This window comes from Pseudomonas sp. yb_9 (assembly GCF_043103635.1).
Classification (GTDB): Bacteria; Pseudomonadota; Gammaproteobacteria; order Pseudomonadales; family Pseudomonadaceae; genus Aquipseudomonas; species Aquipseudomonas monteilii.
The window spans coordinates 1-55,759 of the sequence record NZ_JBICKA010000029.1 but is presented as its reverse complement, the minus strand read 5'-3'; the positions used below and the strand labels follow the sequence as shown (position 1 = coordinate 55,759).

The 55,759-nt window shown below is 58.5% G+C and carries 52 protein-coding genes, 1 tRNA gene and 1 pseudogene (1 of these 54 cut by a window edge); 29 read left to right on the top strand and 25 right to left on the bottom strand.

From position 1 onward, the window contains the following. Positions 1–551: the end of a mechanosensitive ion channel family protein gene (locus tag ACF8MI_RS07845; protein ID WP_392517456.1), read on the top strand. 751 nt of this gene lie to the left of the window's left edge; only the last 551 of its 1,302 coding nucleotides appear in the window; its start codon lies beyond the left edge, outside the window; the stop codon is at positions 549–551. A 69-nt stretch (positions 552–620) separates the two neighbouring features. Here the strand turns inward: ACF8MI_RS07845 and ACF8MI_RS07840 are convergent, their stop codons facing one another. From ACF8MI_RS07840 to ACF8MI_RS07825, 4 genes are all read right to left on the bottom strand, one after another. Then, complete coding sequence (locus tag ACF8MI_RS07840) at positions 621–1,556, bottom strand: AEC family transporter (RefSeq protein WP_060497484.1); 936 nt, start codon at positions 1,554–1,556, stop codon at positions 621–623. A 1-nt stretch (position 1,557) separates the two neighbouring features. Next, positions 1,558–2,433: a carboxylate/amino acid/amine transporter gene (locus ACF8MI_RS07835; RefSeq protein ID WP_060497485.1), complete on the bottom strand. Its 876-nt coding sequence runs from the start codon at positions 2,431–2,433 to the stop codon at positions 1,558–1,560. A gap of 431 nt (positions 2,434–2,864) precedes the next feature. Next, the gene (locus ACF8MI_RS07830) at positions 2,865–3,464 is read right to left on the bottom strand and encodes an FMN-dependent NADH-azoreductase (protein ID WP_060497486.1); all 600 of its coding nucleotides are present in this window, start codon (positions 3,462–3,464) and stop codon (positions 2,865–2,867) included. Positions 3,465–3,573: 109 nt separating this feature from the next. Continuing rightward, positions 3,574–3,888 carry a hypothetical protein gene (locus tag ACF8MI_RS07825; RefSeq protein WP_028697750.1) on the bottom strand — a complete coding sequence of 105 codons (315 nt, stop codon included), beginning with the start codon at positions 3,886–3,888 and terminating at the stop codon, positions 3,574–3,576. A gap of 48 nt (positions 3,889–3,936) precedes the next feature. Here ACF8MI_RS07825 and ACF8MI_RS07820 point away from each other — a divergent pair, with 48 nt between their 5' ends. The 4 genes from ACF8MI_RS07820 to ACF8MI_RS07805 all read left to right on the top strand — a co-directional run bounded on the left by ACF8MI_RS07820 (position 3,937) and on the right by ACF8MI_RS07805 (position 8,132). After that, positions 3,937–4,860 (top strand): LysR family transcriptional regulator, encoded by a 924-nt coding sequence (locus tag ACF8MI_RS07820; RefSeq protein WP_060497487.1) that lies wholly within the window; start codon positions 3,937–3,939, stop codon positions 4,858–4,860. 13 nt (positions 4,861–4,873) lie between these two features. Next, positions 4,874–5,686 (top strand): alpha/beta fold hydrolase, encoded by an 813-nt coding sequence (locus tag ACF8MI_RS07815; RefSeq protein WP_060497488.1) that lies wholly within the window; start codon positions 4,874–4,876, stop codon positions 5,684–5,686. Then, the gene (locus ACF8MI_RS07810; RefSeq protein ID WP_060497489.1) at positions 5,680–6,237 is read left to right on the top strand and encodes a peptidylprolyl isomerase; all 558 of its coding nucleotides are present in this window, start codon (positions 5,680–5,682) and stop codon (positions 6,235–6,237) included. Before ACF8MI_RS07815 ends, ACF8MI_RS07810 begins: the two co-directional genes overlap by 7 nt. A gap of 62 nt (positions 6,238–6,299) precedes the next feature. After that, positions 6,300–8,132, top strand: a complete 1,833-nt coding sequence (locus ACF8MI_RS07805; protein ID WP_060497490.1) for an ABC transporter ATP-binding protein — start codon at positions 6,300–6,302, stop codon at positions 8,130–8,132. Positions 8,133–8,246: 114 nt separating this feature from the next. On the opposite strand, the gene ACF8MI_RS07800 is transcribed toward ACF8MI_RS07805, so the two are convergent. Further along, positions 8,247–8,336 (bottom strand) — tRNA-Ser (locus ACF8MI_RS07800). A gap of 198 nt (positions 8,337–8,534) precedes the next feature. Here ACF8MI_RS07800 and ACF8MI_RS07795 point away from each other — a divergent pair. The 3 genes from ACF8MI_RS07795 (at position 8,535) to ACF8MI_RS07785 (ending at position 11,060) form a co-directional block, all read left to right on the top strand. Further along, the gene (locus ACF8MI_RS07795) at positions 8,535–9,224 is read left to right on the top strand and encodes a crotonase/enoyl-CoA hydratase family protein (protein ID WP_060497491.1); all 690 of its coding nucleotides are present in this window, start codon (positions 8,535–8,537) and stop codon (positions 9,222–9,224) included. A gap of 81 nt (positions 9,225–9,305) precedes the next feature. Beyond that, a complete protein-coding gene (locus tag ACF8MI_RS07790; RefSeq protein ID WP_060497492.1) occupies positions 9,306–10,019 on the top strand; it encodes a 1-acyl-sn-glycerol-3-phosphate acyltransferase in 714 nt (237 codons plus the stop codon). Between the two features lie 69 nt (positions 10,020–10,088). After that, positions 10,089–11,060, top strand: a complete 972-nt coding sequence (locus ACF8MI_RS07785) for a magnesium and cobalt transport protein CorA (protein WP_016715080.1) — start codon at positions 10,089–10,091, stop codon at positions 11,058–11,060. A 33-nt stretch (positions 11,061–11,093) separates the two neighbouring features. Here the strand turns inward: ACF8MI_RS07785 and ACF8MI_RS07780 are convergent, their stop codons facing one another. Beyond that, positions 11,094–11,825, bottom strand: a complete 732-nt coding sequence (locus ACF8MI_RS07780) for an amidotransferase (protein ID WP_019096934.1) — start codon at positions 11,823–11,825, stop codon at positions 11,094–11,096. 528 nt (positions 11,826–12,353) lie between these two features. Between ACF8MI_RS07780 and ACF8MI_RS07775 the strand changes: the two genes are divergently transcribed. After that, entirely contained in the window at positions 12,354–13,154 is an 801-nt protein-coding gene (locus ACF8MI_RS07775) for a cytochrome c (protein ID WP_164524926.1), read from the top strand. Positions 13,155–13,208: 54 nt separating this feature from the next. On the opposite strand, the gene ACF8MI_RS07770 is transcribed toward ACF8MI_RS07775, so the two are convergent. The 4 genes from ACF8MI_RS07770 to ACF8MI_RS07755 form a co-directional block, all read right to left on the bottom strand. After that, a complete protein-coding gene (locus ACF8MI_RS07770) occupies positions 13,209–13,541 on the bottom strand; it encodes a ribonuclease E inhibitor RraB (RefSeq protein WP_016715077.1) in 333 nt (110 codons plus the stop codon). A 179-nt stretch (positions 13,542–13,720) separates the two neighbouring features. Continuing rightward, complete coding sequence (locus ACF8MI_RS07765) at positions 13,721–13,957, bottom strand: hypothetical protein (RefSeq protein ID WP_016715076.1); 237 nt, start codon at positions 13,955–13,957, stop codon at positions 13,721–13,723. A gap of 120 nt (positions 13,958–14,077) precedes the next feature. Then, a complete protein-coding gene (locus ACF8MI_RS07760; protein WP_392517455.1) occupies positions 14,078–16,135 on the bottom strand; it encodes an LTA synthase family protein in 2,058 nt (685 codons plus the stop codon). Positions 16,136–16,276: 141 nt separating this feature from the next. Then, positions 16,277–16,468: a PLDc N-terminal domain-containing protein gene (locus tag ACF8MI_RS07755; protein ID WP_012271091.1), complete on the bottom strand. Its 192-nt coding sequence runs from the start codon at positions 16,466–16,468 to the stop codon at positions 16,277–16,279. A gap of 126 nt (positions 16,469–16,594) precedes the next feature. Between ACF8MI_RS07755 and ACF8MI_RS07750 the strand changes: the two genes are divergently transcribed. After that, positions 16,595–17,533 carry a ZIP family metal transporter gene (locus ACF8MI_RS07750; protein ID WP_392517454.1) on the top strand — a complete coding sequence of 313 codons (939 nt, stop codon included), beginning with the start codon at positions 16,595–16,597 and terminating at the stop codon, positions 17,531–17,533. Between the two features lie 39 nt (positions 17,534–17,572). Here ACF8MI_RS07750 and ACF8MI_RS07745 read toward each other — a convergent pair whose 3' ends face one another. Continuing rightward, positions 17,573–18,103: a hypothetical protein gene (locus tag ACF8MI_RS07745; protein WP_016715073.1), complete on the bottom strand. Its 531-nt coding sequence runs from the start codon at positions 18,101–18,103 to the stop codon at positions 17,573–17,575. Positions 18,104–18,163: 60 nt separating this feature from the next. Further along, on the bottom strand, positions 18,164–18,688 hold the full coding sequence (locus ACF8MI_RS07740) for an ankyrin repeat domain-containing protein (protein ID WP_104834173.1): 525 nt from the start codon (positions 18,686–18,688) through the stop codon (positions 18,164–18,166). A 265-nt stretch (positions 18,689–18,953) separates the two neighbouring features. Here ACF8MI_RS07740 and ACF8MI_RS07735 point away from each other — a divergent pair, with 265 nt between their 5' ends. Further along, a complete protein-coding gene (locus tag ACF8MI_RS07735; protein WP_016715071.1) occupies positions 18,954–19,226 on the top strand; it encodes a DUF3509 domain-containing protein in 273 nt (90 codons plus the stop codon). 61 nt (positions 19,227–19,287) lie between these two features. On the opposite strand, the gene ACF8MI_RS07730 is transcribed toward ACF8MI_RS07735, so the two are convergent. The 3 genes from ACF8MI_RS07730 to aroC form a co-directional block, all read right to left on the bottom strand. Next, positions 19,288–19,824, bottom strand: a complete 537-nt coding sequence (locus ACF8MI_RS07730) for an oxidase (RefSeq protein ID WP_104834172.1) — start codon at positions 19,822–19,824, stop codon at positions 19,288–19,290. Beyond that, entirely contained in the window at positions 19,824–20,978 is a 1,155-nt protein-coding gene (locus tag ACF8MI_RS07725) for an MFS transporter (protein WP_392517453.1), read from the bottom strand. The genes ACF8MI_RS07730 and ACF8MI_RS07725 overlap by 1 nt, the downstream gene beginning before the upstream one ends. 131 nt (positions 20,979–21,109) lie before the next feature. Continuing rightward, positions 21,110–22,201, bottom strand: coding sequence for a chorismate synthase (aroC, locus tag ACF8MI_RS07720; protein WP_392517452.1), 1,092 nt, complete (start codon positions 22,199–22,201; stop codon positions 21,110–21,112). A 176-nt stretch (positions 22,202–22,377) separates the two neighbouring features. Here aroC and ACF8MI_RS07715 point away from each other — a divergent pair, with 176 nt between their 5' ends. After that, positions 22,378–23,340: an alpha/beta hydrolase gene (locus ACF8MI_RS07715; RefSeq protein ID WP_392517451.1), complete on the top strand. Its 963-nt coding sequence runs from the start codon at positions 22,378–22,380 to the stop codon at positions 23,338–23,340. Between the two features lie 65 nt (positions 23,341–23,405). Then, positions 23,406–24,188, top strand: a complete 783-nt coding sequence (locus ACF8MI_RS07710) for a hypothetical protein (RefSeq protein ID WP_060497500.1) — start codon at positions 23,406–23,408, stop codon at positions 24,186–24,188. Between the two features lie 296 nt (positions 24,189–24,484). On the opposite strand, the gene prmB is transcribed toward ACF8MI_RS07710, so the two are convergent. Next, positions 24,485–25,393, bottom strand: a complete 909-nt coding sequence (gene prmB, locus ACF8MI_RS07705; RefSeq protein WP_392517450.1) for a 50S ribosomal protein L3 N(5)-glutamine methyltransferase — start codon at positions 25,391–25,393, stop codon at positions 24,485–24,487. Positions 25,394–25,573: 180 nt separating this feature from the next. On the opposite strand from prmB, the gene ACF8MI_RS07700 reads away from it, so the two are divergent. From ACF8MI_RS07700 to ACF8MI_RS07680, 5 genes are all read left to right on the top strand, one after another. Then, a complete protein-coding gene (locus ACF8MI_RS07700) occupies positions 25,574–26,164 on the top strand; it encodes a cysteine hydrolase family protein (RefSeq protein WP_016715064.1) in 591 nt (196 codons plus the stop codon). Between the two features lie 86 nt (positions 26,165–26,250). Continuing rightward, a complete protein-coding gene (locus ACF8MI_RS07695; RefSeq protein WP_016715063.1) occupies positions 26,251–26,571 on the top strand; it encodes a hypothetical protein in 321 nt (106 codons plus the stop codon). Between the two features lie 60 nt (positions 26,572–26,631). Next, a complete protein-coding gene (locus tag ACF8MI_RS07690; protein ID WP_016715062.1) occupies positions 26,632–27,192 on the top strand; it encodes a Smr/MutS family protein in 561 nt (186 codons plus the stop codon). A gap of 70 nt (positions 27,193–27,262) precedes the next feature. Then, a complete protein-coding gene (gene folE / locus ACF8MI_RS07685) occupies positions 27,263–27,808 on the top strand; it encodes a GTP cyclohydrolase I FolE (RefSeq protein ID WP_012271077.1) in 546 nt (181 codons plus the stop codon). A 59-nt stretch (positions 27,809–27,867) separates the two neighbouring features. After that, positions 27,868–28,239 (top strand): glutaredoxin domain-containing protein, encoded by a 372-nt coding sequence (locus ACF8MI_RS07680; RefSeq protein WP_060497503.1) that lies wholly within the window; start codon positions 27,868–27,870, stop codon positions 28,237–28,239. 69 nt (positions 28,240–28,308) lie between these two features. On the opposite strand, the gene ACF8MI_RS07675 is transcribed toward ACF8MI_RS07680, so the two are convergent. Further along, entirely contained in the window at positions 28,309–28,911 is a 603-nt protein-coding gene (locus ACF8MI_RS07675) for a glutathione S-transferase family protein (RefSeq protein ID WP_012271075.1), read from the bottom strand. A 145-nt stretch (positions 28,912–29,056) separates the two neighbouring features. On the opposite strand from ACF8MI_RS07675, the gene ACF8MI_RS07670 reads away from it, so the two are divergent. Beyond that, the gene (locus ACF8MI_RS07670) at positions 29,057–30,247 is read left to right on the top strand and encodes a benzoate/H(+) symporter BenE family transporter (protein WP_060497504.1); all 1,191 of its coding nucleotides are present in this window, start codon (positions 29,057–29,059) and stop codon (positions 30,245–30,247) included. Between the two features lie 276 nt (positions 30,248–30,523). Here the strand turns inward: ACF8MI_RS07670 and ACF8MI_RS07665 are convergent, their stop codons facing one another. The 3 genes and pseudogenes from ACF8MI_RS07665 to ACF8MI_RS07655 form a co-directional block, all read right to left on the bottom strand. Further along, on the bottom strand, positions 30,524–31,228 hold the full coding sequence (locus ACF8MI_RS07665) for a methyl-accepting chemotaxis protein (protein ID WP_373873697.1): 705 nt from the start codon (positions 31,226–31,228) through the stop codon (positions 30,524–30,526). 204 nt (positions 31,229–31,432) lie between these two features. Continuing rightward, positions 31,433–31,912: pseudogene (locus tag ACF8MI_RS07660) on the bottom strand (methyl-accepting chemotaxis protein); the annotation flags it as partial. 805 nt (positions 31,913–32,717) lie between these two features. Continuing rightward, the gene (locus ACF8MI_RS07655) at positions 32,718–33,479 is read right to left on the bottom strand and encodes an SDR family oxidoreductase (protein WP_060497506.1); all 762 of its coding nucleotides are present in this window, start codon (positions 33,477–33,479) and stop codon (positions 32,718–32,720) included. 176 nt (positions 33,480–33,655) lie between these two features. Here ACF8MI_RS07655 and ACF8MI_RS07650 point away from each other — a divergent pair, with 176 nt between their 5' ends. Further along, positions 33,656–34,657, top strand: a complete 1,002-nt coding sequence (locus tag ACF8MI_RS07650) for an NADP-dependent oxidoreductase (protein ID WP_060497507.1) — start codon at positions 33,656–33,658, stop codon at positions 34,655–34,657. Here the strand turns inward: ACF8MI_RS07650 and ACF8MI_RS07645 are convergent, their stop codons facing one another. The 3 genes from ACF8MI_RS07645 to pyrF form a co-directional block, all read right to left on the bottom strand. Further along, positions 34,658–35,359: an RES family NAD+ phosphorylase gene (locus ACF8MI_RS07645; RefSeq protein WP_082426328.1), complete on the bottom strand. Its 702-nt coding sequence runs from the start codon at positions 35,357–35,359 to the stop codon at positions 34,658–34,660. It lies immediately after the preceding gene. Then, the gene (locus tag ACF8MI_RS07640) at positions 35,353–35,754 is read right to left on the bottom strand and encodes an antitoxin Xre-like helix-turn-helix domain-containing protein (protein WP_060497508.1); all 402 of its coding nucleotides are present in this window, start codon (positions 35,752–35,754) and stop codon (positions 35,353–35,355) included. Before ACF8MI_RS07640 ends, ACF8MI_RS07645 begins: the two co-directional genes overlap by 7 nt. Positions 35,755–35,978: 224 nt before the next feature. Further along, positions 35,979–36,680, bottom strand: a complete 702-nt coding sequence (gene pyrF, locus ACF8MI_RS07635; protein WP_019096946.1) for an orotidine-5'-phosphate decarboxylase — start codon at positions 36,678–36,680, stop codon at positions 35,979–35,981. A gap of 180 nt (positions 36,681–36,860) precedes the next feature. On the opposite strand from pyrF, the gene ACF8MI_RS07630 reads away from it, so the two are divergent. After that, on the top strand, positions 36,861–37,028 hold the full coding sequence (locus tag ACF8MI_RS07630; protein ID WP_392517449.1) for a DUF2897 family protein: 168 nt from the start codon (positions 36,861–36,863) through the stop codon (positions 37,026–37,028). Positions 37,029–37,250: 222 nt separating this feature from the next. Here the strand turns inward: ACF8MI_RS07630 and ACF8MI_RS07625 are convergent, their stop codons facing one another. Then, positions 37,251–37,586 (bottom strand): ComEA family DNA-binding protein, encoded by a 336-nt coding sequence (locus tag ACF8MI_RS07625; RefSeq protein ID WP_016715053.1) that lies wholly within the window; start codon positions 37,584–37,586, stop codon positions 37,251–37,253. Positions 37,587–38,274: 688 nt separating this feature from the next. On the opposite strand from ACF8MI_RS07625, the gene wecB reads away from it, so the two are divergent. The 8 genes from wecB (at position 38,275) to ACF8MI_RS07585 (ending at position 52,712) form a co-directional block, all read left to right on the top strand. Then, on the top strand, positions 38,275–39,417 hold the full coding sequence (gene wecB, locus ACF8MI_RS07620) for a non-hydrolyzing UDP-N-acetylglucosamine 2-epimerase (RefSeq protein ID WP_019096947.1): 1,143 nt from the start codon (positions 38,275–38,277) through the stop codon (positions 39,415–39,417). Continuing rightward, entirely contained in the window at positions 39,414–40,676 is a 1,263-nt protein-coding gene (gene wecC, locus ACF8MI_RS07615; RefSeq protein ID WP_392517448.1) for a UDP-N-acetyl-D-mannosamine dehydrogenase, read from the top strand. Before wecB ends, wecC begins: the two co-directional genes overlap by 4 nt. Before the next feature lie 13 nt (positions 40,677–40,689). After that, a complete protein-coding gene (locus tag ACF8MI_RS07610) occupies positions 40,690–46,620 on the top strand; it encodes a glycosyltransferase (protein WP_392517447.1) in 5,931 nt (1,976 codons plus the stop codon). A gap of 40 nt (positions 46,621–46,660) precedes the next feature. Then, entirely contained in the window at positions 46,661–47,095 is a 435-nt protein-coding gene (locus ACF8MI_RS07605; RefSeq protein ID WP_392517446.1) for a hypothetical protein, read from the top strand. Positions 47,096–47,152: 57 nt separating this feature from the next. Continuing rightward, the gene (locus ACF8MI_RS07600; protein WP_392517445.1) at positions 47,153–48,379 is read left to right on the top strand and encodes a glycosyltransferase; all 1,227 of its coding nucleotides are present in this window, start codon (positions 47,153–47,155) and stop codon (positions 48,377–48,379) included. Positions 48,380–48,381: 2 nt separating this feature from the next. Then, positions 48,382–49,548 (top strand): glycosyltransferase family 4 protein, encoded by a 1,167-nt coding sequence (locus tag ACF8MI_RS07595; RefSeq protein ID WP_392517444.1) that lies wholly within the window; start codon positions 48,382–48,384, stop codon positions 49,546–49,548. Positions 49,549–49,602: 54 nt separating this feature from the next. Further along, positions 49,603–50,910 carry a hypothetical protein gene (locus ACF8MI_RS07590; RefSeq protein WP_392517443.1) on the top strand — a complete coding sequence of 436 codons (1,308 nt, stop codon included), beginning with the start codon at positions 49,603–49,605 and terminating at the stop codon, positions 50,908–50,910. 71 nt (positions 50,911–50,981) lie between these two features. Next, entirely contained in the window at positions 50,982–52,712 is a 1,731-nt protein-coding gene (locus tag ACF8MI_RS07585; protein WP_392517442.1) for a hypothetical protein, read from the top strand. Between the two features lie 1,384 nt (positions 52,713–54,096). Here ACF8MI_RS07585 and ACF8MI_RS07580 read toward each other — a convergent pair. After that, positions 54,097–55,164 carry a DUF6270 domain-containing protein gene (locus tag ACF8MI_RS07580; protein WP_392517441.1) on the bottom strand — a complete coding sequence of 356 codons (1,068 nt, stop codon included), beginning with the start codon at positions 55,162–55,164 and terminating at the stop codon, positions 54,097–54,099. Positions 55,165–55,759: the final 595 nt, after the last annotated feature.

Here is a 55,759-nt window from a genome sequence, read left to right as displayed (position 1 = left end):
CGTTCCGCAACTACCGCGGCATGCAGCAATCCGGCGGCCGGCGGATCAAGCGCAGCCTGTTCATCGATGCGGCTGGGGTACGCTTCCTCACCCGCGAAGAGGAACAGCGCCTGAGCCAGGTGCAACTGCTGGGCGACTACCTGGCGGGCAAGCGCCAGGAGCTGCAAAACTGGAACGAGGCCCTGGGGCCCGTGGCGGAGCTGGCGGCCAACCGTCGCAAACTGACCAACATCGGCACCTTCCGCGCCTTTGCCCTGGCCTACCTGAAGAACCACCCCAACGTGCACCCGAACATGACCTGCATGGTGCGGCAGATGCAGACCACCGCCGAAGGTGTGCCGCTGGAGATCTACTGCTTTACCACCACCACGGTGTGGGCGGACTACGAGCGGATTCAGGGGGATATTTTCGACTACCTGCTGGCGGTGTTGCCGGAGTTCGGGTTGAGCCTTTATCAGCAGCCGAGTGGCAATGACATGCGGGTGGGGTTGAGCGGGCGCGTGAGACATGAGCCTGCGCCGCGTCGCCTGGAAGAGATGAGCGAGGCTTGAGATTGCCGGGGCTGCTTTGCAGCCCATCGCAGGCAAGCCATGTGCAGTACTTGTGGAAGAGGCCGGCCGCTACCCCGCGTACCCCAACAGGTACAACAACCCGGTCAAGGTCACCAGCGAAGCCACGGTCGACAGCAGGATCGTCCGCGATATCAGCCCCGCCTCGCGGTTGTAGTACTCCGCCAGCATGAACGGCCCGGTCCCGGTCGGCAGCGCCGCCAGCAACACCGCCGAAGCTGCCCACATGCTCGGCAGGCTGAACACCTTGTACGCCAGCACCCAGGTCAGCGCTGGCTGCCCTACCAGCTTCAACCCCACAAGAGGCCACGGACTGGCCTGCGCCCCGGTGCGTTTTTCCGCCAGGAATGCACCCAGCGAGATCAAGGCGCAGGGGGTGGTGGCCAACGCCAGCATGTCGAGAAAATGCATCACCGGCTCGGCCAGCCCCAAGCCCGTCATGGCCCAGCCTGCCCCGGCCAATGGCGAGATCACCAACGGGTTCTTCGCCAGCGCCTTGCCCACCACCACAATGGCACGACCAACATGCCGCTCTCCCTGCAAACCGATCTCGATCAGCGTCAGTGAAATGGCAAACACCAGGCACACCACGATCAACGACGAGATCAGCGCCGGCTGCAAGCCCGCCTGACCGAACAGCAACAGGCACAACGGGATGCCAATGTAGCCGGTGTTGGCATACCCCGCACTGAGCCCATCGATGCTGGACGCCACCAGGCCATGGCCGCTGTACAGCCGCCACGCCAGCGTGATCACGAACATGGCCAGGGCACCTGCACCAAAAGCCACGATGAACCCAGGGTGCCAGATCTCGCTCCAGGTGGCGGTGGCGGTGACCTTGAACAGCAACGCCGGCAGGCACAGCCAGACCACCATCTTGTTGATTTCGGCAGCGGCCTTGTCGCCCAGCTTGTTGGTCTTGCGGCACAGGTAGCCGACCAGGATCAGCGCGAAGATCGGCGCAACAATGACGAAGATGGTGTGCATATCAGGCCTTGCCGGCCAGCGGTGCCTGGGTCCGCCCCCCCAGACGGCTCAACCACACCGACGCCAGGATGATTCCGCCGCCGATGAACAGCCGCCCCAGCGGCTCGTGCTGGTTCCAGATCAACAGGTTCAGCAGCAGCCCTACCGGTACATGCAGGTTATTCATCACCGCCAACGTACCGCCAGACACCAGGCACGCGCCCTTGTTCCACCAGTACAGGCCCAGCGCCGTCGGGCACAGGCCCAGGAACAGCAGCACCAGCCATTGCACATCGGTGCTCGGCAGGTGCTGGGCGTTGCCAAACAGAAGGAAGGCCGGCAACACCACCAGCAAGGCGCCCAGGTAGAAGTAGCCGAAGCGCGCGTAATGCGGCAGGTCGCTGGGGTGGCGTGCGACCAGGTGACGGTACAGCACCTGGCCAGCGGCATAGGTGAAGTTGGCCAGTTGCAGCAGCAGGAAGCCGATGAAGAACTCACCGCTGATGCTGTCGAAGCGGATCACCGCCGCACCGGCCACGGCAACCAGCGCGGCCAACAGCGCCCAGGGGTTGAAGCGCCGGTTCATGGCGTCTTCGATCAGCGTCACATGCAGCGGCGTGAGGATGGTGAACAGCAGCACCTCCGGCACGGTGAGCACGCGAAAACTCAGGTACAGGCAGACGTAGGTGATGCCGTATTGCAGCGCACCGATCAGCAGCATCGAGCGCATGAAGCGCGGCTCGACCTGGCGCCAGCGGGTCAAAGGCAGGAACACCAGGCCTGCCAGCAGCACCCGTGCGAGCACGGCGAAGTAGCTGTCGACGTGCCCGGCCAAGTACTCGCCGATCAGGCTGAAGGAAAACGCCTGGATCAGCGCGACGATTATCAGGTAGCCCATGGTTGCCTCTTGTGAATCAAGGCCGCGACCTTAGCGGGTTGCGGTAAATGAGTTCAACCATCCAGGCGCCTGTCGTGGTTTTTTTATTGGGGCGTCAATCGAGCGCCGCCCGCGCGGCGCATCGCGAGCTGCGCTCGCTCCTACGTTTGTTTCGGGCCAATTTTTCCTGTGGGATTTGCGCGCGTACGCCTTGGCGCATGGCGCAATATTGCGTCGTAAAAACCAGGCGGTCGCGCGCGCCTGTCACAGGCGTTACTGGCTTGAAACAAACGTAGGAGCGAGCGCAGCTCGCGATGCGCCGCGCGGGCGGCGCTCGATCTGACAAGCACTACAAGGCTCAAATCAATCATAAAAAAGCCCGGCGCTGATGGCCGGGCAGGTACACCCAAAGGAGCAACAAACAGGTGTCAGGGTTGGGAATTCGTTGAACCTCAGGCCACGGCCGCCAGTTTGGCCTTGGCCTGGTTGACGCCCTTCTCATGGAACTCGCCGCTCATGTTCAGGCCTTCGGCATGGATGAAGTCGACATCGTGAATGCCGATGAAGGCCATCACCTGGCGCAGATACGGTTCCTGGTGGTCGCTGCTGGCGCCGGCATGGATGCCACCACGGGCCGTCAGCACGATGGCGCGCTTGCCGGTCAGCAGGCCTTGCGGGCCAGTCGGGGTGTACTTGAAGGTGATGCCGGCACGCAGTACATGGTCCAGCCAGGCCTTGAGGGTGCTGGGGATGGTGAAGTTGTACATCGGCGCGGCCATTACCAGCACGTCCGCTGCCAGCAATTCATCAGTCAGTTCGTTGGAACGGGCCAGGGCCTCCAGTTCGGCGGCACTGCGCTGCTCTTCGGGCTTCATCCAGCCACCCAGCAGGTTGGCGTCCAGGTGCGGTACCGGGCTCACCGCCAGGTCGCGCACCGTGATCTGATCGGCCGGGTGGGCAGCCTGCCATTGCTGGATGAAATCACGGGTCAGCTGACGGGAAACGGAATCCTGCTGGCGGGCGCTGCTTTCGATGATCAGTACGCGGGACATGGGGTGCCTCCATCGGCAAAAAGGGGTGCGATTCGATGGAGGTGAGATTAAGGCTTGACCTATCGATAAAAAAGCGTAAAAAATGGGTTCAATCTATCGATTAATCAGTTTATTCGGCACTGCAGTTCAAGGCAATCCGCAGCTTGATGATCTGCCGGTTGAATTTGGCGGTGACATCGACGCTTTTACCCGCCGGTACGTTCACCCGGCGTACCCTGGGTGCTTCCGGGCCATTGCGGAAGGTCACCTTGCAGGCCGCCGGTACCTGCCCATAGTTGTTGAGGGTAATGGCACCAATGTCGTAGGCCGTGTCATAGGCGGTGTAGTCCAGCTTTACCCCGGTCAGTTCCTTCTCCACATCGATGGGGTAGGCCATGGCCCCGAGGGGCAGGCACATCAGTATTGCCGCACAATATTTCTTCATGGGCCGCTCTCCTTGAAAGAGCGCAGCTTAGGACAACAGGAGCGAAAGATGAAAGCGCCGCGCGTAACCCTTGACCAGTGGCGAACCCTGCAGGCAGTGGTCGATCACGGCGGGTTTGCCCAGGCCGCCGAGGCACTGCATCGCTCGCAGTCCTCGGTCAGCTACACCGTGGCCCGCATGCAAGAGCAACTGGGCGTGCCACTGCTGCGTATCGACGGCCGCAAGGCGGTGCTGACGGACGCCGGCAACGTGCTACTGCGCCGCTCGCGCCACCTGGTGAAGCAGGCCAGCCAGCTGGAGGACCTCGCCCACCACATGGAACAAGGCTGGGAAGCCGAGGTACGTCTGGTGGTCGATGCCGCCTACCCCAGCGCCCGCCTGGTACGTGCCCTGGCCGCGTTCATGCCGCAAAGCCGTGGCTGCCGGGTGCGCCTGCGTGAAGAAGTGCTGTCTGGCGTGGAAGAAGTCATGCATGAAGGCATCGCCGACCTGGCCATCAGCAGCTACAGCATCGGCGGCTACCTGGGCGCCGAACTGAGTGCAGTGGAGTTCGTCGCCGTCGCCCACCCTGAGCACAGCCTGCACCGCCTGGGCCGTGAACTCACCTTCCAGGACCTGGAAAGCCAGTTGCAGGTGGTGATCCGCGACTCCGGCCGCGCGCAGCCACGCGACGTCGGCTGGCTGGGTGCTGAGCAGCGCTGGACCGTCGGCAGCCTGGGCACCGCCGCCACCTTCGTCAGCAGCGGCCTGGGTTTTGCCTGGCTGCCCCGGCACATGATCGAGCGCGAGCTGCGTGAAGGCGTGCTCAAACCGCTGCAGCTGGACCAGGGTGGCAGCCGCCACCCACTGTTCTACCTTTATTCGAGCAAAGAGAAGACCCTGGGCCCGGCCACGCAGATTCTCATCGACCTGCTGCGCAATTTCGACACCGCACCACTGGACGTGCCCTTCGCAGCCCCCCCACAAGCTTGAAAGGACCGCGCCCATGGCCTATTTCGAACACGAAGGATGCGCACTGCATTACGAGGAATATGGCCAGGGCGAACCACTGGTACTGCTGCACGGCCTGGGCTCCAGTTGCCAGGACTGGGAACTGCAGGTGCCGGCACTCAGCCACCACTACCGGGTGATCCTCATGGACATTCGCGGCCACGGCCGCTCCGACAAACCCCGCGACGGCTACCAGATCGCCACCTTCAGTGCCGACCTGCTTGCCCTGCTCGAACACCTGCACACAGGCCCCGTACACTTCGTCGGCCTGTCCATGGGCGGCATGGTCGGCTTCCAGTTTGCCGTCGATCACCCGCAATGGTTGCGCAGCCTGTGCATTGTCAACAGCGCCCCCGAGGTCAAGCGCCGCACCCGCAGTGACTGGATATGGTGGCTAAAGCGCTGGGGCCTGGCGCGGCTGCTCAGTGTCGAAACCGTCGGCAAGGGCCTGGCTGAACGCCTGTTCCCCAAACCCCATCAAGCCGAACTGCGACAGAAGATGGCCCAACGCTGGGCCCGTAACGACAAACGCGCCTACCTCAAGAGCTTCGACGCCATCGTCGACTGGGGCGTGCAGGAACGCATCGGGCAGATCCACTGTCCTACCCTGATCATTGCCGCCGACCACGATTACACCCCGATACAACTGAAACAACGCTACGTCGCGCTGATGCCCAACGCCAGGCTGGTCGTCGTCGACGATTCCCGGCACGCTACGCCCCTCGATCAACCCGAGGTCTTCAACCAGACCCTGCTGCAGTTCCTTGCAGCCGCTTCCACCTCTCAAGGATCTTTGAGCCCATGCTGAAAAAACTCCTGCTCACCGCCTGCTCGGTCGCCTTCGCCACCAGCGTCATAGCCTCCGAAAAGACCCCGCACGTTCTGCTGGACACCAGCTTCGGCCAGGTCGAAATCGAGCTGAACGCCGAGAAGGCGCCGGTCAGTACCAAGAACTTCCTGCAGTACGTTGACAGCGGCTTCTACAACAACACCATTTTCCATCGTGTGATCCCAGGTTTCATGGTCCAGGGCGGTGGCTTCACTGACCAGATGGTGCAAAAAAACACCAACGACCCAATCAAGAACGAAGCCAGCAACGGCCTGCTGAACACCCGCGGCACCCTGTCGATGGCGCGCACCTCGGACCCGAACTCGGCCACCAGTCAGTTCTTCATCAACGTGGCCGACAACGACTTCCTCAACCCCGGGCGTGACCGTGGCTATGCCGTGTTCGGCAAGGTGACCAAGGGCATGGAGGTGGTCGACCAGATCGTCAACTCGCCGACCACCATCAAGAAAGGCATGCGTGATGTACCGGCCGACCCGGTCTACATCAAGTCGGCCAAACGCATCGACTGACCGCAGGCTTCACAGGGACGTGAACCGCCTGAGGGCAGGATGGAACAGGAGTGTCGTTACCCATGCTGTACCGCCGTTTCGAACAACTGATCGATATTTTCCGCGAAGCACCCAGTGAATCGCCGCCGACCACCGTGGGGCCGTTCTACCTGTATTACCTGCGCCAGGTATGGCCCAGTTTTCTTGCCCTGCTGGTGGTCGGCCTGTTCGCCTCGCTGATCGAGGTGGCCATGTTCAGCTACCTCAGCCGCATCATCGACCTGGCTCAGGGCACGCCCAATGCCAACTTCTTCAGTGAGCACCGTGGCGAGCTGATCTGGATGCTGGTGGTGATCCTGCTGCTGCGCCCGGTGTTCTTCGGCCTGCACGACCTGCTGGTGCACCAGACCATCAACCCCGGCATGACCAGCCTAATCCGCTGGCAAAACCACACCTACGTGCTCAAGCAGAGTCTGAACTTCTTCCAGAGCGACTTTGCCGGGCGCATCGCCCAGCGCATCATGCAGACCGGCAACTCGCTGCGCGACTCTGCCGTGCAAGCGGTGGACGCGTTATGGCATGTGCTGATCTACGCCATTACCTCGCTGGTGCTGTTCGCCGAGGCCGACTGGCGCCTGATGCTGCCGCTGCTGCTGTGGATCGTCGGCTACATCGCCGCGCTCTTCTACTTCGTGCCAAGGGTGAAGGAGCGTTCGGTGATCTCTTCCGACGCCCGCTCCAAGCTGATGGGGCGGATCGTCGACGGCTACACCAACATCGCCACGCTGAAGCTGTTCGCCCACACCGACTACGAGCAGCAATACGCGCGCGAAGCGATCAGCGAACAGACCGAGAAAACCCAACTGGCGGCGCGCGTGGTCACCAGCATGGACGTGGTTATCACCAGCCTCAACGGCCTGCTGGTGGTCACCACCACGGGCCTGGCGCTGTGGCTGTGGAGCCAGTCGCTGATTACCGTCGGCGCCATCGCCCTGGCCACCGGCCTGGTGATCCGCATCGTCAACATGTCGGGCTGGATCATGTGGGTGGTGAACGGCATCTTCGAGAACATCGGCATGGTCCAGGACGGCCTGCAGACCATCGCCCAGCCCGTCACCGTCATCGACCAGCCCAATGCGCCAGCGCTGAAGGTGAGCCGTGGCGCGGTGCGGTTCGATGACGTGGACTTCCACTACGGCAAGGCTGCCAACGTGATCGAAGGGCTCGACCTGAACATCCGCCCGGGCGAAAAAATCGGTTTGATCGGCCCGTCCGGCGCGGGCAAGTCAACCCTGGTCAACCTGCTGCTGCGCCTGTACGACGTGCAGGGTGGGCGCATTCTTATCGATGGCCAGGACATTGCCGAGGTGAGCCAGGCCAGCCTGCGCGCACAAATCGGCATGATCACCCAGGACACCTCGCTGCTACATCGCTCGATCCGCGACAACCTGCTGTATGGCCGCCCCGGCGCCAGCGAGGCGGAGTTGCTCGAAGCCGTGCGCCGCGCCCGCGCCGACGAGTTTATCCCGCAGCTGTCGGACGCCCAGGGGCGCACCGGCTTCGATGCCCACGTGGGTGAGCGCGGGGTGAAACTGTCGGGTGGCCAGCGCCAGCGCATCGCCATTGCCCGGGTACTGCTGAAGAACGCGCCAATCCTGATCATGGACGAAGCCACTTCGGCGCTGGACTCGGAGGTGGAGGCCGCCATCCAGGAGAGCCTGGAGACGCTGATGCAGGGCAAGACGGTGATCGCCATTGCCCACCGGCTGTCGACCATTGCGCGGATGGACCGGCTGGTGGTGCTGGACAAAGGACGGATTGTCGAGAGTGGCAGCCACAGTGAGCTGCTGGAGCAACAGGGGTTGTATGCCCGGCTGTGGCATCACCAGACCGGGGGATTTGTCGGGGTGGACTGATCCAGGCTACGGCGAGCTTCTGCGCTGTGTCGCGATGGGCTGCACTGCAGCCCTCGAAGGCCCGAAATGCAAAAAGCCCCCGGCTTTATCAGCGCGGGGGCTCTTCGCAGAATGTGGCGGTGAAGAAGGGATTTGAACCCTTGATACGATTTCTCGTATACACACTTTCCAGGCGTGCTCCTTCGACCACTCGGACACTTCACCGTTTCTCTTCAAGCCTTGCGGCCCGTCGAGGTGCGCTAATTTAGTGAAAGCGCTTTCCTTTGGCAAGCATTTTTTTCAGTTTTTTCATGTATTTGCATTTGAGCCCCGGTGAACGCTGACCAACCAGTCAGCCTTGCTGCTTTACCTGGCCTCTGGCGCTGGGTAACGTCGTCGCCACGCCAACAAAAGGACTCTGCCATGAGCGAGCTGATTACCTACCACGCCGAAGACGGCATCGCCACCCTGACCCTGAACAACGGCAAGGTCAACGCCATCTCGCCGGATGTCATCACCGCCTTCAATGCCGCGCTCGACCGCGCTACTGAAGAGCGTGCCGTGGTGATCATTACCGGGCAGCCAGGCATTCTGTCGGGCGGTTACGACCTCAAGGTGATGACCAGCGGCCCTCAAGCGGCCATCAGCCTGGTCACTGCTGGCTCCACCCTCGCCCGCCGCCTGCTGTCGCACCCGTTCCCGGTAGTGGTTGCCTGCCCGGGCAATGCCGTGGCCAAGGGCGCCTTCCTGCTGCTGTCGGCCGACTACCGCATTGGCGTCGAAGGGCCATACAAAGTGTGCCTGAACGAAGTGCAGATCGGCATGACCATGCACCATGCCGGCATCGAACTGGCCCGTGATCGCCTGCGTCGCTCGGCTTTCCATCGTTCGGTGATCAACGCCGAGGTGTTCGACCCGCACGCGGCGGTGGATGCAGGGTTCCTCGACAAGGTGGTGCCGGCCGAGCAACTGCAGGAAACAGCACTGGCGGCGGCGCGGGAGCTGAAGAAGCTGAACATGCTGGCACACAAGAACACCAAGCTGAAGGTGCGCAAAGGGCTGCTGGAGGCATTGGACAAGGCGATCGAGCTGGACCAGCACCACATGGGTTGACCCGACAGGCTCACACCAGGGTTTGCCGCAACCAGTGCACACCCGTACACTGCCCGGCGACTGTCTGGTGTGAGTCGTACCATGCTTTATTCGTTGCGCATGCTCCTGCTGGCGCTGCATTTTCTTGCCGTTGGCGCCGTGGGCCTGGTCATTGGCCTGTGCCGCCCCTTCAACCCCGATAACAGCCGGGTGTTTGCCCACCTGTATAGCCGGCCAGCCACCTGGCTGATGCGCATCAAGGTCAAGGCCGAGGTGGGGCCACTGTGGGACCACCCTCCCGGGTGCGTGATTGTCGCCAACCACCAGTCCAACTTCGACCTGTTCGTATTGGGCCAGGTGGTACCACAACGCACCGTGGCCATCGGCAAGAAAAGCCTGGGCTGGATCCCGCTGTTCGGCCAGCTGTTCTGGCTGGGCGGCAACGTGCTGATCGACCGCAAGAACGCCTACCAGGCGCGCAAGGCGCTGCAAAAGACCACGCGCGTGCTGCAGGACGACACCTCCATCTGGATTTTCCCTGAAGGCACGCGTAACCCCGGCGAGCAGCTGATGGCCTTCAAGAAAGGCGCGTTTCACATGGCCATCGAAGCCGGTGTGCCGATCGTGCCGGTATGCGTCAGCCGCTATGCCAGGCGCATGAGCCTGAACAGCTGGCGCCAGCGCACGGTGATCGTGCGCTCGTTGCCCCCCATCGTCACGACGGGCATGACCCAACAGGACATCCCGGCGCTGATCGAGCAGTGCCGGGGGCAGATGCAGCAGTGCATCGACCGCATGGAACACGAGCTGGCCTGAAGCGGGTTGCTCTTGGGCCGGGTACGGCCCAAGCTGTAACCCGTGTTCAACCGGAATAAGCGGGCAACCATGGGTCGTGTCGTGGCATCGGCGGTGTACAGCGCCGGCAGAAAGGTCACCAACATCAGCATCGACGAAGGCAGCGAGTGGGCGCGCAAGCCGGGGCACTTCGTGTGGATCGGCCTGGAAGAGCCCAATGCCGAGGAACTGGCCAACCTGCAGTGCCAGTTCAACCTGCACGAACTGGCCATTGAAGATGCCCTGGAGAAGCACAGCCGGCCCAAGCTGGAAACCTTCGGTGACGCGCTGTTCATCGTCACCTATTCGCCGGTGCGCCACGAAGGCAAGCTGGAGTTCATCGAAACCCATATCTTCGCTGGCAACGGCTACATCATCACCTGCCGCAACGGCCACTCCAAGTCCTACGCCATGGTGCGCCAGCGCTGCGAGGCACGGCCATTGCTGCTGGAGCACGGCGAAGACTTCGTACTGTACGCCCTGCTCGACTTCGTGACCGAAAACTACCAGCCGGTCAGCGAAGCCATCCATGGCGAGATCGAAGAGCTGGAACAAAGCGTGCTGGGGGGCTCGCTGCAGGAGGACGACATCCGCCGCCTGCACAGCCTGCGCCGCGACATCCTGCGCCTGCGCCGTTATGTGGCGCCGATGGTGGAAGTGAGCGAAGAGCTACAGCGCCTGAGCTTCCCGTTCATCGACAAGAACATGCGCCCCTACTTCCGGGATGTGCAGATTCATGTGACGCGGCAGATGGAAGACCTGGCCGGCATCCGCGACATCGCCAGCCAAACCATCGAGATCGGCATGCTGCTGGAGTCGTCACGGCAAAGCATCGTTCAGCGCAAGTTCGCGGCCTGGGCAGCGATTTTGGCGTTCCCCACGGCCATTGCCGGGGTTTACGGGATGAACTTCCAGAACATGCCGGAACTGGCTTGGCACTATGGGTATTTCGGGGTGCTGGGTGTAATCGGGCTGGGGTGTGCGGGGTTGTATGCCAGCTTCAAGAAGTCGGGCTGGCTTTGAGGTTGTGGGGGCCGGTTTGCGGCCCCCAGCTTCTTATGCCGCGTCGTGCTTGCTCACCGGCTGCTGGATAAAGCGCAACATCCACTCCCCCACCAGGTCGCCCTGGTGCTCGGTGGCCAGGCTGGCCACGGCCTTGTGGTACACCTCATCCCCCAGGAACTCCTGACGCGCATCCAGCAGTGCGCGGGAGTAGTCGTGCACGAACTCCGGGTGGCCCTGGAAGCACAGCACCTGGTCACGAATGTGGTACGCCGCATTCGGGCAGAAGTCGCTGGAAGCAATCACCGTGGCGCCTTCCGGCAATTCGGTCACCTGGTCCTGGTGGCTGATCAGCAAGGTCAGCTCCGACACCTCCGGGTCCATCCACGGCGCATGGGCCGCCAGCGAGTAGCGATGGATGCCCACGCCCCAGCCCTTGTCGGCCCGCTCGGCCTTGCCACCCAGGGTCAATGCCAGTAACTGGTGGCCAAAACACACCCCCAGCAGCTTCTCGCCACGCTCGTACAATTTCAGCAGGTAAGCCTTGAGGGTCTGGATCCACGGGTCGGAACCAAACGAGTCAGCCTTGCTACCCGTCACCAGGTAGGCATCGAACACTTCACTGTCGGCGGGGTAATCGCCGTTCATCACGTTGTACACACGGAATTCGGCGGCGATCGGCTGACGCGAGAAGAGCTGCTCGAACATCCTGCCGTAGCCCTGGTACTGCGCGGTCAACTCCGGTCGCAGGACATCGGTTTCAAGGATGCAAACGCGTAACGACATAGGGGTAGTCCTGAACGACATGGGTGGGAATCTGCTGTAGAGACTGACGCGAAAGACACGTACAAGCAAGTAGGCTGCACTGACGAACGGTCACATTTCGTCGGCGTCCGCCTGGTACTTGCGCCACTGTCTAGCCAGAGCATGTCAGCCGACTGGCACATGGCCTCATAGCAAAAAGAAATCATCGACCAACACTATTAGAAGAAAGGGTTCTCAAACATGCATGCCACACACCCTACTGTTGGTTGTATATCCACGTTCAAGAGGCAGGCAGTTCAGGCGCCACGCTGCGTCGCTGCGATCGACCCGAGGTGCGACAAGGAAGCCAACGGGTATTCAGGAATAACAACAAGAAGGCGGTCCGCCATGTTTAGACAATCGAAAATTCGCCAAGCTGGGCTTATTCTCTTCGCCACCACTTTACTGCTGATTTTGCCGAACCTGACACGCTTGTTCGGCTGACAGTGGCGATGGCGCCAACGGGCAGTACACAGGTAACCTGCTGGCCTTGATGGTCGGAGATTGCCCATGCGCCACTGCCTTGCCTTGTTAGCGTTGCTCCTGAGCCTGCCGCTGTCGGCGGCGCAGCTGCACCTTGAGCTGGGCGCCAATACGCGCCAGTGGAGCAGTGCCGAACTGCTTGGCCATCCGCAGGCTCGGGATATCAGCATCGAACAAGACGTTTCCTACAAGCGCCCCATGCACTATCGGGCGGTGCCGTTGGCCACGCTGCTAAAAGGCGTCAGCGCCAGTGATCACCTGCAGGCCGTGGCGCTGGATGGCTTTGCCGCTGAAATGCCCGCTGCGCCACTGCTGCAGCAAGGGCCGGCACAGGCCTGGCTGGCGGTGGAAGACCCGGGCCAGCCGTGGCCGGCACTGGGCCAGGGCAAGCCGAGCGCGGGGCCGTTCTACCTGGTGTGGACTGCGCCGCAGGCCAGCGGCATCCGCCCGGAGCAGTGGCCGTTCCAGATTTCCACCATTCGCAAGCTCGCGCCGGTGGCGCAGCGTTTTCCCGCGCTGCTGCCCGACCCCAAGCTGCCCACCGACAGCCCGGTGCTGCAGGGTTTTGCATTGTTCCAGCAGAATTGCCTGGCGTGCCATCGGCTGAACGGTGCAGGGGATGCGCAGGTGGGGCCGGATTTGAATGTGCCGCACAACCCTACCGAGTATTTTCGGCCAGAATACCTGCGCAAGCTGATTCGAGACCCGCAAAGCCTTCGGCAATGGCCGCAAGCGAAGATGCCGGGGTTTGACGAACGTGTGTTGAGTGAACAGGAGCTGGATGCGTTGCTGGCCTATCTGGGGCATATGGCCAAGCGCAGGCCTTGACGCCCGCGTGTGCTTCTTCGCGGGCGAGCCCGCGAAAAAGGCAACACAATACACTCAGGCAATCGGCCGCTCATGCTTGACGCCCCACCCTTCCACCTCCCCCCCATAAGGTGTCACCAACTGTTCGAAGGCCTCTTCAAAGTCGCCAATCCCGCCATAGGTGGCATACATGACCTTGCTCAGTTCCAGGTGCCAGGCACCGTCGCCCAGCTCCTTCACCTGGGCATTGAGCGATTCGCCACGAAACTGCCCGGCCGCGCGGCGGGCCCCTGCTTCGTCGGGGAATACGGCATAGAACTCGATGGGGTGGATCTGGGTGAAGTCGAACCCGCCAGCTTTCATCTGGCGCAGGACGTTACTGCTGATATCGTCGTTCTGGCTGCTCATGAATCGTCCTCCTGAATAATGCTATGGATAGACTTTCCGTGCACTACGCACCTGCCGGCAGTCATTGGCCGGGCAGTTCGAGCTGATGCAAGACGCGAATTGAAGCGGTGCCAACCTGCAGAATAGGCGGCACCTTCCAGTAGCGTAGTGCCTGCAAAGGCGCCACGCAAACGTGTGGGTCAGGGTGCTTCGTGAATGCTGGTGATGGTCACGCCGCTATGCTCTTTCAGCCAGCGGGCGGTAGGGGAAATGGTGCGGTCCTGGAAGTCGTTGAGGTCCAGCTCGTCCATGACCGGGAACAGGTGCGAACGGATGGCCCGCGCGGCGTCCTCTTCGCTGGGACAGTGCTCGGCCCGCAGTGTCATGGTGGACGGTTCGCCTTTCTGATCGGCAAAAATGACTTCCCACGCTTTCATTGAACGAGCCCTCTCAATTCAAGAACATCAGTTGGTGTGATGCCTGAATAACTGACCCTGGGGCTGGGAATTTGTTCAGTCTGCCCGCAAAAGGGCCGCAATGCGGCCCTTGTTGCAGCGTTACTTCGGTGTGCCGTGCACCACGCCAGCGGAGTTATCCAGCAGGCTCTTGGTCGCGGTCTGAATGTACGCTTCGAGCTTCTTGAGCATTTCCGGCTGGTCCGGGCTTTCGATCAGCTCAGCCTTGAACTCGCTGCCCAGCTGGTAGCGGTACATACGCGGGCTCATGTCCTTGGACTCGATCAGGATGCGGTCGCCCTGTACCAGGCCAACAATCTGCTCGCTGCCCGACGGCTTGATCATGCCCACACCCTGGTCGCCTTCAGGCAGGTTGAGCAGGTCGCGGCCCCAGCACTGGTGACGGGTCTGGCCACCCAGGCGGCCCATGATGGTCGGCACGATATCGACCTGGGTACCCACGGTGTGATTCACCGCACCGAACTTCTCCTGAATGCCCGGGGCAATCAGCAGCAGCGGTACGTTGAAACGGCCCAGGTCCAGCTCGGTGACCTGCTGGTGGTTGCCAAAGCCATGGTCGCCGACGATGACGAACAGGGTTTCCTTGAAGTAAGGCTCTTTACGCGCCTTCTCGAAGAACTGGCCCAGCGCCCAGTCCGAATAGCGCATGGCGGTCAGGTGCTCATCCAGGCGGCCCTGGCCGGTGACCTTCTCGACTGGCAGGTCTTTCGGCAGCGCGTATGGCGTGTGGTTGGACAGCGTCTGCAGCAGCGCGTAGATCGGCTTTTTGCCGTCATGCTTGGCCAGTTCCTCGTTACCGCGGTCGAACATGTCCTGGTCAGACACGCCCCAGGTCGGGTCGGAGAACACCGGGTTGACGAAGTCGTTACGGCCGATGAAGGTGGTCATGCCCTGGTTGCCGAAGAACCCTGACTGGTTGTCCCAGGCAAAGTCGCCGTTGTAGACGTACACATCGTCGTAGTCGCGAGCGCTGAGCAGGGCCGGCAGGCCAGACAGCTTGTGGCCGCCTTCCGGGGTTTGCATCAGGTACTCGAAGCCCGGCAGGTTGGGGAAGCAGGCCATGGTGGCAAACATGCCCTGGTGGGTATGAGTGCCGTTGGAGAAGAAGCGGTCGAACAGCAGGCCTTCTTTGGCCAGCTTGTCGAAGTATGGGGTGATGTTGTTGGGGCTGCCCAGCGCGCCCACCGAATGGCCGGCGAAGCTCTCCATAAGGATCACCACCACGTTCTTGATCGGCAGGGTGCGGTCAGCCGGCGGCACGAAGTCGCGGCGGATGGCAGCCTCGTCGGCATCGACCAGGGTGTCGTTGGCGGTCAGCAGCTGTTCGCGCACGCTTTGCGTGGCCACATTCTGCTCCAGCACCGGCTTCCAGATGTTGGCGCGGTCTTCGCCGAAGCGGCTCTTGGCGGCGTCGATCAGGGTCAGGGTGCCGTTCAGGCCCAGCTGGTTGACGAAGTTGGAGTCGGTGGTGAAAGCATCACCCCAGCGCATCGGTGGCCCTTGGCGCAGGGTGCCACGGGCAGCGACCACGGCCACCAGCAAAATCACCATGAACACCGCCAGGCGGTTGTACCACGGTGCAACGCGCTGCACGCCCTCACCCCGGGTGGCACGGTCGATACCCTTGAACAGCAGGCTCAACAGCCAGGTACCGAAGGCCCAGGCCAGCAGGTAGCGCACCACCGGGAAGCCGTACCAGAGCATGCTCATGACGGTTTTCGGGTCTTCCTTGATGTACTGGAACACCAGGCCGTTGAGGCGCTGGTGGAACTCGCGGTAGAAGTCCATCTCCATCAGGCCGAGGAACATCACCACGCTGGAGGTGAGGGTCAGCCAGAAGCGGAACACGCCACGCCGGGCCATGGCCCAGGGGCTGAGGATCGCCAGCAGCAGCGGGATGCTGAGGTACACCACCACCCGCAGGTCGAAGCGCAAGCCGTTGAGGAAGCCTTCGGCTACCGTGGAATACGGCGTATCGCCGACCATGTCGCTGTTGTAGACCAGCAGCGCCAGGCGCACCAGGCTGAGCATCAGCATGATCACCAGGCCACTGAGCAGCGTGTAGGCCAGGTGGGATTTCAGGGTCGGCGAAAACGACGTTCGCGCGCCCTGTTGCTTCAAGGCGTCCGTGTTAGCCATGAATGGGAAGGTCCTAGGATTGCGGTTTGCGAAGGGGCGCTGGCGCTAGACCAACGCAGCATTATGCGGGTGCGGATTCTGTTTAAACCAATGTGAAAATTTTGTCACCGGGGTGTTGCGGGTTTTGTCTGTGCCGGCCTTTCAGATGCGCACATTTCCCCGCGGCCCCGCGATGGCCCAAATCACCAGGCCCACCACCGGCAGCAAAGCAATCAGCAAGATCCACAACACTTTGATGCCCACCTCGCTGCCACTCTTGATCACATTGAGGATGGCCCAGATATCCAGCGCCAGGATGATCAGCCCCACCAGGCTGTTGAATGTCGACCCCATGCTAAAACTCCTGTTAAAAGGCTTTGCTGCACAGCATAGTCAGCTATCGCGCCAATAGAAGCGAATCCTTGGCGATGGGCGCAGGTCTCTGAGTAGACTGCCGGTATTCATTGATTCGAGGTTCGTATGCCCCCCACCCACACGCAAAGCGCCGCCCCACCCTCACTGCTGAACGCTTGGCGCCAGCAGGCCGTGAACACCCCCTGGCTCAGCGCCGGTCTCGGCCTTAGCCTGCTGGCGGTGATCGTGCTGCTGGGCGCCAGCGTGTGGAACGCGGTGAACGGCGACCACGCCGATAACCTGCACCTTGCAGTACTGGGCGGGTTGTCCGGCTTTGGCGCTACCGCCCTGGGTGCTGTGCTGGCGGTGGTGCTGCGCGATGTCAGCGCCCGCACCCAGGACGTGATGCTGGGCTTTGCCGCCGGCATGATGCTCGCCGCCAGCTCGTTTTCGCTCATTCTGCCGGGCCTGGATGCGGCCCGCGAGATTACCGGCAACGGCCCGGCTGCGGCCTTTACCGTGGTGCTGGGCATGGGGTTGGGCGTGCTGTTGATGCTGGGCCTGGACCGCTTCACCCCGCACGAGCATGAAAGCACCGGCCCCTGTGGCCCCGAAGCCGAGCGCATCAGCCGGGTGTGGCTGTTCGTGCTGGCGATCACCCTGCACAACCTGCCTGAAGGCATGGCCATCGGCGTGAGCTTCGCCAATGGCGACATGAACATCGGCCTGCCGCTGACCAGCGCTATCGCCATTCAGGACATCCCTGAAGGGCTGGCCGTGGCCCTGGCACTGCGTGCCACTGGGCTGGCGAGCCTCAAGGCTGCGCTGGTGGCGATCGGTTCGGGTTTGATGGAGCCATTGGGGGCGGTGATCGGGCTGGGGATTTCCACAGGCTTCGCCCTGGCCTACCCGATCAGCATGGGGCTGGCGGCAGGGTCGATGATCTTTGTGGTCAGCCACGAGGTGATCCCGGAAACCCACCGCAACGGGCACCAGACGGCGGCGACCCTGGGGTTGATGGGTGGGTTTGCGGTGATGATGTTTCTGGATACCGCGTTGGGCTGAGGCTACCCTGCACAGAGCTGTGCAGGAGCGCGCCAGGCTTTAGATGTGGACGGCGACCTTCAGGGCTTCCAGGGCCGGCTCCACCTTGATGCCCACCTCTGCCCCCAACTCCAGCACCCGCGCCAGGTCATTCTGCCCCACCATCACCATCTGCAGCTCGTCATCCAGCAACTGGCTGAAGTTCAGCAGCACATAACCCCCCGCCTCTTTGTTCAATGCACCCATCTGCACCTGAATGCGGTTGAGCGCGGTCAGTGGCTCGGTACGGGCCAGCTGCTTGGGCTTGAGGGTGAACGGCACGCTGTTGTCGAACGAGTCGCTGATCTGCTGGAACAGGTCCTGGTAGCTGTCGGCCTGGAACACCACGGTGTCCGGCAGGCTGCCCAGCACCACCCATTCACCCAGCGGAATCGGGAACGTGTCGTCGTAGTTGATATCGGGGTTGGCGGCCAGGAAAGCAGCCGGGTCGGCATAGGCCTGGGCGGCCTCGTCGGCGATGCGCTCGATGTCGGCCTCGCGCATGCAGCCAGCGCCAATGAGGCTGATGAATTCGAGCAACTGAGTTTTCATGAAAGGGGGCCTGCGACGGGTGAAAAGTCGCCAAGGATAGCCGCAAATGCCCCCAGATGGTTAGCCGGCCAGCGCTTGCAGGCGGGCGGCGGCGTCTTCAGCCCCCATGGTTTGCGCCGCCATCAGCGCAGTGGCGCCGCGGGCATCCTGGCGCGTCGGGTCGGCGCCTTGGGCCAGCAGGTAGTCGAGTATCTCGCTGCGATTGAACATGGCCGCCAGCATCAACGCCGTGCGCCCGTCCTGCGCAGCGGCGTCCACAGGGACGCCGTGCTCAAGCAACAACCGGATCATCGCCAGGTCCCCCTTGAAGGCGGCCCCGGCGATAGGCAGCTGGCCGTTGTCGTTGGCAATCAACGGGTCGGCACCGTGGGCCAGCAGCACGCGCACTGCTTCGTGGTGGCCGTGGTAGCTGGCCAGCATCAGCAGGGTATCGCCCTTATGGTTGCGCAGGTCGGCCGGCAGGCCGCTGGCAAGCAGGCGCTCGAGCATTTCGGCATCACCCTGGCGGGCACGTTCAAATACCTGTTCGGCGAATGCGGCGGTTTCGTCGTCGGTCATGGTGGCGGGGGCGGTCTGGCGGGTCATCGGAACCTCCTGGCATAAATGATTGCCCAAGTGTTTGTAAGGCACGCCAGTGGGGTCAAAGGTTCAGTTTCTATGGGACCGATAGGCAATGCCTGACTCGTGCAAAATGCACTGTGCAAAATGCATGACCATGCAACCTGCACGGTGGCGCCTTCGTAGAGTCTCCGTAAAGCCTTGTATTTACTGGATTTTTTATGGAATCAACATCTGGCACGGTCGCTGCAATTATCTACTCATGTCTGCCACACAACAGCCAGGAGTTGATATGGACCTCATCCAGCAAAAGTTCGTCTCGGTATTTTCTGCTTACCAGGTCAATACCCAGGCCCGCCCCGATGGCGGCGTGCTGCTGACCCTGCGCGCAGCCGACGGCAAGGTTACCCGCCGGGTGCTCACCTATGCGCAACTGCACAGTGCCGAGCAGCTGTCATGGGCGATCAGCGCCATTCGCCGTGACCTGGCTGAACAGGCTAGCGAATTGCCGGTGATTTCGATGCTGCAAAGTCAGCAGCGGTTTGCCCTGCCGACCTATCGCTGAGTTTGGTGTTGCTTCACCTGGCCTCTTCGCGGGCAAGCGCGCGAAGAGGCCAGAAAGGCCACTACAACTCATCAATTCCCAGAAACGCCCGCGCCGTCCCATCCCCGGTAAACCGCGCCTGCACACCGTGCTCGCTGCCATACAACCGCAGCGCCAGGCAAAACGGCGTATCTCCCAGCTCCACCCAACGCCGCGTCCCCGCCGGCACCACCAACCGGTCACCCTTCTCGCACAGCACCGAATACACCCGGTCGCCCAAACGCAGGCCAACCTGCGCACGGCCGCTGACTACGGCAAACACCTCTTCGGCATCATGCACATGTTCATCGCGCACATCGACCTGCGCCGGGTCTTCACCGTCGCGGTTCAACAGCACGAATGCCTTGCAGCCATGCACCGTCATCAACTGGTCCAGATGCTCACGGCATGCGTCCAGCACCTCACCTTCGGCCGTACCAGGGCGCACCCGCAAGCCATGCCCGGCATGCACAAAACGCACGCCCTGCTCGGCCAGGGTGGCGACGATATCGTCGTGGTGCGTCAGCACCTTGTTCGGCAGTTCCGGGCTGGAGGGGTGGAAAACGCTGAGAATGCTCATCAGGGGCGGGTCCTGGTCGGTTGCGAACAAAGGGCAATGATAACGGCTGCGGCCAAGGCTGCGGCACTGGCCATACCAAAGGTGAAGGTGGGGCCCAGCAATTTCCAGCTGTAGCCCGAATACAACGCCCCCAATGCGCCCCCGGTACCCGACAGTGCCGCATACAGCGCCTGGCCCTGACCTTGTTGGCGGGCGCCAAAGCTGGCCTGCACGAAGGCGATGCTGGCGGCATGGAAGCAGCCAAAGGTGGCCGCGTGCAGCAACTGGGCAAAGATCAGCACGGCCGGCTCACCTGCCAGGTTGCCCAGCAACAGCCAGCGTACGGCCGCCAGCAGGAAACTGGCCAACAACACCCGCTGCACGCTGAAGCGGGCAAACAGGCGGCTCATGACCATGAACATCAGCACTTCGGCCACCACCCCCAGCGCCCACAGCAAGCCGATGGCTCCACGGCTATAGCCCAGGTGCTCCAGGTGAAGGGTCAGAAAGGTGTAGTAAGGCCCATGGCTGAGCTGCATCAGCGCCACGCAAGCGTAGAACGCGATCACCCCGGAGGCGCGTAACTGCTGCAAAAAGCCCCCGTCGCTGCTGCGCTCACCTTGCTCCACCGGCTGGGCATTGGGTACCCACAGGCTGGCGGCGACAATGCCGGCCATGATGGTGACCAGCGCCACCGGGTAGATGTCCAGGCTCAACCATTCGAACAGGCGGCCCAGGCCGACCACGGTCAGGATGAAGCCGATCGAGCCCCACAGGCGCACCTGGCTGTAGCGCGACGTTTGCCCGTGCAGGTGGGCCAGGGTAATGACCTCGAACTGGGGCAGTACCGCGTGCCAGAAGAACGCGTGCAGGGCCATTACCAGCGCCAGCCACGCGTAACTTTTGCCGAAGAAGATCAGGGCGAAGGTGGCCAGGGTGCACAACGCCCCCAGGCGCACGATCAGCAGGCGCTGGCCGGTGCGGTCGCCCAGCCAGCCCCACAGGTTGGGGGCAACGCAGCGCATCAGCATGGGGATGGCCACCAGCTCGCCGATGCGTGCTGGGGAGAAGCCCAGGTGGTCGAAGTACAGCGCCAGGAAAGGGGCAGTGGAGCCTAGCAGCGCGAAGTAGAAGAGATAGAAGCTGGACAGGCGCCAGTAGGGGATCGGGGGCATGGGATGGCCTTGTGTAGACCTGTTCCGGCCCTATCGCCGGCAAGCCAGCTCCCACAGGATTACCACAGGCCTGGGCATTGCGGGGTACCTGTGGGAGCTGGCTTGCCGGCGATAGGGCCGGTGCAGGCGAATCAGCGCTGGCCCAGCACCGGGGTATTCACCTTCACATCAGCATTCTGCGCACGGTGACGCAGCAGGTGGTCCATCAGCGCGATGGCCATCATCGCCTCGGCGATCGGCGTAGCGCGGATGCCCACGCACGGGTCGTGGCGACCTTTGGTGATGACGTCCACCGGGTTGCCGTCGATGTCGATCGAACGGCCCGGGGTGGTGATGCTGGAAGTCGGCTTCAATGCCAGGTGAGCAACGATCGGCTGGCCCGACGAAATGCCACCCAGGATGCCGCCGGCGTTGTTGCTGAGGAAGCCTTCCGGGGTCAGCTCGTCACGGTGTTCGGTACCACGCTGGGCCACGCTGGCGAAGCCGGCGCCGATTTCCACGCCCTTGACCGCGTTGATGCTCATCAGCGCGTGGGCCAGCTCTGCGTCCAGACGGTCGAAGATCGGTTCGCCCAAACCCGGCATCACGCCTTCGGCCACCACGGTGATTTTGGCTCCCACCGAATCCTGGTCCCGGCGCAGCTGGTCCATGTAAGCCTCGAGCTCCGGTACCTTGTCCGGGTCGGGGCTGAAGAAAGCGTTCTGCTCCACCGATTCCCAGGTCTTGAACGGGATTTCGATCGGGCCCAGCTGGCTCATGTAGCCACGCACGGTAATGCCCTGGGTGGCCAGGTACTTCTTGGCAATGGCACCGGCAGCCACGCGCATGGCGGTTTCGCGGGCCGAACTGCGGCCACCACCGCGGTAGTCGCGGATGCCGTACTTGTGATGGTAGGTGTAGTCGGCGTGGGCCGGGCGGAACAGGTCCTTGATGGCCGAGTAGTCCTTGGACTTCTGGTCAGTGTTGCGAATCAGCAGGCCGATCGAGCAGCCCGTGGTACGGCCTTCGAACACGCCAGAGAGGATTTCCACCTTGTCGGCTTCCTGACGCTGCGTGGTGTGCCGGCTGGTGCCGGGCTTGCGCCGGTCGAGGTCGTGCTGCAGGTCGGCCAGGGAAATCTCCAGGCCCGGTGGGCATCCATCGACAATGGCGACCAACGCCGGGCCATGGCTTTCGCCAGCGGTGGTGACAGTGAACAGCTTGCCGTAGGTATTGCCGGACATGGACGCTCCGCGAGTTCTGCCTGAGGTGAACGAAAGCAGGCAGTATACAGATGGATTGCCCGCCTGTGCTGGCCTCTTCGCGGGCTTGCCCGCGAAGCGGACGAACCTGCCGTGCACTGCCAGAGAACCTTCCCGAAAACATTGGGTCAAACCACCATCTCCCCATGTAGTACCGCATGATGTCGCGCCTCGTCGCCCTGCTCTTCCTGCTGTGCACCAGCCTGGCCCAGGCCGCCGCCCCCACCGTGCTGCAACGCCCCATCGACCTGGACACCGGCCAGGGCGTGCTGCACGGCAGCCTGCTGTTGCCGCAACAGGCCACGCCGCCGCCGGTGGTGCTGATCATCGCCGGCTCCGGCCCCACCGACCGCGATGGCAACAACCCGGCGTCAGGCCGGATCGACAATCTCAAGCGCCTGGCCCTGCTGCTGGCCAACGAGCACATCGCCAGCGTGCGCTACGACAAGCGCGGGGTGGCCGCCAGCCAGCCGGCCACGCCTGACGAGCGTGACCTCAGCGTGGAGCGCTATGTCGCGGATGTGGTCGCCTGGAGCCACAAGCTGAAAGCCGACCCCCGCTTCGGCCAGCTGATCCTCGTTGGCCACAGCGAAGGCGCGCTGATCGCCAGCCTGGCCGCCGAGCAGGCAGGTGCCAGTGCGGTGATCACCCTGGCCGGCAGCGGGCGGCCGCTGGCCGAAGTCCTGCGCGAACAGCTGGCCCGTCGCCTGCCGCCAGCGCAACTGGCCGGTGGCAACGCCCTGCTCGACCGCCTGCAAGCCGGGCAGACCAGCCTGGAAGTGCCCGCGCCGCTGCGCCAGGTGTTCCGTCCCAGCGTGCAGCCGTACCTGATTTCGCTGTTTCAGCAAAACCCGGCAGCCGCCTTTGCCCGCCTGCCCATGCCCGCCTTGATCGTGCAAGGGCGCAACGATGTGCAGGTGGATGTGGCCGATGCCGAACGGCTGAAGGCAGCCAAGCCGGATGCACAACTGGTGCTGATCGACGGCATGAACCACATGCTGCGCATCAGCCCCAAAAGCATGAGCCAGCAGCGCGACAGCTACCTCAACCCAGAACTACCGCTGGCACACGAGCTGGGTGAGCGAATTGTGACGTTCATCCAGCATTTGCCTTCCGCGTAAAGTAATCGGGCTCAGGTCCTTGGCAAGCCTGCCGATACAGCAGGCATAGCCGAGGACTTGCCCTGATGACAATAGCCCCTGCCGCCGTAGAGCCGGCCGAAGAGCCCCAGCCAAGCGCCGCCCTGCCCTGGGCCGACCTTGGTGCCGAACATTTCCAGTTGCTGCGCCTGGCAGCCCTGCCCACCGACCGCAGCACCGGCGCGCGGCCGCTGCGCTTTGTGCAGTTCGGCTATGCCGAGCGCCACGACAAGGCACACAGCCTGTTGCGCATGGAGATCCAGCTGCCCGGACAGAAAGTGCACAAAGAGCAGAACCGCCTGGACATCCGCGTCGACCATGCCGAGCGCCTGGTACGTATCGGCAATGAACAGGGCCTGCAACTGGAACCGGTGAACCGTGGTATCGGCCGCTTCATGCTGGCCCAGGCCGTGCAGTGGCTGCAGCGCAAGTGGTCGCACTATCGGGTGGAGGGCATGGCGCTTCCAAGCAAGGATGCGCTGAACGAAGACTCGCGCCTACGCCGTGACCACTGCTTGCGCGGGGTGGGTATCGAGGTGGAATACGAGGACAGCCAGCATTTGAAGGGCCGTACCGTGGACATCACCGTGGGCCAGCTCAAGGCCGCCTGGAGCAGCGAGCGCCTGCAGCGGGTGGAGATTCTGGATGCCGCCAACCTGCTGCAGCAGGCCGACCAGCAGTTGCAGGAAAAGGAAGGGCAACTGCGCGAGCGTGATGAGCGGGTGGCCAAGTACCAGCGCGAAGACGGCGGGTTGCGCTTTACCATTACCTGCCTGGTGGCGTTTGCGGTGTTTCAGGCGGGGTTGTTGATCTGGATTGCCACGCGCTGAGGCATCTCTGATGTGCTCGCCGTGACATTTTCTGCGTTTGGGAGATCGAGCGCCGCCCGCGCGGCGTATCGCGAGCTGCGCTCGCTCCTACGTTTGTTTCTGGCCAGTAACGCCTGTTACAGGCGCGCACGACCGTCTTGTTGGTACGGCGCGATATAGCGTCATGCGCCAAGGCGTACGCGCGCAAATCCCACAGGAATAATTGGCCCGAAACAAACGTAGGAGCGAGCGCAGCTCGCGATGCGCCGCGCGGGCGGCGCTCGATCTCCCAGACTACGCAAATATCAAGGCGGCCCCTAGACCCGGGCTTTGAACAGCTCCTGGTGCTGACGGCACTGCTCAGCGGTCAGCATGAACACCCCATGCCCGCCCCGCTCGAATTCCAGCCAGGCAAAGTCCACCTCAGGGTACAGCGCCTCGACATGCACCTGGCTGTTGCCCACCTCGACAATCAGCAAGCCCTTGTCAGTCAGATGGTCTGCCGCTTCGGCCAGCATGCGCCGCACCAGGTCCAGGCCGTCGTTGCCGCAGGCCAGGCCCAGCTCGGGCTCATGGTGGTACTCGGCCGGCATGTCGTCGAAGTCTTCGGCGTCGACATACGGCGGGTTGGACAGGATCAGGTCGAAACGCTGCCCCGGCAGGCCGCCAAAACCGTCACCCTGCACGGTGTACACACGGCCGTCGAGGCCGTGGCGTTCGATGTTCTGGTTGGCCACCTCAAGCGCCTGGAACGACAGGTCGGCCAGCACGACCTCTGCCTCGGGGAACACTTCGGCAGCTACGATGCCGATGCAGCCCGAGCCGGTGCACAGGTCGAGAATGCGCGCCGGCTCGCTGGCCAGCCACGGCTCGAAGCGTTTTTCGATCAGTTCGCCAATGGGTGAACGCGGTACCAGTACCCGTTCGTCGACGATGAACGACATGCCGCAGAACCAGGCCTCGCCCAGCAGGTAGGCGGCAGGCACGCGTTCTTCAATGCGGCGTTTGAGCAGGTGCTGCAGGCGTACCCGCTCGTCGTCCTCGAGCATGCAGTCCAGGTAGCTGTCGGCCACCTCCCATGGCAGGTGCACCGCCCCCAGCACCAGCAGGCGGGCCTCGTCCCAGGCGTTGTCGGCACCGTGGCCGAAGAACAGGTCGTGCTCGTGGAAGCGGCTGACCGCCCAGCGGATGTAGTCGCGCAGCGTGCGCAGACGGGATGTGATCACGGGGTACTCCTATTTCAGACCGGACAAAAGTCTAACAGCCCCACCCGCACATTTGTTCCTTTGCCTTACCCAAAGGCTAGCCACAGGCCAGTAACCATGCCGCTTGCGTTGTCAACCATTCCCATTGGCGCCAAGGCAGGGGACAATAGGTATACAAAAGCCCTATCCAAGGAGCCCTTGATGTCCGTTCCAACCACGATGTTCCGCCTCACTGGCCGCGACTACCCGCCGGCCAAGCTGAGCCACGCCAGCCTGATCATCATCGATGCGCAAAAGGAGTACCTCAGTGGTCCCCTGCAGCTGTCGGGCATGGACGAGGCCGTGGCCAACATCGCCAGGTTGCTCGACGCCGCGCGCAAAAGCGGCCGTCCGATCATCCATGTACGCCACCTGGGCACTGTCGGTGGCCGCTTCGACCCACAGGGCCCGGCCGGCCAGTTCATTCCGGGGCTGGAGCCCCAGGAAGGCGAAATCGTCATCGAAAAGCGCATGCCTAACGCGTTCAAAAACACCAAACTGCACGAAACCCTGCAGGAGCTCGGCCACCTGGACCTGATCGTCTGCGGTTTCATGAGCCACTCCAGCGTCAGCACCACCGTGCGCCGCGCCAAGGACTATGGTTACCGGTGCACCTTGGTGGAAGACGCCTCGGCAACCCGCGACCTGGCCTTCAAGGACGGGGTAATCCCGGCCGCACAGATCCACCAGTGCGAAATGGCCGTGATGGCCGACAACTTCGCTTGCGTGGCCCCCACCGCCAGCCTGATCTAAGGGGCTGGGCACGACCGCCCGGCAGCCGGGCGGAACCCGATGGGCGGCAGCAGGTCGAATTCCGGATATCCACAGAGGAGAGCGGAATGAAGCTTAAAGGCAGTTTCGACGCCAAGCGCCTGCGCCCGCGCCAACCGCGTAACTGGGGCGCCCGCCTGGCGGCCGGCCTGTCGGCCCTGCTGGCGACCTTGGGCGTGCTGCTGGCCATGGCCGGTGTTGCCGGCCTGCTGGGTAACTACCCTGCCCTGCAAGAACTCAATGCCAACAAGCCGCTGTCCAGCATCCTCACCGGGGCTGGCTTGTTACTGCTTTGGCTGGGTGTGCGGTTTTGGCGGCGCAGCCGTATTCGCTTGCGTCGTGGGCGGGAGTTGAACCTGTCGCCGCACCTGATGAAGAAGCATGATTGATGGCTTGGTATCACCTACGCCCCACAGTCGCGTAAACTACGCCACCCACGTGGAGGCATCATGCAAGACGACGATTTTTCCCTGTTCAAGGCCGAAGTGCGCGGCGTAAAGCAAATCCGCCACGACCGTGCCGAAGTCGGCAAGCCCAAGGCCGACCGCCAGCAGCTGGCCGGCCTGCGCCAGGCAGCGACAGTGCGCAGTGACAAGGCCCTGGTCATCGACGGCATGTCCGATCAGTTCGTTATCGACGTTGGCGCCGAAGACGAACTGATGTGGCGCCGCGACGGCGTGCAGGAAGGCCAGTTGCGCAAGCTGAAACTGGGGCAAATTCCGTTCGAAGGCAGCCTCGACCTGCACGGCATGACCGTGGAAAAGGCCCGCGAAACCCTGTGGGACTTCATCGCCGAAGCCACCAAGCTGGAAGTGCGCTGCGTGCGGGTGACCCACGGCAAGGCCGCGCGCCTGGACGGCAAGCGCCCGATGATCAAGAGCCACGTCAACACTTGGCTGCGCCAGCACCCGCAGGTGCTCGGTTTTGCCTCGTGCAGTGCCCGCCACGGCGGCACCGGCGCGGTGTATGTGATGCTCAAGCGAACCATGCTCGAAGGCCGCGACGAGTAACGCCGCGCTTGCAGCGCCGCCCGCACCGCCGTACCCTTCGTTTTTGCGATTTTTTCCCACAGGTAGATCCATGTCCCTGGAACAGAACTACACCGAGATCCTCAGCCAGATTGGCGAGGACGTCTCCCGTGAGGGCCTGCTCGACACGCCCAAGCGGGCTGCAAAGGCGATGAAGTACCTTTGCCGCGGTTATGAGCAAACACTGGAAGAAGTCACCAACAACGCTTTGTTCAGCTCTGACAACAGCGAAATGGTGCTGGTCCGGGACATCGAGCTGTATTCGATGTGCGAACACCACATGCTGCCGTTCATCGGCAAGGCACACGTTGCCTACCTGCCCAAGGGCAAGGTACTGGGCCTGTCCAAGGTTGCGCGTATCGTCGACATGTACGCCCGCCGCCTGCAGATCCAGGAAAACCTCAGCCGCCAGATCGCCGAGGCCGTGCAGCAGGTAACCGGTGCCGCCGGCGTGGCCGTGGTGGTCGAAGCCAAGCACATGTGCATGATGATGCGCGGTGTAGAGAAGCAGAACTCGACCATGATCACTTCGGTGATGCTGGGTGAGTTCCGCGAGAACGCCGCCACCCGCAGCGAGTTCCTCAGCCTGATCAAGTGATTGGCTGCTGACCCCAAGCCGACCCCGCCGGGTCGGCTTTTTCATTTCAGGAGTTGCCCATGATCGTCAAAGCCCTGCGGGTTGGCCTCGGCCAGCTCATCGTGTTCGGCGACTGGATCAGCCGCCCGGCCAAGCGCAAACGCGAAGCCGCCGCCCAGGCCCGCGTCGAGCAAGCGGCCAAGGGCCTGGCGCTGTACCAGTTCCACGCCTGCCCGTTCTGCGTCAAGACCCGCCGCACCCTGCACCGGCTGAACGTGCCGGTGGCACTGCGCGATGCCAAGAACGACCCGGTGCATCGTCAGGCCCTGCAAGAGGGTGGCGGCCGGGTGAAAGTGCCGTGCCTGCGGATCGAGGAAGGTGGCAAAGTGACCTGGATGTATGAGTCCAAAGCCATCATTGCCTACCTGGATGAGCGGTTTGCTTCGGCCTGATAATTTGTAGTTTTCCTGTACCGGCCTCTTCGCGGGTAAACCCGCGAAGAGGCCAGTACAGGCTAAAGATCAACCCACCATCGGCACATGCCGCGGGTGGCTGCTGACCCGCTCCAGCCAGGCCCTTACCGCCGGATAATCGGCCAGATCGAACCCGCCCTGCTGCGCCACATGGGTATAGGCATACAGCGCCACATCGGCAATCGAATACTGCTCACCTACCAGGTACGGCGTCATCTGCAACTGCCGCTCCATCACCTTCAGTGCCTTGTAACCCCCCTTGTGCAGCTTGCGGTACTCCTCCAGGCGCTCGTCCGGCAGCCCCAGGTAGAACTGGATAAACCGGGCCACGGCAATGTACGGCTCATGGCTGTACTGCTCGAAGAACTGCCACTGCAGCACCTGGGTACGCAAACGCGGTTCGCTGGGCAGGAACTCGCTGCCATCGGCCAGGAAGTTGAGAATGGCATTGGACTCCCACAGGTAACTGCCATCTTCCAGCTCCAGCACCGGCACCTTGCCGTTAGGGTTCATCGCCAGAAACTCGGGCGTTTCGGTCTCGCCCTTGAGGATATCCACCGGGTGCCATTCATACGGCCGGCCCAGCAGGCTCAACATCAGCTTGACCTTGTAGCAGTTGCCCGACTGGTAGTCGCCATAGACCTTGTACATTGCCCCTCCCCTTCCAAGCAGTTTTGCATTTGTGCCCAATAGTTGGCGACTGTACGGCTAAAAGCAATGGCCGCTGTATGGCAAGGATCAACCTTGCGCGCTGTAGTCTGAAAAAACTGCTTACACCTTTACAAGGACTTTGTTCATGACCGATGCCACCTCCGCACGCCTGCGGCCCCTGGCAGACAGCTCCCCGTCGGCGGTCGTCGCCGGCTTTATCGCCATGCTCACCGGCTATACCAGTTCGCTGGTGCTGATGTTCCAGGCCGGCCAGGCAGCCGGGCTTACCACTGCACAGATTTCGTCCTGGATCTGGGCGCTTTCAATCGGCATGGCGGTGTGCAGCATCGGCCTGTCACTGCGCTACCGCACACCGATCACCATCGCCTGGTCCACCCCCGGTGCCGCCTTGCTGATCACCAGCCTGGGCGGCGTGAGCTATGGCGAAGCCATTGGCGCCTACATCACCTGCGCCGTGCTGGTGCTCATCTGCGGCCTGACCGGCAGCTTCGAGCGCCTGGTCAAACGCATCCCGGCTTCGCTGGCCTCGGCGCTGCTGGCGGGCATTCTGTTCAAGATCGGCAGCGAAATCTTCGTTGCCGCACAGCACCGCACGTTGCTGGTGCTGGGCATGTTCTTCAGCTACCTGCTGGTCAAGCGCCTGTCGCCGCGCTACTGCGTGCTGGCCGCGCTGCTGGTGGGCACTGCGTTATCCGGGGCCTTGGGCCTGCTGGACTTCAGCGGCTTCCACCTGGAAGTGGCCAAACCGGTATGGACCACGCCGAGCTTCTCGCTGGCGGCCACCATCAGCATCGGCATACCGTTGTTCGTGGTGGCCATGACCTCGCAGAACATGCCCGGCGTGGCTGTGCTGCGTGCCGACGGCTACCAGGTGCCGGCCTCGCCGCTGATTTCGGCCACCGGCTTTGCCTCGCTGCTGCTGGCACCTTTCGGTTCGCACGGGGTAAACCTGGCGGCGATCAGCGCGGCGATCTGCACCGGGCCGCACGCCCATGAAGACCCGAGCAAACGCTACACCGCCGCGGTGTGGTGCGGGATTTTCTACGGCATTGCCGGCGTGTTCGGGGCGACCTTGGCGGCGCTGTTTGCGGCGTTGCCGAAAGAGCTGGTGCTGTCGATAGCGGCGCTGGCGCTGTTCGGCTCGATCATGAACGGGCTGACCGTGGCCATGAGCGAGGCGCGTGAGCGTGAAGCGGCAGTGATTACCTTCATGGTGACGGCTTCGGGGCTTACGTTGTTCTCGATTGGCTCGGCGTTCTGGGGGATTGTGGCGGGGGTACTGGCCTTGTTGATCCTCAACCCGCGTAGGGTATGACGGTAGATTGGCGTTGGGGTTGAGATCGAGCGCCGCCCGCGCGGCGCATCGCGAGCTGCGCTCGCTCCTACGTTTGTTTCGGGCCAGTAATGCCTGTGGCAGGCGCGCGCGACCGCCCTATTTGTACGACGCGATATCGCGCCATGCGCCAAGGCGTCCGCGCGCAAATCCCACAGGAATAATTGGCCCGAAACAAACGTAGGAGCGAGCGCAGCTCGCGATGCGCCGCACGGGCGGCGCTCGATTTCAAAACCAACAGAAATCCCAAGGCCAACACTACAACCTGAAATGCCCCACCATCCCCTTCAGGTCGGTGCCCAACTGCGCCAGTTGCACACTCGACCGGGCATTGTCCTGCATTGCCAACGCCGCCTGGTCCGCACTGCCGCGAATCTGCGTGACACTGCGGCTGATCTCTTCCGCCACCGAGCTCTGCTGCTCGGCCGCTGCGGCGATCTGCTGGTTCATCTGCTGAATCAATGAAACCGCCGCAGCAATGCTGCCCAGCGCGCTTTCGGTCTGCAGCGCATCAGCCACTGCCAGGCGAACCAGTTCGGTGCTGCCACGGATCTGCGCCACCGACTGCTGGGCGTTGCCACGCAGGCTGGCAACCAGCACCTCGATCTGCTCGGTAGACTGCCGGGTACGCCGCGCCAACGCGCGCACCTCGTCGGCCACCACGGCAAAACCACGCCCCTGCTCGCCAGCGCGGGCCGCCTCGATGGCGGCGTTCAGCGCCAGCAGGTTGGTCTGCTCGGCCACGCTTTTGATCACTTCGAGCACGTCGCCAATGGTATGGATTTCGGCACTCAGGCTGTCGATGCCGGCGCTGGCTGTTTCCGCTGCCGCCGCCAATTGCTCGATGCGCTGCATGCTCTGGCGTACCACCTGCTGCCCCGACTCGACCTTGTCGTCCGCCGCTTGGGCCGCCTGCGCGGCTTCCTCGGCATTGCGCGCCACATCGTGCACGGTGGCAGTCATCTGCTGCATGGCGGTGGCCACCTGCTCGGTTTCCTCCTTCTGGCTGCCCACCTCACGGTTGGTCTGCTCGGTTACCGCCGACAATGCCTGGGCGTTGCCCGCCAGTTGCTCGATGCCCTGCTGCAAGCCACTGACAATGCCCGAAAGCCCCGCTGCCATCTGTTGCATGGCCTGCATCAGCTGCCCCACTTCATCACGGCGCGGCGCCTGGGCGTCAAAGCCCAGTTCGCCAGCGGCAATGCGCTGGGCACGGGCGATCACATGCTTGAGCGGGCCGACCACCGCGCGGGTGATCAGCCAGGCGGCCAACACACCCACCAGCAGCGCCAAGCCGGTGGCCAGGGCAATGGCCACGGCATTACGCTGCAGCTCGCCCTGCAGGGCCTGCTCCTGCCCGAGGTAGGCTTGGTCGACCTTCCCGGTGACTTGCTCGGCACTGGCCTGCAGCTGGGCTTTGAGCCCCTGCTCGCGGGCCAGCTGGTCGGTGTATTCGTTGAGCTTTTCCGAGAAGCTGCCAATGTGCCCGGCCACCTCACCCAGTACACTCTGATAACCGGCATCACTGACCGCGCCCTGCAACTGGCCCACCAGGCTGGCGGCCTCCACCGTCTGGGCAATACGTTCCTGGCTTACGCCCTCTTCACCCTTGCGGCTTTTTTCCAGGCGTACCCGCGCTTCGTCCATGGCCTGCAACATCAGCCGTGACACCTGCGCCACCTGCGCAGCCTGCTCCAGAAACTCGCCGCCCTGCTGGCCCTGGGACTGTTTGAGGGTGTACACACCGTCATCGGCCAGGCCGGCCTGCAGCACATCGAGGTTATTGGCCACGCTGGACACCGACCAGCTGGCCATGTCCAGCGCCAGCTCCTTGGCCTGCACAGCCTCCACAAAGGCCTCGAATGCCTGGCCGTAGGCGGTCAGGTCGCTTTGCGCCGCCGCCAGCGAAGGCAGACCACGGGCGCGCTCGGCAAGGCCCTGCAGGCCGTTGCGCAAGGCCTCGGCCTGCTGGATGTCGGAGCGCAAGGCAAACGCCTGCTCGTGCTGGCGTAAGCGCAGCAGGTCGGTATTGAACTGGGCCAACTGGCGCAAACTGTCAAAACGCTGGGCAACGCTGTGCAAGGCAGCAATGCCGATGGCCGCCACTGCCAGGGTAAGCACCAGCACCAGGGCAAAGCCCAAGCCGAGTTTGCGGGCCATGCCCAGGTTGGCCAGCACACCGTGCTTGCTCGCGCCCATCGCCGACTCCCCTTCTGCGTGTAAGGTTATCCCGAGGGCCAAGGGTGGCAACGTTGCCAACCGATGAACAAGGGCCTGGCGTCAGAATAGTGTCAAATAGCTATGTGCGTGTCGTTTTCAGCTTGGCAGAGGTCGCCCTGCATGCCGGAGGAAAGCCTGAACACGGGAATCCTGCCCGTAAGCGACATTGATACGCAGCCAGGCTGCTGGCCTCGCCGTGGCAATCAACGGCGCTGCCAGGCACAGTATCGGCTCAGATCGCCGTCGCCCCACCGTCCACTGTCAGGCAATGCCCAGTGGTAAACGCCGCGCCGTCGCTGCACAGGTACAACACGGCGCTGGCAATTTCCTCGACCTTGCCGATCCGCCCCACCGGGTGCATGGCGGCGGCGAACTCGGCTTTGCGCGGGTCCGCCTCGTAGGCACGGCGGAACATGTCGGTGTCGATCACTGCCGGGCAAACGGCGTTCACACGGATGCCCTTCTTCGCGTACTCGATGGCCGCCGACTTGGTCAGGCCAATCACCGCATGTTTGCTGGCACTGTAAATGCTCATCTTCGGTGCCGCCCCCAATCCCGCCACCGAAGCGGTATTGACGATTACCCCACCGCCCTGGGCCAGCAACAAGGGCAGCTGGTATTTCATGCACAACCACACACCCTTCACGTTCACACCCATGATGGCATCGAACTCGGCCTCGCTACCCTCGGCCAGGCGGTTTTGCTCTATTTCGATGCCGGCGTTGTTGTAGGCGTAGTCCAGCCGACCGTATGCGGTAATCAGCCGCTCATGCAACTGACGCACCTCGGCGTCGCGGGTAACGTCGCAGGCAATGAACAGCGCGTCGCCGCCCGCCGCGTGGATCAGCGCCACGGTGGCTTCGCCGCCAACCGGATCGAGGTCGGCTACCACCACTTTCAGGCCCTCACGGGCAAACGCCAGGGCAGTTGCCCGGCCGATACCGGCGGCGGCGCCGGTAACCAGGGCTACCTGGCCAGAAAAGGTCATGCTCATCGCGTGCTCCTGTGAGGGTTGGCTGGGGTTCAGAGCATAGTCAGCCACCGCAGGGCCGGGCAGCATCATCACACCAGCGGTTGGGCTACCATGCTTGTCAGTGATGTTACGGACCTGGCTACATCAACAAGGTAGATTGAACGCCTGACTCTCTCCACTGCCCACAAGGACCCGCCATGACCCAGACCAACCGCCGTTTCCTGCTCGCCAAACGCCCGGTCGGCGCCGTGCGCCGTGATGACTTCAACTTTGAGACCGTACCCACCGAACAACCCGGCGAAGGCCAGGTACTGGTGCGCAACCTGTACCTGTCACTGGACCCGGCCATGCGTGGCTGGATGAACGAAGGCAAGTCCTACATCCCGCCTGTGGCCCTGGGCCAGGTGATGCGTGCACTGGGCGTGGGCGAAGTGGTCGCCTCCAATCACCCCGCCTTCAAGCCGGGCGACCATGTAAGCGGCGCCCTTGGCGTGCAGGACTACTTCACGGGCGAGCCCCAGGGCCTGCACAAGATCGACCCCAATCTGGCGCCCCTGCCCCGCTACCTGTCGGCACTGGGCATGACCGGCATGACCGCCTATTTCGCCCTGCTGGACGTCGGCCAGCCAAAGGCCGGCGACACCGTGGTCATTTCCGGCGCGGCCGGTGCGGTGGGCAGCATTGTCGGGCAGATCGCCAAGGTCAAAGGCTGCCGCGTGGTCGGTATTGCCGGCGGCGCCGAGAAGTGCCAGTACCTGAAGGACGAACTGGGCTTTGACGGGGTGATCGACTACAAAGCCGAAGACGTGCTGGCCGGCCTCAAGCGTGAATGTCCCAAAGGCGTGGACGTGTACTTCGACAACGTGGGCGGCGACATCCTCGATGCCGTGCTGACCCGCATCAACTACAAGGCCCGTATCGTGATTTGCGGCGCCATCAGCCAGTACAACAACAAAGAGGCCGTCAAAGGCCCGGCCAACTACCTGTCGCTGCTGGTGAACCGTGCGCGCATGGAAGGCTTTGTTGTGATGGATTACAGCAAGGACTACGGCAAGGCCGCACTGGAGATTGCCGGGTGGCTGGCCAGTGGGCAGGTGAAGAGCAAGGAGGATGTGGTGGAGGGACTGGAGACGTTCCCGGAGACCTTGCTCAAGCTGTTCAGCGGGGAGAATTTTGGCAAGCTGGTGTTGAAGGTCTGACTAGGTTGGGCTCGCAACCAGTTTGCTGACGCTGGTGATCTGCTTGTTCCAAACCATTTCGTAATGGCAGGACTGCACGATTGACGCCACCGGACGTGGCGTCATCAGTGCCCAGCAGGTATTGCCCGGCGAGCGAACGGAGTGGTATCGAAGCCCTGGCGCCATGAGCTTTTTCACCGATGCACCCATAGACCGGGAAACGGTGTAATCGTCTGGCGCATAAATAGCGTGCGATACCGGCAACACCGTGGCATCCAGCACGCCGGTTTCATCGAAATGGCACACCAGGCCACGGAACACGAACCGCTCATAATTCAGCCCCGGCACATTGCGCCAGTAGGCCTGCTGATGGTGCCGAACCTCCGCCACCGCCGTTTCCATGCTGTCGGCGAGGTAAAGCACGCCAAAGGCGCCATCCGCGAACCTGGAACCCTCCGGGTTCACGTGCGTGAACGGCGCTGTTGCATACGCACACCCCGTAATTCCAAAAGGTATTTCGCTACGGGGTATCAAATTCAGATTACCCAACTCATTCTGCAGACGCGGATTGGTGAGGGCCTGGAGAGCGTAGAGGATGTCGAATTCCTCTTCACTGGCCACGTCATCGAACAAAGCGATGGGCGGAAACTTCGAGTTCACCAGGCGATATGACTTGATGATCCCGCTACCCGGCACAGGACACAGGCTGACAGGCTCTACCACTGCGCACCCCGCATTGCATCAATGCGGCGGAAGGTTTCATAGAGCTGGATGAACGAACCTAGCGCCATCACCTCCAACGGCGAACGCCCGTCGAAGAACGGGTTGTGATTGTTCATGGATGGGAAGCCATACACATTATCCGGGTTGTCGAAAATGGTGCGCAGGGTTGCGTGAATGTTAAGCACCACGCTGATCCGAGCCAGTTGATCGTCGTCCAGGCTCATCGCCCGCTCAGGGCTTTTGACCCGGGTATGGGTGCTGCGCGAAATGCGTAGCACGCGCTCGATCTGCCTGGCCGTGGCGCCCCACTTTTCCATGATGTTGACCGCTGCGCGCAACCCGATGACACCCATTTCCTTTGTCGAAGCGGATTGCTTGTTGACCGCCCGGTTCATGAGCGTGGCTCCTTGTGCATGATCTACAGATACAAAATTATACTTATAAGATCTCCAGATCAACCCACGGAGCTGCGAAGCCCGCCCTGCAGCGGCTTGAACTGCCACTACCGCATCAGGGTTTCCTGGCCATCACGACCAGCGGGTTGCACTTGGCCGCCAGGCCTGAACACACAAAAAAAAGGCCAGCACCTGCGTGCTGGCCTTTTTTGAACGCGGGCTACTTACCCACGAATCTCCGCCACCACCGCCGCCAGCGCCTGCGCAGGGTCCGCAGCCTGGCTGATCGGCCGGCCAATCACCAGGTAATCCGAACCTGCATCCAGCGCCTGGCGCGGGGTGAGAATACGGCGCTGGTCATCCTGCGCACTGCCCGCCGGGCGAATGCCTGGGGTCACCAGCTGCAGCGACGGGTGCGCCGCCTTCAGCGCCGGGGCCTCCAGCGCCGAACACACCAAACCGTCCATGCCCGCCTTCTGCGCCAGCGCAGCCAGGCGCAGCACCTGCTCTTGCGGGTCGATATCCAGGCCGATACCGGCCAGGTCTTCACGCTCCATGCTGGTCAGCACGGTCACGCCAATCAGCAACGGCTGCGGACCGCTGCGCTTGGCCAGTTCTTCACGGCAGGCGGCCATCATGCGCAGGCCACCGGAGCAATGCACGTTCACCATCCACACCCCCATCTCGGCGGCTGCCTTGACCGCCATGGCGGTGGTGTTGGGAATGTCGTGGAACTTGAGGTCCAGGAACACTTCGAAGCCTTTGTCGCACAGGGTTTCGACAATGCCCGAAGCGCTGCTGGTGAACAGCTCCTTGCCAACCTTCACCCGGCACAGCGCAGGGTCAAGCTGGTCAGCCAGCTTCAGGGCGGCCTCACGGGTAGGGAAATCCAGGGCGACGATCAGGGGCGTCTGGCAGGCGGACATGGGCAGGGTCTCTTGGCAAGTCGAAAACGGCGCGCATTGTAAACGAAGTGACGCAGGCTTTGGGGCCCACGGGTCACGGAATTGGCCCGACGGCGGCTGGCTCCTATAATTGAACCAACGGAACGGGCTACTGCTCAAATTTCGTACAAGCAATGCTCCCCCCGTTTAAGGAGAACGACAATGCCCTGGTATGCCTGGCTGATCCTCATCATAGCCCTCGGCTCCATCGTCGGTGGGCTGATGATGCTGCGCGACACGGCAAAAAAACTGCCCCTGACCGAAGAACAACTGCGCAAGGTGCAAGAGCGCAATGCCGAAGCGGATGCGAAGGATGCGCAGGACCGGTAAAAGGTTAAAGCCACGGGTTAAAACCCAAGATGACGGGCGATTTTTTGACGCCCACAAAAGCAATGGCTAAGCCATTGTTTTATTGAATTTTTATAACTATTGACCCTGCCCCTCAACCTATAAAGCCGCCCCCACATAAATCACCCATTCAACAATGAACGTGGTGACTGCAGAAGCGGCCTTGAGCCGCGATGGGCTGCAAAGCAGCCCTTGTCGTCCCCGTTACTCCACCATCACCTTATCCCGGTTGCGCTCCAGCAACGCATTCCCGATCCCCTTTATCTCCAGCAGCTCATCCACCGAAGCGAACGGCCCATTGGCCTCACGGTAGGCCACGATGGCCTCGGCCTTGGCCTTCCCGATGCCGTTCAGCTCCTTCTGCAAGGTCAGTGCATCAGCCTTGTTCAGGTCCAGCCGTGGCGCCTCCTGCGCCTGCATCTGGGCCACAACCGGCACCGGCTCCGGCACCGCCGTGGCACTGGCAGGTGCCGCGCTAAGGGAGAACGACAGGCTGGCGAACAGCGGCAGCAGCAGGTACGACAGAACGTTGTTACGCATGAGTGAACACTCCTTGGGTTGGTCATTTTCCAGCAGCCGTTTTCCTTCGACTGCGCAATCAACCCTAGCGGTTCTGCCATTTTGCAAACAGGCACTTGGCCTGGTTAATCGTTACCGAATCAAACATTAAAAAAACCAACTTCGACCACCCAAAAATGATGGCGTTCAGCCATATTTCGAGTTAACTTCATGAAAAAAAAGCGATGGCAAATCGCCGCTAGGTAAATTCCCGTTTAACCTGGCTTTCATTCAGACCAAAAGCTGTTGTTTTTCCTACAAGCCTTGCCGGACAAGGCCCCCACCCGTTCGTCGCATACGATAGTTATATTGACTTCGTTGGCATGATGCCTGTATGGGATCAAACAATCGTTTTATCCGATATATATAACCAGCATCGGATCCAATCTCTAGATACTTATGGGAAAATCCCCTCGCTCAAGGGAAAAAAACGTGCCAGACGGGATGCCATAGTGATGACAAAATGATAAATTCGCGGCCATAGGACAACCGCTTCGCTTGAAGGATCCGAGCAGAATGAATTTTTTTTCACCTCTCCCCCACTGGCCCTGCCCGATTTCTGTCGTGCCGCGCCAGCCAGGCCCCCCTCGGCCGACCTGAGCAACACCCGGATCCTCGCGTTTAGCAGTCGTTCCAACCGCCTTCACTCAATACACAGAAGACCGTCGCCGTGTCCCTCAAGACCCTCATCGTATTTGGCACCCGCCCAGAAGCCATCAAAATGGCACCACTGGCCCTCAACCTTGCCCAGGACGACCGTTTCGAGTCGCGCGTCTGCGTAACCGGCCAACACCGTCAGATGCTTGACCAGGTACTGGAGCTGTTCGAGATCACGCCCGACTACGACTTGAACATCATGAAGCCAGGCCAGGACCTGACCGACGTGACCACTGCCATTCTGCAGGGCTTGAAGCCTGTGCTGGCCGAGTTCAAGCCCGACGTGGTGCTGGTGCACGGCGACACCGCTACAACGCTGGCCACCAGTCTGGCCGCCTACTACCAGCAGATTCCGATCGCTCACGTGGAAGCAGGCCTGCGCACCGGCAACCTGTACTCGCCATGGCCGGAAGAAGGCAACCGCCGCCTGACCGGCGCCCTGGCCGCCCTGCACTTCGCGCCAACCTCCACCTCGCAGGACAACCTGCTGCGTGAAGGCACTGACGCCGCGACCATCTACACCACCGGCAACACGGTGATCGATGCGCTGCTGGAAGTCGTCCGCAAGCTGGAAAGCCCAGCCCTGAAAAACCAGTTCGAAGCCCAGTTCAGCTTCCTGAACCCTGAACGCCGCATGGTGCTGGTCACTGGCCACCGCCGCGAAAACTTTGGTGGCGGCTTCGAGCGCATCTGCCAGGCGCTGGTAGACACCGCGCGTCAATTCCCTGACGTGGATATCGTCTACCCGGTGCACCTCAACCCGAACGTGCGCGAACCGGTGAACCGCCTGCTGGCCGACGTCAACAACATCCACCTGATCGAACCGCTGGACTACCTGCCGTTCGTGTACCTGATGACCCGCTCGTACCTGATCCTCACCGACTCCGGCGGGATCCAGGAAGAAGCCCCTGCCCTGGGCAAGCCGGTACTGGTCATGCGTGACACCACCGAGCGCCCGGAAGCCGTGGCTGCCGGCACCGTCAAGCTGGTGGGTACCGATGTGGAATCGATCACCGAGAACCTGGCAAAACTGCTCACCGACGATGCGACCTACCGCGAGATGAGCTTCGCCCACAACCCCTACGGCGATGGAAAAGCGTGCGCGCGAATCCTCGACGCACTTTCCGCATTCTCTAACTCCAAGGACGCAGCATGAGCTTCAACAAGATTTCCGTCGTAGGCCTGGGCTACATCGGCCTGCCAACCGCCGCCGTTTTCGCCGCCCGCAAAAAGCACGTGATCGGTATCGATGTGAACCAGCACGCGGTCGACACCATCAACCGTGGCGAAATCCACATCGTCGAGCCTGAGCTGGACATGGTGGTTCACGCTGCCGTAACCGAAGGCTACCTGCGCGCCTCCACCGTGCCAGAAGCTGCCGACGCCTTCCTGATCGCCGTGCCGACCCCGTTCATGGATGACCACCAGCCGGACCTGAGCTACATCGAGTCCGCCAGCAAGGCCATCGCGCCCGTGCTGAAAAAAGGCGACCTGGTCATCCTGGAGTCCACCTCCCCGGTCGGTGCCACCGAGCAGATGGCCTTCTGGCTGGCACAAGCCCGCCCGGACCTGAGCTTCCCGCAAACCCACGGTGAAGACTCCGACATCCGCATTGCCCACTGCCCTGAGCGCGTACTGCCAGGCCACGTGCTGCGCGAACTGGTATACAACGACCGCATCATCGGCGGCATGACCAAGAAGTGCTCGGAAGCGGCCGTACGCCTGTACCGCACCTTCGTTGAAGGCGAGTGCATCGTCACCAACGCCCGCACTGCCGAAATGTGCAAGCTGACCGAAAACAGCTTCCGTGACGTGAACATTGCCTTCGCCAACGAACTGTCGATCATCTGCGACAAGCTGGACATCGACGTGTGGGAGCTGATTCGCCTGGCCAACCACCACCCACGCGTCAACATTCTGCAGCCTGGCCCGGGTGTTGGCGGCCACTGCATCGCGGTAGACCCATGGTTCATCGTCAGCCAGACCCCAGAGCAGGCTCGCCTGATCCGCACTGCCCGTGTGGTCAACGACAGCAAACCTGAGTGGGTGATCGACAAGGTCAAGATGGCCCTGGCCAACTTCCTGATCAAAAACCCGGGCAAGTCGGCCCAGCAAGTGAAAATCGCTTGCTACGGCCTGGCCTTCAAGGCCGACATCGACGACCTGCGCGAAAGCCCGGCCCTGAGCATCGCCGAGCGCCTGGGCAACGAGCTGGAAGCCACCCTGCAACTGGTCGAGCCGAACATCGAAGCCCTGCCGCAGCGCCTGGCGCGCCACGAGCATGTGGAATTCGACTTTGCCCAGGACAGTGCCGACATCCACGTGCTGCTGGTGAAGCACCGCGAATTCCGCGGCACCTTCAACGTACGCGACGCGGCCTTTGTGATCGACGCCGCTGGCGTTACCCAGGCCTGATGGACCCAACCGCATGAACAACCCCACGCTTGAGAAACCTACCGTGAACACAGAGCTGCCTTCACCTTTGGCCGATATTCATGACCGCGTGATGGAAGCCTACTACGGCAAGCTGGGGGATCAGTTCATGCGCGAGACGCAGTCCCGCATCCACTGGATCTGCGCCCAGGTCAAAGGGCGCCGGATCCTGGATGTGGGTTGCTCGCAGGGCATCGTGCCCCTGCTGCTGGCACGTGAGGGTTGCCAGGTCACCGGTGTGGACAAGAATCCACAAGCAATTGAAGAAGCCAAAGGTTACCTGGCTGCAGAAGCACCCCACATCCAGCAAAACGTTACGTATATCAACTCAGACTTTCTCGCGCTGGATACGCTTTCGGCTGAACCGGACACCGTAGTTATCAGCGAAGTCCTCGAATACCTAGTACGCCCGGAGCTTATCGTCGAAAAGGCTTACGACCTGCTCAAGCAGGGTGGTCGGCTAGTGATCACCGTACCGTTCGGGATCAACAACCTTATTGACCACAAGCACACATTCTACCTGATGGAACCGTTCCGGCTGCTTGCCGAGCACTTGCAGATCATAGAAGTGAAGATGCTGGGCAAGTGGTTGGGTATTGTGGCCGTCAAGAGTGATGTGTACAAGCCGGGTAACGTCGACTCGCTAACTTTCGAACGTGTACGTGAGCTGGAAAAGGCATTTGAGTCGATTGAGCGCACCTTGCGCGAGGACCTAGGATCGATCGGTGCTGAACTGGCAGACGCCAACAAGAAATATAAGAGCGCCAGCGAGGAAATTGCCCAACTGAAACCTGAGGCACTGAAGGCCGAAGCGCTCTCTAGGCAGTTGCAAACGCGCGACGCTGATATCGAGGCACTGCAGAAATCCAATCTTGAAATTCTCGAATCCAAAGCTCAGCAAGAGCAGGAGCTGGAAGTAATCAAGCAAAAGCTGGACGAGGCAAACCTGAAATATCGCTCGGCTAACGAACTGATTGGTCAGCTTAAGCATGAAGCCCAGAAGGTTGATGCTCTTTCACATCAACTTGAGGTTCAGCAACTTGAGTTCGCGACGCTGGAGCAGTCTGCACGCCGCTCTTTAGAAGACAGTGCTAATAACGTACAAGCGCTGAACGAAGAGCTGACTTTGCTCAAATCCCAGCTAGGGGAAGCTAATCAAAAATGCGTTTCAGCGGCTGAGCAATATACACAGCTTGAGCAGCAGTTTGCAGCTTTTAAAGAAGCGCATCTCCAGAGCCTCGCTGTAACGGAGCAGCAACACAACGAGCTGAAAATCCAGAACAGCCAAGCAAACGATAAACTCAACGCCGCTAATGAAGAACTGAGCCACAAAGTTGCCGCCAATGCAGAACTCAATAGCGAACTGGAAGCACTGAAGCAACTGCAATCCTTAACCGAGGAAAAACTACAGAGCACTGTGCAGCGTTTCACTGCCGCGGAGGAGCGCGCGATTTCAAGCGCCGCGAGCCTGGCCACACTTCAGGTTCAGCATGATGAGTTGGTGTGTCAATTACGGGAGCTGTCCGAAGCAAACACACAGGCTCACCAAATTAATGCTACCCACTTGGAAACCATTGCCTCACTGCGTAAAAACCATACCGAGCTCGAGGCTGGGATGGAAAGACAAGGACAGCAAATGGGCAGTTTGTTGGCCCAGAGCCAGCAAGAAATAAAAAACCTGACCAACATTAACACGGCGCTGCGCACGCGCCAGGCTGAACTCGAAGCCGAAACGGAAAGCGAATTGGAGTATATGAAGGAATTGCAGGCTCAAAGCCAGCGCGCTAACGCAGCGCAGGCCGAAATCATCGCGCTGTTGAAAACTCGCCAGGTAGAGCTGGAGGTTGATCTTAAAGATCACCGACAGGCTATGAATGAACTGCAAAACCAGAGTTTCGCGCAGCAGGCATCACAGACTGAAATCATAACCGGACTGAAAATCCGCCAGGCAGAGCTGGAAGCTCAACTGCAGCAGTTTAGCGAAGCTCAAGCACGCGCTGAACGTGAACATACCGCTCAGGCGAATACTATTAATAGTTTAGTCGAGCATCGCAACAAATTGGAAAGTCAACTTCAAGTTTTGGAAGTTGCCAGCTCAGAAGCAAAAATTGCCAAAGTTGAGCACGCGGAAGCAATTGCCTCTCTCTCTCAGGCAAAGGGTGAGTTGGAAGAGCAGTTGGCGCTTGAAACAGCCAGTCGCCAAGCGGCTGAAGCGAGCCTCGCAGCCACCAACGAGCAGTGGCAGGTGCTTCGCATGCAGCTCGAGAGTGAGCTGAACTCGTCGAAGGCAGGTTTGGGGGCGGCCAACCTTAAGTATCGCGCCCTGAATGCGGAGCATATTCCGCAATTGAAGGCCAACCTCAAGCAACTGCTAGATCGAAACTCCGCTCAACAACGCAAAATTGATGAGCTGAACGCGAATCTGGAGCGTGCAAACACTCAGCGCCACCTGGCAGAGCAACGCCTCGTCAAGACACGCTCGAGTATGACCTACCAGCTGGGCTACCAGATCAAAAATAGCGCCAGCTCCTTGGGTGGACTGGTGACGCTGCCAGTGCGCCTGCTGCGCTTGTACCGTAAAGCTAGCCAGCAACGTCAGCAGAACGAGCAAAAGTTAATTGCAAATGAGCCGCTCAAGGCCCTTCTGCCACCGGCACCAGTAGTGCAGGATGAGAGCTACCTCAAGCTGCCAGAAGCCCTGCCGACCAGCGAGCAGAGCCGCTCCAGCCTGCTGCGCCAAGTCGACCAACCGGCAAGCCGCCTGAAAATGGCATGCGTAATGGACGAGTTCACCTTCGGCTCGTACCGCTATGAATGTGACCTGATGCAGCTCACCCCTGCCAACTGGAAAGCCGAACTGGAAAGCTTCCGTCCTGAGCTTCTGTTCATCGAGTCAGCCTGGCGTGGCAAGGATGAGCTGTGGGGGAGCAAAGTTGGCCACAACAGCCAGGAGCTGCAGGACATCCTGAACTGGTGCCGCCAGAACAAAGTGCCAACCGTATTCTGGAACAAGGAAGACCCGGTTCACTTCGAAACCTTCCTGACCACCGCCAAGCAGTTCGACCACGTGTTCACCACTGACATCGACTGCATTCACCGCTATAAAGGTGCGCTCGGTCACGACCGTGTTTACCTGCTGCCGTTCGCTTGCCAGCCAGCGCTGCACAACCCGATCGAGCTGTACGAACGCAAAGACGCATTCTGCTTCGCCGGCGCCTACTACGCCCGCTACCCAGAGCGTACCCGCGACCTGGGCAACTTCGTAAGCGAGCTGCCGAAGTTCCGCCCGCTGGAAATTTTCGACCGCAACTTCGGCAAAAACGACGCTAACTACCAGTTCCCCGAGGAATACCAGCCGTACATCGTCGGCACCCTGCCCTTCGAAAAAATTGACACGGCTTACAAAGGCTATCGCTACGCGATCAACCTGAACTCGATCAAGCAGTCGCAATCGATGTTCGCACGTCGAGTGTTCGAGCTGCTGGGCTGCAATACCATCACCGTCAGCAACTTCTCGCGCGGCGTGCGCCTGCTGTTCGGTGACTTGGTAGTCACCACCGATAACGGCGAAGAAATGCTGCGCCGCCTGCAGCTGCTGGCCGAAGACCCACTCAACAGTGACAAGTTGAAGCTCGCCGCCCTGCGTAAAGTGATGCAAGAGCACACCTACACCCAGCGCCTGGAATACGTGCTCAGCAAAGTCACTGGCACCGTGAAGGCTCAGCGCCTGCCGGAAATCGTGGTCGTTGGCGAAGCACAAGATCGTCAGCAGTTCGACATGCTGCGTGCCCACCTGAACCGTCAGACCTACAGCCAAGTGCGCATGGTCATCATCACCGATGCTTACCAGAGCAGCATCGTGAGCGACGACCCACGCATTCTGGTGCTCAAGCCTGCCCAGCTGAAGAAAACCAGCCTTGGCGAGCTGGTCGGCAATACACCTTGGGTTGCCGGCTTTGTACCGGGAGACTACTACGGCCCTAATTACCTGCTGGACCTGGCACTGGCAACCCGCTACAGCCAGGCACGGGTTGTGGGTAAAGCAGCCCACTTCAGCTGCAACGGGCAAAGTGCAAAATTGCAGTCCAATGGCTTAGCCTATCGCCCGGCTCAGTCGCTGAACGCACGTCGCTCGCTGGTAGCTACCGAAATCGTTGCCAGCCAGCCGCTGCGCAACTGGCTGAAGAGCCTGCCATCGCTGCAGTACACCCACGCGCAAGGCTTGGCAGTTGATCCGTTCAACTACTGCGAGAACGGGGCCGCACAGCACGAGGCCATCAGTACCCAGGTAGACGACCTGGAGCTGAACCTGGGCATGAGCATCGACCAGCTTCAAGCGCGCGCCCAGGCCATTGCGCCACTGGAAGACAGCCACGACTCACCGGAAATCACCGGCCGCGAGCTGGCTGACATGTTCGGTGCCAAACACAGCAAGTCCCTCAACCTGGCGGTCGATGTACACAACTGGCGGATCAGCTCCACGCTGGCAGATGGCAAGCACGAGTATGTGTACGCCCTCAAGGAGGTCAGCCTGGATCAGCTGAATCTCGAAGACAGGCAATTGAAGCTGTACCTCGATTGCACGCCTGGCCTGAACCTGCAACTGGTGGTGCTGTTCCTCGATGCTGAAAAGCAGCGGATCAGCCACGTGATGCAACATGCCAACCGCAACCAGACCTCCGAGGTACCGCCAGAAGCCGCCTTCGTGCGCTTCGGCCTGCGTGCCTACGCTGCTGGCAATACCGAGATCAAAGCGCTGGTGCTTGGCCACCGCGATCTGCAACCTTCGGAGATGCTGGGCCGCTCGAAGCATCTAGTGGTTACCAACCATTACCCGGCTTATGCAGACCTGTATCGCAATGGTTTTGTTCATAGCCGAGTGATGGCTTACCAAGAACAGAACGTAAACGTTGATATTTTCCGAATGCGCAAGCATGAAGCAGTCAGCTATCACGAGTTCCAAAATGTTGACGTAGTGACGGGTTGCCAATCCACGCTCGTCAAGATGCTGGAGACCGGTCAGTACAAGAGCGTGCTGGTGCACTTCCTCGACCCGGAAATGTGGGAGGTACTCAAGCGCTTCACTCACCTGGTTAAGGTAGTGGTCTGGGTACACGGTGCAGAAATACAGCCATGGTGGCGTCGCGAATACAACTACTCGGATGAAAGCCAGTTGGCAGTGGCGAAAGTCGAGAGTGAAAAGCGCATGGCGTTCTGGCGCGATACGCTGAGCAACATGCCTGCCAACTTGAAACTGGTCTTCGTATCCCGCTACTTCGCCGAAGAGGTGATGGAGGATGTAGGTTTCCGTATCCCTGAGGATCAGTACGAAATTATTCACAATCCTATTGATACCGATACATTCTCATACGTGGAAAAACCAGCCACCCAACGATTCAAAGTGCTATCCATTCGTCCGTATGCATCTGCCAAGTACGCAAACGACCTGAGCGTGGAGGCGATTAAGATACTGTCTAAAGAGCATTACTTTGAAGACATCGAATTCAGAATGATCGGGGATGGCGCTCTATTTGAGGAGACACTCTCAGATCTGCGCCAGTTCAAGAACGTAAAAATTGAACGTGGTTTCTTGAGGCACGAGCAAATCGCAGCACTACATAAAGAGTATGGTCTGTTCCTTTGCCCAACTCGAATGGATGCTCAAGGAGTTTCGCGCGATGAGGCCATGTCATCTGGCTTAATCGCAGTGACGAATGGCGTGACCGCGATTCCGGAGTTTGTCGATCATGACTGCGGCATTCTTGCAGATGCCGACAACGCTCAAATGATGGCCGACGGTATTAAAAAAATTATTGAATCGCCAGATCTTTTCAGCAAGATGTCATACGCTGCACATAAGCGGGTACTGAATCAAACCGCAAAAGGTCAGATCATTGAGCGTGAGCTCAATATCATTACCGCATAGCCTCCCTTAACCGACCACTGATAACGCAAGAACTGAAATCATGAACACTAAATTAAAAGTAACAGCAGCAGCCCTCCTCTCCCTCTCCCTCTTCGGTTGCGGCTCCGGCGAGGAAAAAAATGCCCAAGCTCCTGCGGTAGAGAAGGCCGTTAATACGTACGCGATCGTTCTCCCGAGTGGTGACACCCTGAACACCTCTGGCGACAGCTTCCGAGAGTATGACCGTGAGACGGCGGACGGCACGGTTAAAAACTATGAAATATTCTCCAACGCCATTGCAAAGACGACAGAAAACGCTGTGTACACTCAGCTCAAAAACCTCGGCTTCAAGCGCAGCGTAATGGAAGACAGCTCCACTCAGTTTAAGGTCCACTACAAGAAGGAAGGCTCTTCAACAATCGGCGCAATTTATACCGAAAGTGGCGAAAGCAGTGCTCCAGTTACCAAGATGAAGATGTATTTCAGTAAGTCCTGAAGTTAACTAAGAGCCCTCAAGAACTGAAACACTAAGTAGAACGATATAGGTAGAAAATTGACAAAGGTCGCGATGATTGTTTGGAATGAATTCGTCAATGACGCAAGAGTATTGAAGGAAGCTCAAACACTCGCGACCTCAAACTACGACGTTAAAGTGTTCGCGCTTCATACGCCGGGAAAAACTCTTCAAAATGAGGTCATACAAGAAAAACTTTCCGTGCGTAGAATTGCACGATCCCCTCTTTGGCGCTGGAGAAAGCCCACGTACAACGCTCATGCTCGCGAACCGGTTCAGAAAAAAGTTCCTGAGCAGGTTGACGTTTCCATTTTGAGATTGATAGCCAGGACCTGGACCCATTTGGGACTCTTGGTTAATATCATCTCATTCCGACCGGACGTCATTCATGCACATGATGTAAATACGTTACCAACCGCCTGGCTGGCAAAGCTGTTAACCGGTGCAAAACTGGTTTATGACGCGCATGAAATAAGCACTAGCCGCGAAGGGTACGCTCAGTTTAAAAAAACTGTAGCCCTCGTAGAAAAATATCTGATCCCGCGTGCCGCTGCAGTGATCACAACGACAGATACACGCGCTAAATACCTGGCCCGCTTGTATAAAGTGAGCCGCCCCCTGACGCTTCAAAATCGCCCTCGCTTCGTAGAAAGCGTTAAGAGTCGCATTCTGCATGAACAACTAGGTCTGGCGGAAGAGTGGCCAATCGTCCTTTACCAAGGTGGAATTCAAAGTGGCCGTGGCCTCGAAAAACTTGTCCGCTGCGCCAAGCAATTTGAACCATGCTATGTGGTTCTCATTGGGGGCGGCCGCCTGACCCAAAAGCTGTTTGATATCCGTGAATCTTTGGAGCTCCAGAGCGTAGTACATTTCATCCCGACTGTTGCACTTTCAGAGCTCCCTCGTTATACGGCCGCAGCTGATATAGCCGTACAGCCTATTGAAAATACGTGCTTTAATCACTTCAGCACTGACTCGAACAAACTCTTCGAATACATCATCGCGGGTGTACCCTCGATAGCAACAAATTTTCCAGAAATCCGGAAAGTTATAAATGAGCATCAAGTTGGAGTCCTGATCCCCGACAACGATGATGCAGCCTTAGTAGAGGCTGTAAACAAACTACTGGGCGATAGGAACCTGCGTACTTCCCTTTCGAAGAACGCGAAATTAGCTGCTAAAGCATTAAGCTGGGAGTCACAAGAAAATCTGCTCATAGGCCTTTATCAAAATATTCTGTCCAATCGCCAGGATAAAGTGGCCTAATCATGAATATCCTGATTTTGAGTTTTTACTACCCCCCTGATTTGTCAGCTGGTTCTTTCAGGACGAAGGCGCTGGTAAATTCGCTTTTGAAGGATACTGAAAAGCAAATAACCATTACTGTGCTCACTACGCAGCCGAGTCGATACAGAACATACTCCCCAACCGCTTCTTCTGTTGAAAACGCGGGAGCTGTAACTGTTAAGAGAATATCCGTCGTCCAGCGCGGAACGGGTATCATTGGTCAGGCGTTACTCTTCGCGCAGTATGCGCTAGGTGTGAATCAGGCAATCAAAGGTCAAACATATGACTTGGTCTTTGCTACCTCATCCAGAATGATGACCGCCACATTGGGTTCGTGGGTCGCTAGAAAGCTTGGCGCCAAGCTTTTTCTCGATCTTAGGGATCTGTTGGTCGACGCGCTTCCAGATATTTTGCCGATGCAATTAGGCCGCCCTGCCGCCTGGCTATTCCGTTACGTCGAGCGCTGGACCGTAGCTAAGGCTCAATCTGTAAACCTGGCATCTCCTGGCTTCGTTAATTACTTTGAAAAAAATTATCCCACCTTACCCTTCACATTGCACACCAATGGTGTTGATGACATATTCATTGAAAAGGCGTTTTCACTACCTGAACCCAATACTGCCAAGTTGAACATACTGTACGCTGGCAACATAGGAGTCGGCCAGGGCCTACACCACATAATCCCCCAGCTGGCCGCTCAGCTTGCGGACAGAGCGCAATTTATAATAATTGGTTGCGGCAGGGCGGCCAATCAATTGAATGCAGCGCTTGCACATTATAAAACAACCAACGTGAAGGTTATCGATCCGGTGAAAAGAGCAGATCTTATAAACTACTATCAAAATGCTGATGTGCTCTTCTTACACTTGAACAACTTGCCTTCACTGAAAACAGTCATACCTTCAAAACTGTTTGAGTATGCTGCAACTGAGAAACCCATCCTTGGTGGACTGAGTGGATTCTCAGCTGAATTCGCATCGAGCAATATTGCAAACATCGCACTTTTCGATCCATGCGATGTCCAATCTGCGATAAATGCACTTCACAAATTACATATCGGCATGACCGATCGAACAGATTTCATCAGAAAGTTTTCACGAAAAAACATTGTTAAAAAGATGGCAAATGAACTGCTGCAAAAGGCATAAACCTCAGCAGCAACTCAATTGCACTCTAGCCACTCACTCAATACATGACAAAACATGAATCTTTTAACAACCTTTAAAAACTGCAAACCTAAAAAAGTCAAACTTGCCTTTACCCAATCCGGTATTGAGTACATCTCAACCCTAGGCGAGTCTGAGCATGAATATATTTACTCTGAAATTTTAAACTTTTCAGAGTGGTTCAATGACCCGCTGTCTGCAACGTTCTCGCTTCTCTGTAAGCAAGGCAGCTCCGTCAGTGTAGCATTCTTTTTCTTTGACTCTGCTCACTCGAAGCTTGATAGTAAAATCTTCCCGTCGAACCAAATGATTTCTTTTTGCCCACCAGAAGGCACGGTTTATTTCCGTGTAGCCCTTCGGGTATATGGACCGGCGGAGGATGTTTTAATAGCGATGCTCACAGGTGACAATGACACTGTCCTGGCATTGATGACTAAATACAATAGCTTTAATCAAAGCCCGCTGCGCCCAGAAAGATTCACATACTCTGAAATTCAACCACTGATTTTTCTGGAGACTCTGTTTTGTGACACAGAGTCAAACGCTTCGGCGATCCAGAAATATCTAAGCTATTTTAAAGGCTTACTTGGCTTGATTGCCAAACAGCAATATCGTAATTTCATTTGGTTTATCCATATTTCCAGTGATAAAGGCCGAGCGATCGATGAAATTCGAAAGATTGTTGAACGACTGGATTTAAACAGAAACACTGTAATAAACATCTATGACCATCCTGTGGGCGGTTATCAGAACGAACATGAAACACATATTGATCGTCTCCGTCGACCTAACTCCTCTTACCCTGAACTGCGGGAGAAGATATTTGATAATGCCCTAGCGGCTGCCGGAATCGATCTGGGCGAGATTCCACCCGATCAAATTGTTGTTCGTATCGCGATCGATGATGACGATTTTGTATCGCCACATTACTTCACCAAGATCGCCGAACTGGCAGCCCAACAAGCACCCGAACTTAGCGACGAAACCCCACAGGCTGTCATAGGCATCAACCGTGTTTGGATTACCCATCTGACGCCTGGGGGTAACTCAGTCGTGCATGATGTTAAGTTCTCCAGAATGATGACAGGTTGCAAGTTCTCGGTCGCGCGCGGCATCATCCCTTTAACGCCATATGCAATTTACGAGCGTTTTGAAGCAGTTCAAAATAGTGCTGTTGGAGAAATACCTCACAAGATTTTCAGTTTGGACAAGCCGATATTCTCTTACAACCGCCATGGTGGAAACTACTCGAATCAGAACAAGAAGAGCTACTATGACGAGCATATAGCGACTCACCAGTTTAAGGATCACCAAGAACTTCTAGAGTTTATTGAGAACTTTTGACTTTATGATTGCCAAGAGTCCTTCACCCTTGGCAATCAATCGCTTTTCATCAATGAAATTGGAATGGCATCATGTCGCAATTAAGCGCTGAACTCAACCAAAGCATACGCTGGGCTTTCTCGCTTGGAAAAAAGCTTTTGAGAGCGGCGCCAGCTCATACAATATCAGTACAGATTATCTTTATTTTAAGCCAGGTGCTTCTCCTCCTGGCGTTCTTTCTTCCCCTGAAAGCCATCATCATCGTTAGCTCCGGGAGCATACCCAGTTACTTCCCCGGCATCATTAAAGTTTATTCACACAACACAGTTGTGATTTGGCTTAGCGCTAGCGCGCTTATATTTTTCACATCACATCTTATTTTTGAACTTTTCGCAAGCAAAGTTACGGCCAATGGCGCTCGCTTATTGATATCCAAAGCCAAGAAAATTGCGCTGTTCGACAACCAAGATTCGATCGCGATAAATGCCTATTCTAGATTTACACGCGGCCTAGCCGATTTACTTTTTTTCATCATAGCAGGCATTACACTTTGCATCTTCTACCCGCTTATATTTTTTTTAATTGCAGCTTGCAGCGTGTTTTTTGGTACAGCTATTTCAATTCTATGCGGCTATTCCAGTGGACTGCAGAAGATAGTTAAAACTCACTATCAGGAAGTCCTTAACTCGGCAAGCGGCTTTATTTTTCTGGTCACGTTCTTCGGTGTTATCGCAGATTTTTTATATTTCACTCCTCCTCCCGCATTTACAGCACTCATTTCACTTTTACTAGTAAGGCAGTCCTTACAGCGCCTGGTTGGCTTCTGCGTTAAGCTTATTCTTTTAAGGCAGCAGCACTGTCAAGTTAGCGCGTTGTTTTTCCACGATCGACCGTTACTCGTTGCGCCATCGCAGAAAGCAGAGAACATTCACGCGCTGCTGTCGAATGAACAACGTAATCTCTGGATTCCCGAGATACTGAAGCCTCTATTTCAAAATGAGTTCTCGATAGAAAATATTAAAAGCTTTCAACTCGGCTCTCCAGATATTTATTGCTATGAAACTCATTGCATCTCGAATGGCATAAAGCAAAATTTTATCATTAAATTGTACGACACTCTCCGCGAATACCCTGCCTCACAAGAAAGGTCGTTGCTGACAGAATTCCCTGGGATCCTCAGCCCAAAACTATTACGAACAGGACAAGTAAGAAGTTGCACCTACCACATTCTTGAATCGTCAAACGAACAGAAGATGGTCGGAAGAGAGTACTATAATAGATCGCTTAAATTTCATGCAGCACTCATGTCACTAACTCCGCCTAATGTTTTTCAAAAAAAATTTGAAAGATCCAAAAGCTATCTCGAATCAAGACTTAGCAGCGAAATGCTCAGAGAGCTCACTTTGCACGCCGTCAGTGATGAAGAGCAACAGAATGTTATCTCTTTGCTTGAAAGCTTTGACACAGTAAAACAGTGGCTTAGCCAGTCGCCTAGACAGCTGATATCATTCGATGTAACCCCTGACACCTTACTCATTGATGACAATGATAAACTTTCATGTGTGCATTGGGGCAATTGGCATTTAGAACCTCTAGGCGCAAACTGGCCAATCAGTGAGCATCAAAAACTGGCTGAGTCATTAGAACAAGCGGCGATTACCAGAGCAGGTTCGAGCTTTAGCTTTGAAGTGGCTAAGCTCGCTTCGTTCATGTATCTGTTCGAAAGATTCATGAATAAACGGGATTATCAGTCTGCACTGAATTTGATTCCTGAGATCCTTCTTTGTACGAAGACAGCCGAGGCCGTCAATGGTACACATTGATGACCTACTAGTCGGTTGAGCACAGATAGCAAAGCTAAGCTTAGATTAACCATGCGAGTGCTTTATGAAGATTGTTTTTTACAAAAATGAGCATGTTCGCGTTTTACCCTACCCAGGTGAAGATGAGAACTTAATAACTACTTTTGCCGACATGTTTATGCTGGAAAAAAGGTGATTCCTTTTTTGTTGAGAATCCAAGTTCGAAGCAGAATTTGAACGCCATTGGCTTTATGGCCAAGGATCATAATTGGTATCCATTAGAGAGCGATAGAAAAGCAGCGGAATGCATCAAAGGTATTCTTGATAAAGCAAAATTCGTAACCCTCTGTGGCGGCCTGATGGGTAGCCATGCTGAGCTGAAGTTCGCTAAATTGTTGAATGCCACCAAGGTTATTTCGTTAGCACCACAAATATTCTATCAATCCCAACACCATCAAAGGTCACCGATATAATTTCTATTTCAATCCGTAAACCAATGCTGACAATTAGGTTCAGCTCGAAAACTTAAGCGGAGAAATATTCATCACCCATGATCTGGTCTTCGAAGGTGACGACCAGCATGTTGAAACATTAAAAGCCTTGGGTACCCTATTACGTATCTTCCGCAGCATTTTTCGATGCACTGAGCTACCACAATTCTATTAAGCTCTTTCTTTATCGATGAGATAGTCAACGCCAATGAAATTAAGCCAGCCATTTTGCTTGGCATATACAAAGAGCGACGCCTCGCTGCCCCTAGTCATATTGAGAGCAGCGGAATACCTACTATGAAGACGCCCATCTGCGGTCTGGATGGCTTTTATCAAAAAAACTATCGAGAGACTTAATCAATGATAATCAGCGAATTCGAAAGGCACAGATAATTATCGAATTTGCGAGTCACTGAAGATAAGGAGAAATTTCGATAATGGAGCAAATTTCGGCGTATCCATCATAATTGCCCATAGCCACATGTTGACATACAACTCTTTAACGAAATTCTTTATGCAAAGTGATAAGGATTGCATCGCAAACTTACCGCTGCTTCATCCAATCATAATTGATGTCGATAGCGACTTAGTGAAAGTGAAACTTAACGAGGGGTAGTCGATTTTTGTCACACTACAAAAACAAGTGACCGACATACTTGATGGCAAAGACTATAACGATAGAAACTGTATCGTTTATAGGGAAAACTCTCACTATTATGCTATATACAGAGCAACTAATAATTCAAGCTTGTCGCTAAATGGCAAATGTGAATTTAACGTAGACCACGTCAGAGCTTAGGGAAAGCACCCAGCACTTACAGACTAAATTTTTTCAGCGCTAGGCTTGCTTTTCTCCCGCTCTCGATTTGAGGAGTGCCTAGCGCTATATAACAGCTATTTGCAAAATACTTAGCCTAAAACCGCTGCTTAAGCAAATTTTTCACCTGGCATTTTACAGCTAGCTTATTGCCAGCCTCATCCCTATAGAACACGAGTACTTCTAGACTTCCACTTTCGGCTGGAGCGACAAATTTAGCGCTCCTCGAACGTCCATACCATCGCACTTCGCGCCCAACACCTTCGACGAGTAGATAAAATGCAAAGTCTCCACCTTCTAACACAAGCCCATCTTTTTCGAGAGCAGAAGTAGCAAATACTTCCGCACCTGACCCATACGCTGTGGCACTGAGAACTAAACCGGAAGCAACCAGTGGACCTTTACACACTTGATATTGTTCAGGATGACTTCTGCGCTTTTCATCTAACAATTGCGCCAGGGCTTCCTTATAATAACCCTCACAATAGTGAAACGGTGATTCTCCCCACCGATGGCTTTCATCAGCAGATAAGAATTCGGGAGCAAAAGTTAAGAACTGAGATGCTTTCACTTCTGTGCTGAGTATATCGTACATCCATGCCAGCTCTGCGTTTGCTTTTCCAATAGATGCCTGAGCAACCGGGAATTTAGTAGCTGAATCAAACTCGAACCGGCTTGCCCAAAACACTCTATTCACAACAAGATTATCAAGTTTATTAAGCTGCCTTAGAAGCGCGATAAAACATCTCATGCCCTCAAGCCACAAACCTCGCCTCTCGGGGGTACCCTGAGGGATGCTCCTGAAACTCGACTTCTCAAGCTCTTTTAACAAACCACTTTCTACAAGCTCATTTGAATGCGTAATGAGCTCACCCGTCTCCAAGGCAAGAACATCAAACCGCTCATCAATAAGATCAATAAGAATAATATCAGCTTCTCTAATACTTGCTTCAGCATTTAGCAAGCCTTTAGAAAAATCATTAGCAACCATACGGCGCCGAAAATCTGATGATATATTTTCCAAGACCTTATCATTCTTATATGCCTCACTGCACAGTGCTGCCATAGAAGATCTTGCGAAGTACGTCGAAAGATTAAATTCTCGACTCTCCTCGAGGTTAAATATATCCCTCGAAACACAACTTCCATAAATAAATAGATTCATCAGGATCGCAAGACCTCCCCTAAACCACCGCTAAAACCAAACCAAAAATCCGATCAAGGTACCTACCATGTACTGACACTCTATTAACGCCAGCCTCTCCCGCTCACCTCGAGAGCATAGCAGAGAATTTGTTGGAAATCACCACCCACACATACCATCAACAGTAGCACTTCGGGGGCCATAACGGCCAAACGAATTTCTCACTCTTAAGAAATTTGTGCATCCGCTCGCAAAATATAACTTTCAACCGAAATTTTTATTGATGTTACTCCCATACACCATCGACCACTCAAACTCACCGCACCTTATATCTTGGGAGTTGTTTTAATTATAGTACATAGCCAGTAACCAAACATCAAAAACATTCGCGAGACTGAAGACTTTCCCGGGCTTATATCAATAGCACCCGCATTCGGTGCCGAATTGGCATTAGCTTCGGGCAGCTTCCTTAGCACTTACATAGGAAAAACTCTCTCTGTAAAACCCATGGTTGCTATTGGTCTGGTTTCTTTCTCTTTGTACCTATGGCATTGGCCTGTCTTAGCGTTCTATCGCTATGGCTTTGGGGAACCTGATGCACTTGGCTACTTTATAT

What these genes read in the sequence shown, in the direction of transcription:
- ACF8MI_RS07840 (WP_060497484.1), bottom strand. Translation starts at nt 1,556, where the DNA reads ATGCACACCATCTTCGTCATTGTTGCGCCGATCTTCGCGCTGATCCTG.
- ACF8MI_RS07835 (WP_060497485.1), bottom strand. Translation starts at nt 2,433, where the DNA reads ATGGGCTACCTGATAATCGTCGCGCTGATCCAGGCGTTTTCCTTCAGC.
- ACF8MI_RS07830 (WP_060497486.1), bottom strand. Translation starts at nt 3,464, where the DNA reads ATGTCCCGCGTACTGATCATCGAAAGCAGCGCCCGCCAGCAGGATTCC.
- ACF8MI_RS07825 (WP_028697750.1), bottom strand. Translation starts at nt 3,888, where the DNA reads ATGAAGAAATATTGTGCGGCAATACTGATGTGCCTGCCCCTCGGGGCC.
- ACF8MI_RS07820 (WP_060497487.1), top strand. Translation starts at nt 3,937, where the DNA reads ATGAAAGCGCCGCGCGTAACCCTTGACCAGTGGCGAACCCTGCAGGCA.
- ACF8MI_RS07815 (WP_060497488.1), top strand. Translation starts at nt 4,874, where the DNA reads ATGGCCTATTTCGAACACGAAGGATGCGCACTGCATTACGAGGAATAT.
- ACF8MI_RS07810 (WP_060497489.1), top strand. Translation starts at nt 5,680, where the DNA reads ATGCTGAAAAAACTCCTGCTCACCGCCTGCTCGGTCGCCTTCGCCACC.
- ACF8MI_RS07805 (WP_060497490.1), top strand. Translation starts at nt 6,300, where the DNA reads ATGCTGTACCGCCGTTTCGAACAACTGATCGATATTTTCCGCGAAGCA.
- ACF8MI_RS07795 (WP_060497491.1), top strand. Translation starts at nt 8,535, where the DNA reads ATGAGCGAGCTGATTACCTACCACGCCGAAGACGGCATCGCCACCCTG.
- ACF8MI_RS07790 (WP_060497492.1), top strand. Translation starts at nt 9,306, where the DNA reads ATGCTTTATTCGTTGCGCATGCTCCTGCTGGCGCTGCATTTTCTTGCC.
- ACF8MI_RS07785 (WP_016715080.1), top strand. Translation starts at nt 10,089, where the DNA reads ATGGGTCGTGTCGTGGCATCGGCGGTGTACAGCGCCGGCAGAAAGGTC.
- ACF8MI_RS07780 (WP_019096934.1), bottom strand. Translation starts at nt 11,825, where the DNA reads ATGTCGTTACGCGTTTGCATCCTTGAAACCGATGTCCTGCGACCGGAG.
- ACF8MI_RS07775 (WP_164524926.1), top strand. Translation starts at nt 12,354, where the DNA reads ATGCGCCACTGCCTTGCCTTGTTAGCGTTGCTCCTGAGCCTGCCGCTG.
- ACF8MI_RS07770 (WP_016715077.1), bottom strand. Translation starts at nt 13,541, where the DNA reads ATGAGCAGCCAGAACGACGATATCAGCAGTAACGTCCTGCGCCAGATG.
- ACF8MI_RS07765 (WP_016715076.1), bottom strand. Translation starts at nt 13,957, where the DNA reads ATGAAAGCGTGGGAAGTCATTTTTGCCGATCAGAAAGGCGAACCGTCC.
- ACF8MI_RS07760 (WP_392517455.1), bottom strand. Translation starts at nt 16,135, where the DNA reads ATGGCTAACACGGACGCCTTGAAGCAACAGGGCGCGCGAACGTCGTTT.
- ACF8MI_RS07755 (WP_012271091.1), bottom strand. Translation starts at nt 16,468, where the DNA reads ATGGGGTCGACATTCAACAGCCTGGTGGGGCTGATCATCCTGGCGCTG.
- ACF8MI_RS07750 (WP_392517454.1), top strand. Translation starts at nt 16,595, where the DNA reads ATGCCCCCCACCCACACGCAAAGCGCCGCCCCACCCTCACTGCTGAAC.
- ACF8MI_RS07745 (WP_016715073.1), bottom strand. Translation starts at nt 18,103, where the DNA reads ATGAAAACTCAGTTGCTCGAATTCATCAGCCTCATTGGCGCTGGCTGC.
- ACF8MI_RS07740 (WP_104834173.1), bottom strand. Translation starts at nt 18,688, where the DNA reads ATGACCCGCCAGACCGCCCCCGCCACCATGACCGACGACGAAACCGCC.
- ACF8MI_RS07735 (WP_016715071.1), top strand. Translation starts at nt 18,954, where the DNA reads ATGGACCTCATCCAGCAAAAGTTCGTCTCGGTATTTTCTGCTTACCAG.
- ACF8MI_RS07730 (WP_104834172.1), bottom strand. Translation starts at nt 19,824, where the DNA reads ATGAGCATTCTCAGCGTTTTCCACCCCTCCAGCCCGGAACTGCCGAAC.
- ACF8MI_RS07725 (WP_392517453.1), bottom strand. Translation starts at nt 20,978, where the DNA reads ATGCCCCCGATCCCCTACTGGCGCCTGTCCAGCTTCTATCTCTTCTAC.
- aroC (WP_392517452.1), bottom strand. Translation starts at nt 22,201, where the DNA reads ATGTCCGGCAATACCTACGGCAAGCTGTTCACTGTCACCACCGCTGGC.
- ACF8MI_RS07715 (WP_392517451.1), top strand. Translation starts at nt 22,378, where the DNA reads ATGATGTCGCGCCTCGTCGCCCTGCTCTTCCTGCTGTGCACCAGCCTG.
- ACF8MI_RS07710 (WP_060497500.1), top strand. Translation starts at nt 23,406, where the DNA reads ATGACAATAGCCCCTGCCGCCGTAGAGCCGGCCGAAGAGCCCCAGCCA.
- ACF8MI_RS07700 (WP_016715064.1), top strand. Translation starts at nt 25,574, where the DNA reads ATGTCCGTTCCAACCACGATGTTCCGCCTCACTGGCCGCGACTACCCG.
- ACF8MI_RS07695 (WP_016715063.1), top strand. Translation starts at nt 26,251, where the DNA reads ATGAAGCTTAAAGGCAGTTTCGACGCCAAGCGCCTGCGCCCGCGCCAA.
- ACF8MI_RS07690 (WP_016715062.1), top strand. Translation starts at nt 26,632, where the DNA reads ATGCAAGACGACGATTTTTCCCTGTTCAAGGCCGAAGTGCGCGGCGTA.
- folE (WP_012271077.1), top strand. Translation starts at nt 27,263, where the DNA reads ATGTCCCTGGAACAGAACTACACCGAGATCCTCAGCCAGATTGGCGAG.
- ACF8MI_RS07680 (WP_060497503.1), top strand. Translation starts at nt 27,868, where the DNA reads ATGATCGTCAAAGCCCTGCGGGTTGGCCTCGGCCAGCTCATCGTGTTC.
- ACF8MI_RS07675 (WP_012271075.1), bottom strand. Translation starts at nt 28,911, where the DNA reads ATGTACAAGGTCTATGGCGACTACCAGTCGGGCAACTGCTACAAGGTC.
- ACF8MI_RS07670 (WP_060497504.1), top strand. Translation starts at nt 29,057, where the DNA reads ATGACCGATGCCACCTCCGCACGCCTGCGGCCCCTGGCAGACAGCTCC.
- ACF8MI_RS07665 (WP_373873697.1), bottom strand. Translation starts at nt 31,228, where the DNA reads ATGACTGCCACCGTGCACGATGTGGCGCGCAATGCCGAGGAAGCCGCG.
- ACF8MI_RS07655 (WP_060497506.1), bottom strand. Translation starts at nt 33,479, where the DNA reads ATGAGCATGACCTTTTCTGGCCAGGTAGCCCTGGTTACCGGCGCCGCC.
- ACF8MI_RS07650 (WP_060497507.1), top strand. Translation starts at nt 33,656, where the DNA reads ATGACCCAGACCAACCGCCGTTTCCTGCTCGCCAAACGCCCGGTCGGC.
- ACF8MI_RS07640 (WP_060497508.1), bottom strand. Translation starts at nt 35,754, where the DNA reads ATGAACCGGGCGGTCAACAAGCAATCCGCTTCGACAAAGGAAATGGGT.
- pyrF (WP_019096946.1), bottom strand. Translation starts at nt 36,680, where the DNA reads ATGTCCGCCTGCCAGACGCCCCTGATCGTCGCCCTGGATTTCCCTACC.
- ACF8MI_RS07630 (WP_392517449.1), top strand. Translation starts at nt 36,861, where the DNA reads ATGCCCTGGTATGCCTGGCTGATCCTCATCATAGCCCTCGGCTCCATC.
- ACF8MI_RS07625 (WP_016715053.1), bottom strand. Translation starts at nt 37,586, where the DNA reads ATGCGTAACAACGTTCTGTCGTACCTGCTGCTGCCGCTGTTCGCCAGC.
- wecC (WP_392517448.1), top strand. Translation starts at nt 39,414, where the DNA reads ATGAGCTTCAACAAGATTTCCGTCGTAGGCCTGGGCTACATCGGCCTG.
- ACF8MI_RS07610 (WP_392517447.1), top strand. Translation starts at nt 40,690, where the DNA reads ATGAACAACCCCACGCTTGAGAAACCTACCGTGAACACAGAGCTGCCT.
- ACF8MI_RS07605 (WP_392517446.1), top strand. Translation starts at nt 46,661, where the DNA reads ATGAACACTAAATTAAAAGTAACAGCAGCAGCCCTCCTCTCCCTCTCC.
- ACF8MI_RS07595 (WP_392517444.1), top strand. Translation starts at nt 48,382, where the DNA reads ATGAATATCCTGATTTTGAGTTTTTACTACCCCCCTGATTTGTCAGCT.
- ACF8MI_RS07590 (WP_392517443.1), top strand. Translation starts at nt 49,603, where the DNA reads ATGAATCTTTTAACAACCTTTAAAAACTGCAAACCTAAAAAAGTCAAA.
- ACF8MI_RS07585 (WP_392517442.1), top strand. Translation starts at nt 50,982, where the DNA reads ATGTCGCAATTAAGCGCTGAACTCAACCAAAGCATACGCTGGGCTTTC.
- ACF8MI_RS07580 (WP_392517441.1), bottom strand. Translation starts at nt 55,164, where the DNA reads ATGAATCTATTTATTTATGGAAGTTGTGTTTCGAGGGATATATTTAAC.